The following is a 57,671-nucleotide window of genomic DNA, read 5'->3' as shown; positions in this document are numbered from 1 at the left end:
ACGTTCTTCATATAAAGCACAAAAACACATAAATTAAATATGATTACAGTAGCTATTAATGGTTTTGGACGTATTGGAAGACGCGTTTTTAGACTACTACATAATAATCCCAATATTAAGGTTGTTGCCATAAATGATTTAGCAGATGCAAAAACGTTAAGTCATTTACTAAAGTATGATAGTATACATGGTGTGTTTCCTGCTGAAATTTCTTCCACAGAAAACACTATATTAGTAAACAATGTGTCTGTTTCTCTTTTAAACCAAACACATCCTAAAACTATAGATTGGTCCCAATTTGCTCCAGATTTTGTTATTGAAGCAACCGGAAAATTTAAAACTACAGAAGATTTACAACATCATATAAACAATGGAGCTAAGCGCGTAATATTAAGCGTACCTCCAACTGAAGATGATATTAAAACTATTGTTTTAGGCATTAATCAAAACGATTTAGATGGTACTGAAACTATAATATCAAACGCCTCATGTACTACAAATAACGCAGCTCCAATGATTGACATAATCAACGAGCTTTGCGGTATTAACCAAGCATACATAACAACAATACACTCGTACACCACAGACCAAAGCCTACACGATCAGCCACACAGGGATTTACGACGTGCTAGAGCTGCTGGACAAAGTATTGTACCAACAACAACAGGAGCTGCCAAGGCTTTAACAAAAATATTTCCTGAGTTATCAAATGTAATTGGTGGATGCGGAATTAGAGTTCCTGTAGCCAATGGATCGTTAACAGATATTACTTTTAATGTCAAAAAAACGGTTACTATTGAAGCTATAAATCAGGCTTTTAAAAATGCATCTAAAGGCAAATTTAAAAACATCTTAGAATACACTGAGGATCCAATAGTATCCATAGATATTGTTGGCAATCCACACTCCTGTATTTTTGATGCTCAAATGACCTCTGTTATAGGTAACATGGTAAAAATTATTGGATGGTATGACAACGAAACTGGTTACTCTAGCCGAATAATAGATTTGATTTCCAATTTATCGGAATAAAAATAACTTTTAGAGTATAAATATTTATATTTGTTTTTATATACCCAACCAATGAAATCCCATTTTATAAAATTTTTCACGTGCTTAATATTGTGTTTTGTAGGATTAAATCTACAAGCACAAAACTTAACAGAAAAAGAAAAGGAAGTCATTAAGAGCAAAATAAACTTTAACATTAGTCAAGCTCAAAAAAATATTGATAACAATCAATATTACAAAGCCCAAAGTGATTTAGACGAAGCCCTAACATTGGCTAATCAAATTAATGACAATAAAAACATTGGTTTAATTTACTCAAAAATTGGAAAAATTCAATTTATTACTGAGGAATCTAACGAAGCCCTTCAAACGCTAATTAAAGCAATAGAAAAGCAACGCTTTGCAGAAGACAACATTAACATAGCAGAAACTTACAAAACGATTGGTATCGTTTACATGAGTAAAAATAATTTTAATCGCGCACTAGATTATTTTACTTCTGCAGAAGGTCTTTTTGAAAATGAAGACTTACATGATTTTGAAGCAGAGTCAGTCCTATATAAAGGTGATGCCTATTATAACCTAGAAAACTACGAAGAAGCAGAAATAGAATATGAAAAAGCGGTTAGCATATCTAAAAGCTATTTAAACAATAAAATACTTAGTAGCGCTTACGTCCATTTAGGAAAAAATAAAATAAAACTAGGCCAATTTGATGAAGCTGAAAAGTTAATTACACAAGGATTAACCATTGCACATAAAAACAACTTCCCTTCCATAACTAACATTGCTTATGCTTCATTAAGTGATATTTATAACGAAACTGAAGATTATAAAAAATCAAATACCTATTTAAAAAAGCACATCAAACTTAACGATTCATTATTAATGGCTAAGCGTGGTTTTCTTTCTTCAGATAAAAGGTTAGACAAACTTTACAGTAATCCCGTAGAATACCAAAAAGAAAAAGAAGCTGATTTAGAAAAAGAGGCAAGCTCAACTTGGTTAGAAAAACTAACAACAATATTAAGTATTGCTTTAATTACAATTTTATCATTATTGACGCTTTCATTATATAAAAACAATAATATTAGATTAAAATCTAATAATATTTTACATAAAAAAAATGCAGAATTAACCATTGCAATGGAAAAAGCAGAATTGGCCACCAAAACCAAAGCTAACTTCCTATCTACTGTAACGCATGAGTTAAGAACACCTTTATACGCTGTAACAGGATTAACAAATATGCTTTTGGAGGAAGACCCAAAACCTGGCCAAGTACAACATTTAAAATCACTTAAATTTTCTGGTGATTACCTTTTAACTTTTATTAATGACATCCTTCAAATTAATAAAATTGAAGCTAATAAAGTAGATATAGAACCTGAAGTTTTTAATCTTAAAAAGAAAGCTGAAAATGTCATGTCAGCATTAAATAATTCTGCTTTAGACAACAATATCACCTTGCATTTAGAATACGACAAAAACTTACCAACTAATTTTAATGCAGATCAATTAAAAATCTCTCAAATACTAATTAACCTAATTGGTAACTCTATTAAATTTACAAAGGATGGAGATATTTGGATTAGAATTATCAAACAAAATCAAAATGGAGAAAACTTTGAAGTAAGATTTGAAGTAGAAGATAATGGTATTGGAATCAGTGAAGAAAAGCAACAAAATATGTTTGAAAGTTTTTCTCAAGGATCAATTCAAATCAACCGTAAATATGGAGGAACTGGACTTGGTCTATCCATTGTTAAAGGATTGATAGATATATTAAAAGGAAAAATTTACATGAAAAGTCAGCTAGGAAAAGGAACTACCTTTTTCTTTGAAATACCTATGAAAAAAAGTAATGAGATTATTGTTGAGAAAAAGGCAAACTACTTTAACGAAATTGACGAAATTGAATTAAGCAATATCAAAATACTAGTTGTAGAGGATAACAAGATCAACCAAATGATCACCAAAAAAATCCTGAATAAAATGAAACTGTATTGTGACGTTGTGGATAATGGTGAAGAAGCTGTAGACATGGTTAAAACCACCAAATACGATGTTGTTTTAATGGACATCCACATGCCAGGAATTAGCGGTATGGAAGCTACAAAAATTATCAGAACCTTTGATAAAGAACTTACTATTTTTGCATTAACTGCTGTTACTATTGAGGATAAAATGCAAGAATTTGAAGAAGCTGGATTTACAGATATTATACCTAAACCTTTCAAGCAAGAAGACTTCGAGAAAAAACTTTTTAATGCCTTAATGCTATCGGAAAAAGGAGATAATTCTACCCTAAACCATACGTCTTAATAATAGCATCAAACTTATCACTGTTATCAATATCTATTTTAATAGGTAGATAAAATAATTTACCCTGTAAAGAAGCTTCCGTTTTTAAACGCATATAATCTTTTTCTGTAGTGATTATCAGCTCATACTTTGATAAATACTCGATTTCTGAGGATAAAAACTCATGATGATCTTTAAAATTTAAATGTTCAAAACTTAAATCTTTACTCTTTAAATAGGACACTAATGGTTTTGCATTAGCAATACCTGTTACCAATTTAAAATCACCTATTAATTGATCTAATGCAATTGTTTTGTTTTCAGAATATACTTTGTCACTGTAACATATCTTACTAAAAAACACCTGTTGATAAGCTAAAGGTTTGATTTCAGCAATTATATCCTGTTTAATAATTTCTGTTATCTCTTCTGGACACTTAGTTACAACTATAATATTTGCACGCTTAGCTCCTGATTTTGGCTCACGTAAATTACCAGTTGGCAATACAATGTCTTTAGTATATCTATTATCAAAAGTGGTCAACATGATATTTAATCCTGCTTTAACTTTTCTATGCTGAAAAGCATCATCCAACAAAATAACATCTGGCTTATCCTTTAAACGCAATAAATTAGCAATACCAGATTGTCTATCTGCATCCACTGCAACTTTAATATCTTCTGAAAACGTATTATAAAACTGAAATGGCTCATCACCTAAAATTGTCGCATTAGTCGAAGCATCACCTAGCCTAAACCCTTTACTTTGGCGTCCATAACCTCGACTTAAGGTAGCCAAATTAACATCATCTTTTAATAAACGTATTAAATACTCAACCATTGGAGTTTTTCCAGTTCCTCCTGTACTAAGGTTACCAACACAAATAATTGGAAAATCATAAGATTTAGAAGCCAACCAACCTTTATCAAACATGATGTTTCTAAACCAAGTTATTAAATAGTAAAACGGTACAATAGGAACTAAAATAAATCTTAAAAACTTCATTTAATACATTTAAAGCCCATTTATCTTTTTATAAAAACATAATGGAGCAAACAATAATAGTAACGAAAGTAAATATTTTATATTTGTTTTAAATATTAAAGACCAAAAAGTATGTTGATAAAAGAACTTGTTAATCACCTTGAAGAAATTGCGCCTTTAAAATATGCTGAAGATTTTGACAACGTAGGCTTATTAATTGGCGATAAAAACACTAAGATAACCAACGTATTGGTAACTTTAGACACATTGGAAGATGTGATTGACGAAGCAATTGCTAACAACTGCAACTTTATATTAAGTTTTCACCCAATAATTTTTAAAGGCCTTAAAAGTCTTACCGGAAAAAATTATGTAGAGCGTACCGTTTTGAAAGCTATCCAAAACAACATTGCTATTTACGCTATACATACAGCTTTAGATAATGATAAAAATGGTGTTAATGCCATGTTTTGTGATCAACTTAACTTAACTAATCAACGCATATTAATACCACAAAAACAAACCATAAAAAAACTAACAACTTACGCACCAGAATCAGAAGTTGAAGCCATAAAAAACGCCTTATTTAAAGCAGGTGCAGGACAAATTGGAAACTATTCTAACTGTAGCTTTACAACAAAAGGGATAGGATCATTTAACCCTAATCAAGAAGCTAATCCTACAATAGGTCAAAAAGGAGAAAATTATATCGAAGCTGAAACACAAATAAATGTCACCTTTCAAAAACATTTAGAATCTACCATTTTACAAACTTTATTTAAAACACATTCTTACGAAGAAATAGCTTTTGAAGTAACTACTTTAGAAAACACAAACCAAAATATTGGTATGGGAATGATTGCAGAACTAGAAAATCCCAAAACCGAAATTGAGTTTTTGCAGTATTTGAAAGAAAAAATGGATATTTCAGCAATTAGACATAGCAAATTAACAAATAAAAGAATAAAAAAAGTTGCAGTATTAGGAGGTTCCGGAAGCTTTGCCATAAACGCAGCAAAAGCAGCTGGAGCTGATGCTTTTGTAACTTCAGACCTTAAATATCATGATTTTTTCCAAGCAGAAAACAACATTTTATTAGTAGATATAGGACATTATGAAAGTGAACAGTACACAAAAATTGGTTTAGTAGCAATACTTACGAAAAAAATCCCTAATTTTGCATTCATTTTATCGAACACAAATACCAATCCTGTTAAGTATTTTTAAAATATGGCAAAGACAAAAGAAGCAACAGTAGAAGATCGCCTAAGAGCGTTATATGATCTACAATTAATAGACTCTAGAATTGACGAAATAAGAAGCGTACGTGGAGAATTACCTTTAGAGGTTAGCGATTTAGAAGACGAAGTTGCAGGATTAAAAACTAGATTAGAGAAATTAGAAGATAGTTTAAGCTCTGTAGATGCTGAAATTACTGCTAAGAAAAATTTAATTGAAGAATCTAAAACTTTAATTAAAAAATACTCTGAGCAACAAAAAAATGTTAGAAATAACAGAGAATTTAATTCTTTAACTAAAGAGGTTGAATACCAAGAGTTAGAAATTGAATTAGCTGAAAAGCATATCAGAGAATTTAAAGCTCAAATTGAGCAGAAAAAAGACGTTATTGCTAAAACTAAAGAGCATAACAAAGAGCGTGAAAACCACTTGAAACATAAAAAAAGTGAGTTAGATGCTATCTTAAAAGAAACTGAAAAAGAAGAAAAAGCACTTATAGACAAGTCTGAAGATTACAAGAAAAAAATCGAAGCGCGTTTAGTAAAAGCTTACAACCGTATTAGAGTAAACGTAAAAAATGGTCTAGCTGTTGTACCAATCGAAAGAGGTGCATCAGGTGGATCTTATTTTACAATTCCACCACAAGTACAAATGGAGATTGCTGGACGTAAAAAAATTATTACGGATGAGCATAGTGGACGTATACTTGTTGATGCTGCTTTAGCAGATGAACAAAGAGAGAAAATGGAAAAAATGTTTTCTAAATTATAGAAACCTTTTTCATTATAATACAAAGCCTTTACATAACGTAAAGGCTTTTTTTATTGCTATATATTTATTTTTTAAGAAATAATTATAAGTAAATAAGCAAGGATGTTATAATTTATACGTCCAATTGAAAAAGAAAAGAAAAATGAAAAAATTATTATCAGTATTATTTCTAGCCATATTATTTAGCTGTAACAATCAAGCCCAAACCAATCCCAAACAAGAAGCTATTAAAACAGCAACTCCAGTAACTGTTGCATTAGAAAACGGAAAAGCAAAAGCCTATTTTGCAAGCGGTTGTTTTTGGTGTGTAGAAGCTGTATATGAAAGCGTTAAGGGTGTAGATGAAGTAATTAATGGATACGCAGGAGGTCATACGCAAAATCCCACTTACGAGAAAAGTAACACAGGTCAAACAGGTCATGCTGAAGCAGTAGAAGTTATATACGATCCAAAAATTTTAAGTTTTGAAACCTTAGTAGACGTTTATTTTGCTTCGCAAAACCCAACACAAGTAAATGGTCAAGGTCCAGACAGAGGCAGTCAGTACAGATCTATTATTTTTTATCAAAATCAAGAACAAAAAGAAATTATAGACGCAAAAAAAAAGGCATTAGCTGAAAAACTAAATAGCACAGTTGCTGCCGAAGTTTATCCTTTTCTAAAATTTTGGATTGCCGAAGATTATCATCAAGATTATGAAAAATTACATCCTGAAAATCCTTACATACAAAATGTTTCCATTCCTAGATTAAATAAGTTTAAATCTAAGATGCCAAACATCCTAAAATAAAACGACATAAAAAACTGTTTATCGGTTAAATGGGTTATTTTAGCGATTAAAATTAAGCTGTAAATGTAATTAGACTTGCTAAGCGCAATACTAATTACATTTACAGTAAATCGTTATTTAACCTATTAGTACCATGAAACAAAAATTACTTATAATATTTTCTATCGTTTTCTTTTCAATTTGTTCTGCTCAAAATACAGAAGTAGTTTTATCTGTTAATTGGCCACAATGGTCAACAGAAAATAAAGTTGAGTTTTATGATCCCAACGGGACATTATTAGAGACTATAGATAACGGTTTTGATGGATCTGGTAGTCAAGCAAATCCTTACTCCACTTCAACCATTCCAATGGATTACCCAGTAAACAATAGCACTACTGCTGGTTACTATGTTATCGTTTATGATACTTATGGTGATGGATGGAATGGATCAGGCAGCTTAACCATTACCACTGATGGCCAATCTGCATTTACGTTTAATGGTTCCTTTAATACGTCTGCTACTAATAGCGAAATCTCACAAACAATCTACTTTGCTTTGGAACAGCCTGCGCCTCCTTTTCCAGGAATATCTCAATTTGACTCAAGTGGAAACAATTATATTGAATACATTCCAGGTAATATTCCAATTATAATTTCTGCGCCACATGGTGGTGTAAAACAGTCAGGCCTTACTATTGGAGGCACTTCATATCCTGATAACGATAATAGTTTACCTGATAGAAACTGCGGAACGGTTGAAAGAGACGACAATACTGATATATTAATTAGAGAAATACAGCAATCTGTATATGATCAAACAGGTTGTTATCCATACATTATTATAAATAATTTACACAGAAGTAAATTAGATCCAAACAGAGCGTCTGCTGAGGCTACATGTGGAGACTCAGATGCGCTATTTTACTGGAATGAATACCATAATTTTATTGACACTGCAAGTGCTGATGTTATGAACACGTTTGGCAAAGGTCTTTACATAGACTTACATGGTCAAAGTCATGCTATACCAAGAATAGAAGCTGGTTATAATATTTCGGCTTCAGATTTAAATAACACAACTACAAATTTTCTTAATACAGTATCTAATTCTACAATTTCCAACTTAGTAACTAATAACATTGGAGGGTTAACACAAGAACAATTAGTAAGAGGCCCAAATAGTTTAGGTGGTATTTTTAGTGATACTGGAGGTGCTTTTTACAATGCACAAGGTTACTCTCAATGTGGTGTTAGTAGTGGATATCGTACGCTTCCAAGTGACTTTAATGGAGGATCAACAAGTTGTGATGACACGCGTCCTTATTCTAACTCCTATTTTGATGGAGACTTTTACAGCAACAAACGTCATGGATCTGGACCTGCAGCAAGCGATGGACTTGGTGGTGGCGGAAGTATAGATGGTATAATGACAGAAGTTAATAGACGAGTAAGAGATTTAGGGACTTATAATGGAAATACTTATGATACTAGACCACAAACATTAGTACCATTTGCTGATGATTATGCTACAGTTATAGTATCTTTTTTAGACATACATTATAACGATTTTGCAAATTTTGAATACGCTTCAAACAGTTACAGTATAACGGATAGTAATCCAATGCCTACAATTACAGGTAGTGCAATTGGAACGTTCTCTAGTACGCCAGGATTAGCAATAAATGCAGCAACTGGAGAAATTAATACAGCAGCATCAACAACAGGAAACTATACAGTCACTTACCAAATTGATGCTTGTAATAATTATAGTTCAACTTTTAATTTGGATATTACAGATAGCACATTAAGTGTTATGGATATTGAAAATATTAATTTTAAGTTATACCCAAATCCAACAGATGGTTTGGTATCATTTAAATCTAACACACAAGTAACCAACTTTAAAGTCTATAATATATTAGGTCAACAAGTAATTGATAAAAACCCAAATAGTAAAGAAGCTACAGTAGATTTAAGTCAAATTAAATCAGGATCTTACTTTATAAAGATTTATAGTTTTGATAAACTTATAGGTTCAAAAATGATTATCAAAAACTAAAGCTTAGTTGCTTTAATTTCAAAAATAAGAGGATATAGTTTTTCTTTTAATTCAAAATTGCCAGATTTAGTTTCGATTAAGTCTGGCAATACGTTATACGGACTTTCATCATATTCATTTAGATAATCAATGTGTAACCCAGCTTCGGTTAAGGCATTTATAACTTCGCCTAAACCATGATTCCATGAATAGGTCTTAGATAGCACTTCAGCAGTTTCATCTGCATAAGTACCTTGTTCTTCTTCATAAATAACCTCATCCCTATTATAAGCATAGCGCATTACAGGCTTTTTTTCTAAATAATCAAACATCCAAACTATCGGATGAAATTCTGCAATATAAAAGACACCTCCTTTGTTTAAACGCTCAGCTATCATTTTTCCCCATGGTTTTAAATCTGGTAGCCAACCTATAACACCATAGCTGGTAAACACTATATCAAAAGTTTCCTTGACATGACTAGAAGTATCTAAAACATTACAACAAACAAATTTGGCATTTAAAGACAAATCGTTATTTAAAGTTTGGGCTAATTTTATACCTTCATCACTAATATCAACACCCACGCACTTAGCTCCTAACCTGCTCCAACTAAGTGTATCTTGACCAAAATGACATTGTAAATGTAATAACGTTTTACCACTAACATTTGGTAATGCCTTTAACTCATAGTGTTTTAAGGATGTTTCTCCTTTTTTAAAGGCATCCATATCATAAAAGTCACTCGTGGCATGAATTTTTACTTTTTCGTTCCAAGTAGATTTATTGGTGTTAAAATAATCAGTTTTCATAATATTGGTATTTGTTCCCAATTTAATATTTCTATTTTAAATAAAAGGCTTCCGTATCTTTGCAATAAAAAATGATGAAAAAATTATTACTTATATTAATGGCTATAGCTAGTTTTTCTTGTAAAAAAGAGGTTAAACCAACTCAAATACAACTGACTACTGCTCAAAAAATTGCTAACGCTAACGGAATATCAAATTGGAAAAATGTAACCCAAATTGACTTTACATTTAACGTAGATAAAGATAGCACACATTTTGAACGCTCTTGGTCGTGGCAACCAAAATCCAAACAAGTTACGCTAATTACGAATAAAGACACTATATCGTACAACAGAAGCAATATGGACAGTATAGCAATGATGGCTGATCGTGGTTTTATAAATGATAAATTTTGGCTTTTAGCACCTTTTCAAATATCATGGGATAAAGGCACAACTATTACTGATACAATTGTAGAATTAGCGCCAATTAGCAAGGTTAAACTAAACAAATTAACACTAACATATACCAGTGATGGTGGTTACACACCTGGTGATGCCTATGATTTTTACTACGATAAAAATTACATTATTAAAGAATGGATTTTTAGACAAGGTAATACCACAAAACCCTCAATGATCACAACTTTTGAAAATTATCAAGACTACAACGGTATTAAAATAGCTAAGGATCATAAACAGAATGATAGTAATTGGAACTTAAATTTTTCTAATATTTCAATAAAAATGAATTAGAAAAAGTCCAAATTAAAACTTAAAACGTATATAAAGTAATTCCGCTTTACGCGTCAACATATATCTCAAAGGGTTTCATAATTTATATTTATGAAACCCTTTTTTTGTCTTAACCAACTACTTCCTTTCTAACCTAATTATTCTTATTTTTGTTGGACACCTAAAAAACAAACCATTTTGACCAACTATAAATTAGGTTTAGATTTTGCTAAACAATTAGATAACGAAGACCAATTGGCTGACTACCGTCAACAATTCCACATTCCTAAAGATAAAAACGGAAAGGATTTAATTTATTTCTGCGGAAACTCATTAGGTCTTCAACCAAAAATAACTAAAACTTATATTGACCAAGAGCTTCAAGATTGGGCAAATTTAGGAGTAGAAGGACACACCGAAGGTAAAAACCCTTGGCTACATTATCATGAGTTTTTAACAGATACTATGGCTAATATCGTTGGTGCAAAACCATTGGAAGTTGTAGTAATGAATTCATTAACTGCTAACCTACATTTTATGATGGTTAGTTTTTATCAACCTACACCTAAACGTTATAAAATTTTAATAGAGGCTGATGCCTTCCCTAGTGATAAATACGCAGTTGAGTCACAATTGCGTCATCATGGTTATGATGATAAAGACGGTTTAATACTATGGAAAGCTAGAAAGGGAGAAGAATTAGCTAATTATGAAGATTTAGAAGCCATTTTAAATGAACATGGTGACGAAATAGCGTTAGTCATGATAGGTGGTGTAAATTACTATACAGGACAGTTTTTTGATTTAAAACGAATTACTGATTTAGGTCACAAACATAGCTGTGTTGTTGGTTTTGATTGTGCTCATGGTGCAGGAAATGTCCAATTAAATTTACACGATTCTGGTGCAGACTTTGCAGTTTGGTGTACATACAAATATTTAAATTCTGGACCAGGAAGTTTATCTGGTGCGTTTGTGCACGAGCGTCATGCTAATAATAAAGATTTAAATAGATTTACTGGATGGTGGAGTCATAACAAAAAGACACGATTTAGAATGCGTGACGAATTTGATCAACTTCCAGGTGCAGAGGGTTGGCAACTTTCAAATCCACCAATATTATCTATGGCTGCTATTAGAGCGTCTTTAGATGTAATACAAGAAGCTGGATTTGATAAACTTTGCGAAAAATCAAAAGTATTAACTGGTTATTTTGAGTTTTTAATAAACCAATTAAACAACAAGGATATAAAAATAATTACTCCTAGTGATCCAAACCAAAGAGGTTGCCAGTTATCTATACAAGTAAAAAACGCAGATAAATCTTTGTATGACAAATTAACTAATGCAGGAGTTATAACAGATTGGAGAGAGCCTGATGTTATTAGATGTGCTCCTATACCACTATACAACAGTTTTCAGGATGTTTACAATATGGTAGAGCGTTTAAAACAATTATTATAATTATATTTTGAATGCCTTTTATAAAATTATTAAGGAAGAAACAATACTACTAAAACTCAAGAAAAAAAGTGATATTGGATTTTGGCAATATCAAATACTAGGTTTACTAAGCTTTTTTGCCAATAATCAATTTGATTATCTATTTATCACAAACAAAAGAATATTAGTCTTAATTAAAGACACTGTAGTTACAAACAACGAGTATCATAATTTTAAAGAATTAAAATTTAACAGCATGAATAATACTTTAAGTTTTAATGACTCAAATAATCAACAACAACAGTTATCCTTAAATAAGTTAAGATTAACTTACGAAGAGATACAGTTAATAAAGAAAAAATTACATGCCTAATAAACAAAACATATTAATCATTGGTGCAGGACTTTGCGGAAGCTTACTAGCACTAAGACTTGGACAAAGAGGCTATAATATTAACGTGTACGAGATGCGTCCCGACTTACGCAAAACTGACATATCTGCAGGTCGCTCTATCAATTTAGCATTCTCAGACAGAGGTAATAAAGCAATGAAACTAGTTGGTATTGAAAAACAAGTAGAAGCGCTTTGTATTCCTATGAATGGTCGTATGATACATGATAAAGAAGGCAATACCTTTTTATCAAATTATAGTGGTCGTGATCATGAGTATATTAACTCAATATCAAGAGGTGGCTTAAATGCTTTGCTTTTAGATGAAGCCGAAAAACATGATAATGTTACCTTTCATTTTAATAAAAAATGCAAATCGGTAGATTTTGAAAACACGACTGCTCTTTTTGAAGATTACACTTCTAAACACAAATTTATTGAAGATGCCGATTGCATAATAGCAACAGATGGAGCTGGTTCTGCTTTACGCAAAAGTTATTATTTAGAGCGTAAATTTTTATTCAGTTTTTCTCAAAACTACTTAACACATGGTTATAAAGAGTTAAGCATCTTACCAACAAAAACAGGAGATTACAAAACATATAAAAACGCATTACACATATGGCCTAGAGGAGATTTTATGGTTATTGCACTACCAAATTTAGACGGTAGCTTTACTGTAACACTATTTTTAAGCTATGCTGAAGGTAAATATAATTTTAACAACTTAACTACTCCAGAAATTGTAACCGAGTTTTTTCAAAAAGAATTCCCAGATGCATTAGCTTTAATGCCTAATCTGGTGGAGGACTTTTTTGAAAACCCAACAGCTCCTTTAGGCACAGTAAAATGTTCTCCTTGGCACTATAAGGGTAACACCTTATTAATGGGAGATTCAGCACACGCAATAGTACCTTTTTACGGACAAGGTATGAATGCGTCTTTTGAAGATGTTGTCGAGTTTGACACTGTATTAGATAAATTTGAAGGTAATTGGGAAACTGTTTTTACAGAATACGAAAAAACTAGAAAAAAAGACACAGATGCTATTGCAGATTTAGCAATAGATAATTTTCATGAAATGAAAGACCACGTTGGTCAAGCTATATTTCAAGAAAAACGAAAAATTGAACAAGCATTAGAAAAAGAATTCCCTAATGAATATTCATCAAAATATAGCTTAGTCACTTTTAACGAACATATTGGCTATCGCGAAGCAATGCTTAGAGGTCGTGCACAAGATAAAGCCATACTAAACCTTTTAGACGACGGAATTATTAAAACATCAGATAATCTAAAAGATATTTTGGAAAAAGTAAAAATACAAACAGACGCTATTTTACAAGACGATAAAATTGCAGGTCTAAAATAGCCGATAAGCAGCCAGTAGCAAACTAGAAAAATAATCAAACACTGAATCAAATTCAGGATGACGCAAAAACATAAAATTAATGAACGAAGGAACTAAAGTAACACCAAGAGGAGCCTATCCACACGTAAAACAAGTTGGCGATTTAATTTTCGTTTCAGGAACAAGTTCTCGTAGAGCTGACAACAGTATCGCTGGAGTTGATATCATCGACGAGATGGGAACTAAAAAATTAAACGCCTACACACAAACGCAAGAAGTTTTAAAAAACATAGACACCAATCTTAAAAAAGTTGGCGCCAGTTTAAAAGACGTTGTAGATGTGACTTCCTTTTTAGTAAACATGAATGACTTTGCAGATTATAATAAAGCTTATGCTGAATTTTTTGATAAAGAAACAGGACCAACCAGAACTACAGTTGCCGTACATCAATTACCGCATCCCGATTTGGTTGTTGAGATTAAAGTTATGGCCTATAAGAAACAATAAATGAATATTCAAAACTACATAAACGGAGCATTCCACAATCCAATTCAAAACCATTGGATAGACAACTACAATCCTAGTAATGGAGAAGTTTACGGACAAATACCAAACTCGTCAAAAGAGGATGTAGAAAACGCATATATCGCTGCGAAATCGGCTTTTCCTGGTTGGTCACAAACTAGTATAGAAGTGCGTAGTAGAATATTAATAAAGATTTCAGAGTTACTAGAAGCTAACTTACAACGCTTTTCAGAAGCCGAAAGTAAAGATAACGGAAAACCGATTAGCTTAGCAAAAGCAGTAGATATACCAAGAGCAGCAAGTAACTTTCGTTTTTTCGGAAATGCCATAACACAGTTTGCTAGCGAAAGCCACGAAAGCATCGGACAAGCCATAAATTACACCTTACGCCAACCCATTGGTGTTGTAGGTTGCATTTCACCTTGGAACCTTCCACTGTATTTATTTACATGGAAAATCGCTCCAGCAATTGCAGCAGGAAACTGCGTTGTTGCCAAACCAAGTGAAATCACTCCAATGACCGCTTATCTATTGGGCGAAATTTGTAACGAAGCAGGACTCCCAAAAGGCGTTTTAAATATTGTACACGGACTTGGTGGTTCAACTGGACAAGCCATTATAGAACATGAAGACATAAAAGCCATAAGTTTTACAGGAGGAACAGCAACAGGAGCACATATTGCAAAAGTAGCAGCTCCAATGTTTAAAAAACTATCGTTAGAGTTAGGCGGAAAAAATCCAAATATCATTTTTGCAGATTGCGATTATGACGATATGTTAGACACAACAGTACGTTCGTCTTTTGCAAATCAAGGACAGATTTGCTTATGTGGAAGTAGAATATTTGTACAAGCATCTATCTATGAGAAATTCAAGAAAGATTTTGTTGCTAAAGTAAAAGCTTTAAAAGTTGGTCATCCATCTGAAGCATCCACCAATATTGGAGCATTAGTCTCCAAACCACATTTAGAAAAAGTAAAAGAATATATAAATATCGCTAAAGCGGAAAACGGAACCATTCTCTGTGGCGGAAATGAAGTGACTGTAAAAGGTTATAAAAACGGTTACTATTTAGAACCAACAGTTATTGAAGTACCAAATGATGACTGCAGAGTAAATCAAGAAGAAATTTTTGGACCTGTAGTTACCATTATGCCTTTTAATACAGAAGACGAAGTATTGCAAATGGCAAACAAAGTAAAATATGGTTTATCAGCTACACTGTGGACCAACAACTTAAAACGTACCATGCGAATCAGCAACCAACTACAAGCTGGAATAGTTTGGGTTAACACTTGGATGATGCGCGATTTAAGAACACCTTTTGGTGGTGTAAAAGCCTCAGGAGTTGGTCGTGAAGGTGGCTTTGAAGCGTTACGCTTTTTTACAGAAGCTAAAAATGTTTGTATTAAATACTAGTTACCGATAAATTGTAAGTCTTAAAAAGTGTATCTATATTATCAATCACGTCATTCTGAACTTGATTCAGAATCACATTAAACAATTCTCACAAATCACTTCTATACTATAATAAAATATTGAAGGTCAATAAAAACATAAGCGTAAAACAAGCTATTATAAGGGGACAACTAATGGTTAACGTTCCTGCTTTTATATGCTTATTATGCGCTCCTTTAGCAATGTTTTACGTCGTACATTTATTTAATTTACCCGAATGGTTAGGTATAATAGGTGTTTTTTTAGGAGTAATATTGGCATGGATTAGTTGGAGTGTTTTAATAACAAAATGGCGTATTTGGGCATTTACTAATGTTAGAAATGTACACGCATTAAAAAAAGAAGCCATACGCAGCATGCTTATTTGGGAAGACGGAACCTCTTTTGAAAGAACAGAATATAGATCACAAAAAGACAAACTAATTTTAAAAAGACTTGACAAAAAATTTCTTCAGAAAGACTTGATCTATGAAGATCCAAAAGTACCTCAAGAAACAAAAATTTATTTTTCCATTACTACAGCTTTTTTTATTGTTTTATTTTTATCAACAGGTGTAACCTCTGGAGCTTATTTAATGTTTGAAGAAAAAAATACGGATTTTGTTATTGGGCTAATTATGTTTACAATCTGCTTATTTATCCTAACACAAGCTTTTAAAAAATTAATTAATAGAAAACCTCAATTAATTATAAATATTAAAGGCATTACATTATCCAACAATACCTTTGTTAGCTGGTCAGAAATATACGAATTAGAAATATTAAGAGAAGGTTTTGGGAACTCTGCTCAACATTATTTAAAATTTTGTGACAGCAATTACAACTATTCTAAAATAGAGATTGATAGTTTTAATCTATCTATCAGAAAATTAGAAAACAGTTTACAGACTTACCAAATACGCTATAACAACAACAATAAAGTTTAAAAACATGAATCTAGACTTAAACAATAAATACGCATTAGTTTGCGGAAGCACAGCAGGAATAGGAAAAGCCACAGCAATAGCTTTAGCTGAAGAAGGTGTACAAGTAACACTTATTGCTAGAAATGAAGACAAGTTAAAAGCAACATTAACTGAGTTACCTCAACATAGAAATCACGATTATATAGTTGCCGATTTTTCTAACCCGAAGGAATTAAAAGAAAAGGTAGAAGCTTACATCAAAGAGAATCATGGGTTTCATGTATTAGTAAATAATACAGGAGGACCAAAAGGAGGACCAGTATTTTCGGCAGATGTAGACGAATTTGAAGCTGCTTTTACTCAGCATTTAAAATGTAATCACGTGTTAGCGCAAGCAGTAGTTCCGTTTATGAAAAATGAAGGCTTTGGTCGCATTATAAATGTAATTTCTACATCAGTAAAACAACCTTTAGATGGACTTGGCGTGAGTAATACCATTCGTGGTGCTGTTGCCAATTGGAGTAAAACCTTAGCTAACGAACTTGGTCAATTTGGTATCACGGTAAACAATGTTTTACCTGGTGCGACAGGAACCGATCGTTTGGCTGAAATTATTAAAAACAAATCTGCCAAAACAGGAAATACCGAAGAAGAATCTGCAAATGCTATGAAAAGTGCGGTTCCTGCAAAACGTTTTGCAAAGCCTGAAGAACTAGCTGATGCAATTACATTTTTAGCAAGCGAACGTGCGAGTTATATTAACGGAATTAATCTTCCGGTTGATGGCGGAAGAACAAAGAGTTTATAATTCTATCTGTCATTGCGAGATTTTTTTCTTTTTAAAAAATCGTGGCAATCTGTTCAATTATCACTAATTTTATTGAATTGATGAATCCGCGTTAAGGATTGAAAGGTTTGTTTGAGCTCCTCGCAGAGAGCGAGCCTTGAAAGCCTGACCCTATTTAGGGAAACGCCCAAAATATTATAATATGAGTAAATTATTTCCACCTATAAATTTTAAAGCTTGGATCGAAGAAAACAGACATCTTTTAAAGCCACCAGTTGGTAATAAAGTGGTTTGGAAGGATGGTGATTTTATTGTTATGGTTGTTGGTGGACCAAATAATAGAAAGGATTACCATTACAACGAAACGCCTGAATTTTTCCATCAAATTGAAGGTGATATTATCTTAAAAGTAATAGAAGATGGTGTCCCAAAAGACATTCATATTAAAGAAGGCGAAATATTTTTATTACCTCCAAAAGTACCGCACTCGCCACAACGTGGTGCAAATACGGTTGGTTTAGTCATTGAATACCCAAGAGAAAAAGGTGTACAAGATGCTTTACTTTGGTTCTGCGAAAATTGTACTACTAAATTGTATGAAGAAGATTTTACAGTAAAAAATATTGAAACCGATATGCCAAAAATATTTGATAAATATTATGGTGATTTAGACAAGCGTACATGCCCAAACTGCTCAGCTATAATGCAACCACCACAAAAAGTAAAGTTAGAAAACTAGTTAGCAAAAGAAACAAAGCGGTATTAAAAATAACATTAGCTTAATTGAAAGTCCCCAATCAATTTGTAAAATTGAACGCCAAGGCGAAGAATAGATAAAGAAAAGCTTCGAGATCAGGAGAACGATGTTCGACCCGAAGTTTTCGTATCGGTTTTCAGTTTAAAACTGAAAAATTCCTTGGCTTGGATGTCTTTTTTTGGTTCGTTTTTTGGACAAGCAAAAAATGAATAGAACAAATAATTTAAGACAAAGATTGCCACGTTTTAAGGCTCGCAATGACAAAACATATGGAAAAACGTAAACTTAGAATTAACGGTCACTCGCACTTATTACCATATCCAGAGGAAATCCCTCAGTTTATGCAAGACAAAGAAATTTTTTGGGTGGATAAAGACCGAAAATTTATGCTTCAAAAAGATTGGAACAGACCAATTACAGATTCTAGTTTCTTTTTAGATGAAAAACTAGCTTGGATGGAACGTTTTAAAATTGACCATGCAGTAGTTTTAAACTTATCGCAATTATACGGTAACGGATTGCGTGTAGAAGAAATGAAGCAAGCGCTTAAATTTCAGAACGATTTTAATGCCAAAGTACAACGTGAAAACCCAAGTAAATTTACTTGCGGTTTTGTAGTACATCCTGGTTTTGTTAGAGGAGCCTGTTGGGAAATTGAACGCTGTGTAGAAGAGTTAGGTATGCAATTATTATGTTTACCAACCCACTACATGGATACTATTGGAACTTGGCGTTGTATTTTTGATGAAGAAAACGAGCCTATTTTTGAAATGGCTAACAAGTATAATTTAGCTGTAGAAATACACCCTTACGATGGTGAAAAGTTTATAAAACTAGAAAACACCTCTTGGCGTTTTCATTTAATATGGATGTTAGCACAATGTGCCGATGCTTATCACTTTTTAACTTTAAATGGCTATCAAGATAAGTATCCAAATATGAGAACTTGTTTTGCGCATGGTGGACAATTAGCACAAATAAACTTAGGACGACGTATTCAAGGTTTTGATGGTAGACCTGATTTATTTGAAGGTAAAAGTCACCCAAGAAAAGCGGTTGGACATAAAAACATCTTTTTTGACACTTTAGTACACGATACTGGTGGATTAGATTTATTATTAAAAAACCAAGGTTCTAAACAGGTTTTAATGGGCCTTGATGACCCTTACCCTTTAGGGGAAATGGAAAGCGAAAAACAAAGTTCTTACCCTGGAAAAATTTTAGATTTAGCTATAGAACGAAAAATTATTACAGAAACAGAACGAGATGCTATTTGGGAAGATAACGTGATCCAATGGTTATGTGGAGATGACCAAGCAGCTAAAGATAAACTTGTTAAACGTATTTTAGGATAATGAAAAAAGAGTCTTTTTGGGATAGCGTAGCAAACTACATTAAATTTAAAACCATTATTCCATTAATAGTCATGGCAGTATTACTCATTGCGCTTTTAGTAAAAGCACTTTACAACACTATAATAGGTTAAACATTATTTATGTATTTTTTACCAGAAAAATTAGACGACTACGTTGTTGCTCACAGTCAAGATGAGCCCAAGCTATTACAACAATTAACTAGAGAAACGTATCAAAAAATATTACAACCTATTATGCTGTCTGGACCTTATCAAGGTCGCGTACTTAGCATGATTTCTAAATTAATTAAACCTAAATCTGTTTTAGAATTAGGCACTTTTACCGGCTATGCAACCCTTTGTTTAGCTGAAGGCTTGCATCCTGAAGGAGAAATACACACCATTGATGTAAATGAAGAATTAGAAGATTTTCAGCGTAAATACTTTGATAAATCTGGTTACGGAACACAAATACATCAACACTTAGGGAGTGCAATAGATATTTTACCAACATTAGATAAAACCTTTGATTTGGTTTTTATTGATGCTGACAAACCTAACTACATTAATTACTTTCATTTAATTATTGACAAACTAAATCCAGGAGGCATCATACTTTCTGATAATGTATTATGGCATGGAAAAGTGATTGAACCTGTAGATCCAAAAGACGTTTCTACTAATATTGTTTTAGAGTTTAATACACTCTTAAAAAAAGATCCAAGAATCGAAACCGTTTTATTACCTATTAGAGATGGTTTAACTATTAGCCGAAAAATATAATATTACTAATGAGTAAATTAGATATAAGAACCGTTGATGTTACACAATACATAACACCTCTAAGAGAAGGTGGTTCTTTACCTGCTATTGTAAAAGCAGATGACGACTTTTTATACGTGCTAAAATTTAGAGGTGCAGGACAAGGAAAAAAAGCATTGATTGCCGAATTTATTGGTGGCGAATTAGCACGCGCTATTGGCTTAAAAGTACCCGAATTGGTCTTTATGAATTTAGATGATTCGTTTAGCAAAACAGAGCCAGATGAAGAAATACAAGATTTGCTTAAGTTTAGCGTTGGTTTAAACCTAGGATTACATTATTTAAGTGGTAGTATAACCTTTGATCCTTTGGCGTCGGTTGCAGATCCTTTAACAGCATCCAAAGTAGTATTATTAGATAGTATTATTAGTAATATTGACAGAACAGTTAAAAACCCTAATGTCCTAAATTGGAATAAAGAATTGTGGGTTATTGATAATGGAGCAAGTTTTTATTTTCATCATAATTGGGATACTTGGGAAAACCATTTAACCAGAACATTTCCTTTAATTAAAGATCATGTTTTATTAGATCGTGCTACAGAATTAGATGAAGCATCACAACACATTATTGAAAAATTAAGTTTAAATACTATTGACACTATAATTAACACTATACCTGAAGATTGGCTAATAAATGAGTCTGACACTTTTACGCCAGACCAAATGAGAGCTGCTTACAAAACGTATTTAAACTCCAGACTTGAAAAGATTAACTTACTGGTTAAAGAAGCTAAAGATGCAAGATAAAGTTACTTTTGAATATGCGATAATACGTTTAGTACCTAAAGTAGAACGTGAGGAGTTTTTTAACATTGGTGTTATTTTATTTTCTAAAAGAAAAAAATACCTAGATGTTAAATTTAAAATAGACGAGGCTAAATTAGCTGCATTTGCATGCGAACTAAATATAAAAGACCTAAACACATATTTAAAGTCCTGGGACTTAATTTGTAAAGGTGACAAATCTAGCGGAACTATTGGACAGTTTGAATTATCCGATAGATTTAGATGGCTTGCAGCTTCACGCAGTACGGTAATACAAAGCTCTAAAACTCATTCTGGAATTACAGATAATCCAGAGAAGGAATTAGAGCATATTTTTAAAAACTATGTTTTGTGTGAAAGTACTAGCAAAAAATAAAAACTAATTATATGGACTTTACTTTATCTATAGAAGAAAACGAAGATTTTTTCACTAATAAGATGATTACTTTTGAAAAAAGATACATCCTTCAGCATTACTTTAAAAACAGAATTAAAATAAACGAAGTAGAAAGACGCATATTAGAAAATTGCCATACTGATGAAATTGAATCTATTGCTTTAATTGGGTATTTACTTGGTGACAAAAGTCCACTAAACATTTTTAGATTACGACTTGGTTCATTTTTTAAAAGCGATTTAGACTTAGCAAAATGCTGCCAAGATTTATTTACTGAAAATGATATTAAAGATGCCGAAGCTATTTTATTTCATTATGAATATGAAGAAAACGACCACATAGAGAGACCCATTTTTGAATATTATTACAAACGCCCAAAAACTAATTAGCTATTTAATATTATCCTTTGTAAGCATTACATTAGCTAAATAACTTGCATCTTTAGACACACCTCCTAATGTCGCAGAGCCACGTGTATACATCCAAGGTAAACCAATAAAGTATAAACCGTCAATATTGCTAACTCCTCTATAATTTTTTGGATAACCATTAGCATCCAATTCTAAACCTTGTATCCAATTAAAATTGGGACGATAACCTGTTGCCCAAATCACATTTTTAATGGTTGAAACTTTTTGTTTTTCAAAAAAGACATCATTATTTAAAGCATCCTTTGTTCGTCCTACCGCAATTACATTCTCTCTTGACAAAATTTCCTTAACATCTGTTCCAATAACGGGTTGTGTCGATGAGTTAATTTTTTTTCCTATCCAACTATACTTACTATAACTTAAAAAACCAACTACAGTAAACCACCACCACAACGTTTTACCTAAAAAATTTTGTGGTAAAGATTTTACTGTTGTATCGCCAGAAAAGTAAACCGTTTTAGATGTATCCTTAGAGATTTCATTTAGTATTTGATACCCAGAATCTCCTCCTCCTACAACCAAAGCATCTCCTTGTTGTAATTGCTTAACACCTTTGTAGTAATTACTATGCATTTGCAAAGTGCTTTTAGAAATTTTGGTATGACAAGGCGGTGTATATGGTATATGGAATGGACCTGTTGCAACAATAACGTTTTTAGCTTCAATCTCGCCAGCATCATGCTGAACAAAAAAACCTGTTTCAGTTTTACTTACAGAGGTCACTAAAGTGTTTAATTGTATTGGTATATTAAATTTTTTGACATAATCCTTAAAATAATTAGCAACATCAACCTTAGTTGGATAATATCCTTTAGGTGCATCAAATTTTAAGCCTGGTAAATGGTTATATTCTGTTGGTGTAAATAACTTTAAAGAATCCCATCGGTTTAGCCAAGATGCTCCAACCTCTGACTCTCCATCTAGCACCAAAAAATTTACATTCATTTTTTTTAAATGATAAGCCATAGCCAATCCTGCTTGTGCGCCACCAATTACTACATAATCCAACATCTAAATTCCTTTTTTAATTTAATGCAAAAGTACCCACAATTTATCAATCAGAGCAATAAAGACTAACTCAAGATTAATAATTAAAAGATTGCTAATTATGTACACGTATAAAAAAACGTGCTTAACTAAACCAAATGCCTTTTACACTAATTACTATTTTAATTATAAGGTAAATAGCATACTTTTATAATATGAAGCACAATTTAATACTGATTTTTATAATTCTAATTGCACAAATAATTAGTGCTCAAAATACTGTTGAGGATAAAACCTTGACTTTAAACGACAATATTACATGGTTAAATGATTTTGAGAAACTAAAATTAAAAGTCAATAGAATTACTATTTTCAAGCAGAAAATAAACGCAGACACATTATTTACAGCTAAAGCTGCAAATTCTAGAATTCAATTTAAAAACAAAAGCAACCCTATTTTGCCTAAAGAAAAAATAGAGTACGATTGCAAAATTCAGTTTTACTAAATTTAAACGAACCTAATTATTATTTACTTGATCCTATAGCGTATCCTAAAACGACAATGGTTCTAAAATTAATAAGCTTAAATAATATTGAAGATTTTTATATTATAAAACCAGCTAACGCTGCTGCTTTATTTGGAGAGCAAGCCAAATGTGGTGTCCTTATCCTTAAAACCAAAAACAAGCAACTTATAAAAAAAGTAAAACAAATATTATAATTGCATGTAGCAACTAGCAATTTAACAACATTTAACTAAAGTTTTTTATTGCCATTTATTTTTACGAAATTTAAGCTAATAACGTAAAAAATTAACCACTAATACATAAACATGGATTGGATATATTCTTTAAGTGACCCTTTATGGGAAACTATTTTAGGAAGCCTTATATTATTTGTAGTCATTATTATATTAACCAGAATTATTGGTTTACGCTCGTTTGCTAAATTTACAGCATACGACTTTGCATTTACTATTGCTATTGGTAGTATTATCTCTTCAACTTTAACGTCAAGTACTTCCATTACACATGGTAGTGTTGCAATTGCAGGCTTACTATTTTTAACTTATATTTTTTCTACTTTACAAAAAAAGTTTCCTAGTATAAACACTTTAATATCAAATAAGCCTTTATTATTAATGAAAGGTCAAACCATTTTACATGACAATTTAAAACATGCGAGAATTGAAAAATCGCAATTAATAGCTAAGCTAAGAGAAGCAAATGTGTTAGACTTTAAACAAATTGAAGCTGTGGTTTTAGAATCTACAGGAGACATATCTGTATTACATAAATCCTCTGAATCTGACGACACAAATTTAAGTGCTGAACTCTTAAAAGGTGTGAGAGAAACACCTTAATCAAACCTATTATAAAATAAAAAAGCCTCTCAAAATATTGAGAGGCTTTTTAAATTATCACTTATACTATTTACTGCACTGCTTGTAAGGCATCAATATTACCATAACCAAAACTACTGTTCTTGTTAGGATAAAACTCGGCAGATTGCTTTAATTTATTTAACACTTGTGTTCTAGACCAAGATGGATGTCTTGACCAAACTAATGCTGCAATACCAGCTGTAGTTGCTGTTGCTACAGATGATCCACCTGTGTAACGTCTATCTCCATTATAAAAACCTAAAACTGGAGGTGCTTTACTTGTGTTATTATCACCTTCCATAATAATTGTAAAATCTATTTTATCTCCACTGTGACACACTTCGCATCTGTCATAATTTGGACCATCATCAACTCCTGTTACAGCAACAGTCTCAGACATAGTTGCTGGAAAAATTACGCCAAATCCATTTGTAAAACTAGTAGACGTCCCTCCTGCTGCAAAAATTAATTTACCTTTACTATATGCATATTTAACAGCATCTTTAATATTACCTATAGACCACACATAACCAATTGACATAGATATAATTTTGACATCACTTCTGTTACCTAATTGTGTTAATGCTGCAGACACACCTTTACGCTCATGATAGTCGTTAAGTAAAACATCTTCTGTTGCTCTGTAAGCTACTAAGTTTGCATTATATGCTACACCAACTGGCATACCATTATCATTACGTGGTGCTGCCATAGTAGATGCCATAGCTGTACCATGTCCACATTTATCATGAGGTCCATCATAATTATTAGACCACCACCATGACGAGTCAATAAAGGTTCCATATTTTTGTACAAAGCGACCGTTAGAATAACCGTCATTAATTCCTGAGGTATTTAATAAGCTTTGTGATGCTGATACACCTGTATCAATCAACCCTATAGTTATACCTGATCCAGTACTATAATTCCATGCTTGCGGAATATTATGCTTGTTAAAATGCCAAGATACTTGTGCATTATTTGGTGCTATTGTTGTGTAATGCGATGCGTTTATGGCATCTGCATTTTTATCACACCCTGAGCTTGAGCGTGCATTATTTACGGTTTCGTAGTGATTATAACCGTTAGGCTCTAAATATCTAACACCATCTGTTTGTAATAATTGTTTTATAGTTATATAGTTTTCTACTTTAACGTCTACAACATTTATTATATCATGTTCAAACATTGTTTTTTCACTTTTTTTGTAAGCTTCATTAGCTTCTACTAGTTGCTCTATATTAGACAAGGTAGACTTTAAGCGCTCTGTTTTGACCTCTGCAAAACTTTCTCCTTCTTCTCCATATCCTATGGTTAAGATATTATTTCCTCTAACAACTGCACTCCATAAGGTATGTGGTGTAACGTCCTTCCAATCAAAACTTCCGGTTTCAGTAAGGCTAGTATTAATTATAGCATTAATTTCTGGGATTGTCAATGCTGCTTTTTGGTCGTCGTTAACTGTGGTTTCTTGAGGATTGTCTAGATAGGCCTCATCCTGACAAGCATTTAAAAAAGCAAAAGTCATTAATAGTAATGACAATTTAAGTACACGTTTTTTCATTTTATATAGTTTAAGGTTGATGCTTAAATATATAAATTATTCTTAAAGAAAAGTTAATAAAATTTACAAATTAACAAACAACCACTAAACAAAATAGTAAATCGACATATTTTTAAGAGTAATGCATTGCGTTAGCGGTAGCAATGACATCCTTTTTTTGCTGCCATATATGGCAAAAAAAGATATAATGGATGACGCGACCCTTGTGGTAACGCCCAAATAATTAAAATAAATTTTGAATTATAGTTTACGACGTACAGATCCTGTAAACTCTTCTAGATCGTCTTTAACTTTTTTAAGCTCCTCGTTTACATCATTGGTGATGCTTGTGTCTAGACCGTTACGTTCTGCAGATTTTGTGATTTCGGTTTTAATATCATTAGTTGCGTCTTTAAGTTGGCGCATACCTTTACCCAAACCTTTGGCTATATCTGGTACATTTTTAGCACCAAATACCATAACAACGATAAGTAGGATGAAAAATATTTCTCCTCCGCTTATAAATAAAAATGTTGCTAATTTAATCATGGTACAAATATACTAAGTTGTTTTGATTGTTTGAATAAACTACTGTTTTTTTTAAGAGTCTTTTAGTACGATTTTTGTATTTTTACATCAAGTGAAACACAATACTATGGCGTTTAAAAATATTGAATCTAATCCAATTTTAGATCGTTTACCTAAGCATTTAAGACAATTTATTAAACCTCAAGATTATGAGGATTACTCTGCTATTGATCAAGCAGTTTGGCGTTATGCTATGCGTAAAAATGTGGATTACCTAAGTGAAGTAGCACATAATACTTACCTAGAAGGTTTGCAACAAACTGGTATTAGTGTGGATGCTATACCTAATATGTATGGTATGAACCGTATTTTAAAAGCTATTGGTTGGGCTGCTGTTGCTGTGGATGGTTTTATACCTCCTAATGCTTTTATGGAGTTTCAGGCGTATAACGTCTTGGTTATTGCTAGTGATATTAGACAATTGGAACATATTGAGTATACGCCTGCTCCAGACATAATCCACGAAGGTGCTGGTCATGCGCCAATTATTGCTAATCCTGAGTATGCTGAGTATTTAAGACGTTTTGGTGAGATTGGTTGTAAAGCGATAAGCTCTGCCAAAGATTACGAGTTATATGAAGCTGTGCGACACTTATCTATTATTAAAGAAGCTCCTAATACACCACAAGATCAAATTGATTTAGCTGAAAAAGCAGTTGAAGATTTACAGGATAACATGGGTGAACCAAGTGAAATGGCTTTGATTAGAAATTTACATTGGTGGACAGTTGAGTATGGTTTAATTGGCACAATAGATAATCCAAAAATTTATGGTGCTGGTTTATTATCGTCTATTGGTGAGAGTGCTTGGTGTATGACAGATAAGGTTAAAAAGTTACCTTACACGATCGACTCTACCTTTCAGAATTTTGATATCACAAAACCGCAACCACAATTATATGTCACTCCGGATTTTGCACATCTAAGTTTAGTTTTAGAAGAATTTGCAAATACTATGGCTTTGCGTACTGGTGGACCAAGTGCAATTAAAAAACTGATACAAAGCGAAGCTTTAGGAACTATCGAGCTGAGTACTGGTTTACAAATATCTGGTGTATTTACTAATATGATAGAACATAATGGTAAAGTAAGCTACATACAAACTACCGGAAAAACAGCCTTAGCTAATAGAGATAAAGAGCTAGTTGGACATAGCACTTTAGAGCATCCTGATGGTTTTGGATCGCCAATTGGTAAATTAAAAGGTATTAATTTGGCTATTGAAGACATGTCGCCTAGAGATTTACGCGCTTACGATATTTATGAAGGCGAAACAGTTACTTTGGAATTTGAAGGTGGTATTATTGTTAAAGGTGAAATTATTACTGGAACTAGAAACCTACAAGGTAAAATTATATTAATTAGCTTTAAAAACTGTACAGTAACCCATAACGATACTATTTTATTTGAACCAGAATGGGGACAATATGATATGGCTGTTGGTAAAGAAGTCGTATCAGGTTATTCTGGTACTGCAGATTTACATAGTTTTGATTTAATTACACACACCATTAGTAGTACAACTATACATGAGGAAAAATCATCTGAAAAACTAGAACTTATAGCGCTTTACAAACAAGTACGTGATTACAGAGAAGGGACTAACTTTACTATTTCTAGAACTAAAGTGTTAGAGCAATTAATTAACCGTTTTCCGATGGATTGGTTATTACCTATCGAGTTATTTGAATTGGCTAAAAAAGGGAATGAAAATGAATTATGTAATACTATTTTGGATCATTTAGAAACAATTAAACAAAACAAACCTGAAGTAGGACATTTAATTGACGATGGTATTAAGATTGCTAGTCAGGAGATCGTGGTTTAAGATTTTGTAATACTATATTGTACGGTCGCTTTAATTGTATTTTCTTCATTAAATGAAGACATAACAATAGATGCTTTTTTAACCTGTTGTTCCTGTAAAGGCACAAACTGTATATTGGTATATGCTACATTTTCAATTACAATTTCTGACACACCAATTAGCTTTTTAGATTTTATATCAATAGGAATAAAACTATAGAAATCTTCTCTTTTAAGGATATCATTTTCAGTATAAGCATTAAAAGTCAGCGTTTTAAATAAGTGTTTTGATAGTAATATGTCTTTAATTACCAAACCCAATAATATAACTTGTGCATTTACACCAACTGATAATTGACCAATAGTTATTGCTAAATGAAAGTGTAAAAACTGTGATAAATCAAAAATATCATTTTGATATGCTACGTAAGGGATTTGAGCTACAATCCATAGTATAGTTAAATAATAGAAATTAAACTTTTTAGCAAAAAACAAAATTGAAGCTACAATGCCTAATACACTAACTATTGCACTTAAATTTAACACTATAAATCCATTATTAAATAACGTTAAAATACTAGATGCAATAACATAAGTGTAGAAGATTTTTAATTTTTGCATTTATATGTTTTATAAATTAGATATAATTAAAAAACCTACTTATAGCTCTTCAATTTCTCTTTAGTAAAATCACTTAAAACTAGTTTTCCGCTAATTTCGGCACGCTCTAAAAGAGAAACACACCACTCATTGGTGTCTTCCCATAGCACTCTTTTAAGTTCTAACAAAGCTTCTGGATTGTAACTTGCCAATTTAGCAGCTAAACTATCTACAGCATTATCTAACGCTTCAACAGAATCAAACACATTAGCATATAAGCCTTTTTCTTTCGCATATTCTGCAGTAAAAAATGATTCGGCATCTATTGTCATTTGAGAAAACGCAGTTTGACCCATTTTTCTAGTAACTGCAGGCTCAATAACAAAAGGTCCAATTCCAATACTAATTTCGCTAAGTTTTATGGCAGCAAACTTAGTAGCCAAACAATAGTCGGTTGCACTTGCCAATCCAACACCACCTCCAACAGCTTTACCTTGTACGCGACCAATAATTAACTTTGGACATTTACGCATCGCATTAATTACATTTGCAAAACCAGAAAAAAAGCGCTTACCCTCTTCTAAATTAGTAATAGCCACTAACTCTGTAAAACTTGCTCCTGCACAAAATGTACGCTCGCCTCCACTTTTTAAAACAATTACTTTAATGTCATTATTTTTACCTGCATCTTTAATAGCTATTTCCAATTGTTTTAAAATTGGACTAGGCATCGCATTATGTTCTGGTGTAAAAAAAGTGATGTAACCTATGTTATTTTCAATGGTTTGATTAACGTATGCTTGAGACATATACTGCTTTTTTTTAAGTTGAAGTTACACAAATTTAAGGATTTTTAAGTTTCAAATTAGTAGCTTTGTAATAAACAATTATACTATGGGAATTTTTAGTTTTCTTTTTGGAAATAAAGCCAATAAAATAAAAGAATTTACAGATCGAGGTGCTGTTATATTAGATGTACGCTCAAAAGCAGAATATGACTCTGGAGCTATTCCTGGTTCTAAACATATTCCGTTACAACAAATACAAGCAAAAGTTGCAGATATTAAAAAATGGAACAAGCCAGTAATTACTTGTTGTGCAAGTGGTATGCGCTCTGGTAGTGCTGCAGCCATTTTACGCAGCAATGGTGTAGAGGTTTTGAATGGTGGTGGATGGCAAAGCCTATATAATAAGCTATAGTTTTAAAATTTCTAGCCTGTCTGGATTATCTATTTTACTGTCGTTGTACTGCAACGTCCAACCCAAACTATTGGTTAAAATATAAAATTTAGACAGCTCGCTTACCAATCTGTTTTTAGCATTAATACGTAAATTTGATGCCTCTATTTTTTTTGTTATTCGAGTTGTAACAATTTCTTTTATTTTATTATAATCGTCGTGGTTAAAAGCGTTAAGGTATCCACTTTCTACATCATAATATTCTAAATTTGGATAGATTTTTAATTCTTCTTTAGGAATAGATTTTATTTTTAAAACCTTATTAATACTATCTATTTCATATTCAATTTTACTTAAATCATAAGCCACAGTAACCTCAGCATTTACTATAACCAACGCCTGTTTATCTGAGGTTAAATTAGCAAATAATGCTTTTGAATTTTTATAACTGTAGGCATCACTAAAATATCCTTCGGTAACAATTAATTTACCAACATTATTTATTTGTTTTTGGATTAATGCAGAGTGTTCTCTTACAACTGTTTTATCTGCACTTCCCTCTGTACATTTCTTTATTGCAAAAGAAATTACAAACGCTATTACTATACCTATTACTATTTTTCGCATACCATAAAAGTACATAAAAAAAGCATTTAAGATTTTAATAATTATTTAAAAATTTAGCAACATTTAAAACCTACCGTCACTAATTAAAAAGAGACTTTTAAGAATCGAAAAAAACTTAAAAAATTAGTAACAAAAAAAACACCAACATAAAAACTAGATTGGCAGTTCTATGGTTGGTGTTTGAAAATATAATGATTAATAGCTCAATAAAAATAAGCCTACTTTTTCGTTTAATATTTTTTATTCGACAAACAGATAAATAATTAGTTGTAAGCATCATTTGTACAAAAACACCTACATATCAACACCTTACAATTATTAAAACTTAATATTTGGATACTGATTTGTTAGTGTAATTTGTCTTTCTACTAATTGCTGTACAAATTTAAGATGTGCAGTCGAGTTAGGATTAAATGGTTTGTGTTGTAGTCCTTTTTGAATAGTATCTACTTCAGACATAATAGCAATAGCAGAATCTGCCATCCAAACCGTTTTAAACCTATCCCAAATATAATCGACCGCTAATGGACTTGGATGTAGCAAATCTTGGTTATAAAAACGGTAATCACGCAACTCATCCATCATAATTTCGTAAGATGGAAAATAATGAGATTGGTCATCCAACACTTTATGGAGCGCAGCAAGTAAATGCGATTTACTTTGTGTGTTTTCTATAAAACCATCTTTGATATGTCTAACAGGTGATACTGTAAATATAAAATTAACCTTAGGATTTACCTTTTTTACTTGTTGTATAATTGACTGTAATGCTGCTACAATAACATCTACACTTAATATTTGTTTTTGAAATTGCTGCTGCGGAATTTTATGACAGTTAGCTACAATTTTATTAGTCTTTAAGTAACGGTATACCCAAGCTGTACCTAAAGTGATGACAACATGTGTGCTTTGCTTTAAATAATGACTAGTCTTTTGCGAAGCTGCATTAAGTTGATGCAATAATAAACTTTTGGTATGTTGACTTAATTTTGAATGTGCATCAAAACTATGAAACTGCTCGTTATTAATAAACACGTCATTCTCTGCATATTTTTTACCATGTAATGCATTAGACACCAAATTATGAATCGCTATTGGATGAAACAAAATACCAAAAGGATTAACATAGTGCTGAAACTTGAAATATTCAAATTTTTCGCCAATATTTTCCGCAAAGCATGAGCCTAACAAAAACACTTTAGAGTTATAATCTATCAGATTATACTCTTGTTTTTTTAATGGTATTTTAGTCTGTAGATTCACTTTTAAAATAACTAGCTTGTATATATCACATTTAAGAGATATAATCCTTAGCTGCCTGTAAAGCATTTGCAATACCTGCTGGATTTTTACCTCCTGCTGTTGCAAAAAATGGTTGTCCACCACCTCCACCATGGATGTGTTTTCCTAACTCTCTAACAATGGTTCCAGCGTTAAGCCCTTTAGCGTCCACTAAACTTTTAGACACATAACATGATAGTATAGCTTTACCATCATTTTCTGCTCCAAATAATAAGTATAAGTTATCAAATTGGCTACCTAACTCAAAACATAAATCTTTAATACCTGAAGGATCTAAATCTAATTGTTTAGCCAAGAAGTTTACTCCGTTTATTTCTGTTATTTCATTTTTAAGCTCGCCTTTTATATTCTTAGCTTTATCTTTAAGTAATTGTTCTATTTGCTTTTTAAGACTTGAATTTTCCTCTTGAAGATTCTGTAATGCTTTAACAGGCTCTTGTGCGTTGTTAAGCATATCTTTCATTTCAAAAAACGATCTATTATTTTCGTGGTAATACGACTTAACAGCATCATTTGTAATTGCTTCAATACGACGTATACCTGAAGCAACTGCACCTTCAGACACTATTTTAAAATGCCAGATATCTGCAGTGTTGTCCACGTGTGTTCCTCCACATAATTCTATAGACTGACCAAAACGTACTGTACGCACAGCGTCTCCATACTTTTCGCCAAATAAAGCCATAGCACCTTCTTCAATCGCTTTTTCCATTGGTACGTTACGACCTTCTTGTAATGGCAACTTACTTTCTATTCTAGAATTTACAAAGTTTTCTACATCACGTAATTCTTCAACAGTTAACTTAGAAAAGTGAGAGAAATCAAAACGTAAATATTTAGAGTGTACTGCACTACCTTTTTGCTCTACATGCTCTCCTAAAACCTCTCTTAAAGCTTGATGCAATAAATGTGTTGCTGTATGGTTACATTCTGTTCTGTAACGTTGTTTCTCGTCAACTTTTGCTACAAATACTTGATTTACATCTCGAGGTAACTCTTTAGTTAAGTGAATAATAACGTTGTTTTCCTTTTTAGTATCTACAATATAAAATACGTCACCATTCCCAGCTTGTATATATCCTTTATCTCCAACTTGTCCTCCACCTTCAGCATAAAATGGTGTTAGATTAAAGACTAGTTGGTGCATCTCGCCATCTTTTTTAGAAACGACTTTACGGTATTTTGTAATTTTAACTTTAGCCTCTAATTGATCATAACCTATAAACTCTTGGTCTTCATCTTGTATAAGCACAGTCCAATCGTCAGATTTTAATTCTGATGCTTCACGACCTCTACCTTGTTGTTCTTTTAAACGCTTATTAAATTCGCCTTTATTATAAGAGAATCCTTTTTCTCTTAAAATTAAATCGGTTAAATCTTCAGGAAAACCATAGGTGTCTTTAAGTTCAAAAACCTTAGAACCAGACACTTGCTTATCCGTTGCATTATCTACAATACGATCTAAAATAGCTAAACCTTGATCCAATGTTCTTAAAAAAGATGCTTCTTCTTCTTTAATTACATTTTCTATTAATTGTTTTTGTGCTTTTAATTCAGGGAATGCAGCACCCATTTTTTCCGTTAAAACATTAACTAAACGGTAAATAAATGGTTCTTTCTTATCTAAAAAAGTAAAACCATAACGTACTGCACGACGCAAAATACGACGGATTACATAACCAGCTCCTGTATTACTTGGCAATTGCCCATCTGCTATAGAGAAAGCTACTGCACGAACATGATCAGAGATAACACGAATAGCAATATCTACTTTTTCTTCTTTATTATAATCTTTCCCAGTAATGGTTTCAATCTCTCTAATTATTGGCGTAAATACGTCTGTGTCGTAATTAGATTGTACGTTTTGCAATACCATGCATAAACGCTCAAACCCCATTCCTGTATCAATATGTTTGTTAGGCAAACCCTCTAAGGTTCCGTTTGCTTTACGGTTGTATTGCATGAAAACTAGATTCCATATTTCCACAACTTGTGGATGGTCTTCATTTATTAAAGTCTTACCATCTACTTTAGCTTTTTCTTCTGCAGATCTAATATCCACATGGATTTCGCTACAAGGTCCACAAGGTCCTTGCTCTCCCATTTCCCAGAAGTTATCCTTTTTATTTCCTTTTAAAATACGGTCTTCACTAATGTACTGTTTCCAAATATCAAAAGCTTCGGTATCCATTTTAAGGTCATCCTCATCATCACTTCCTTCAAAAACGGTAACGTATAATATATCCTTATCAATTTTATACACTTCGGTTAACAATTCCCAAGCCCAAGCAATTGCTTCTTTTTTAAAATAATCACCAAAAGACCAGTTACCCAACATTTCAAATAATGTGTGGTGGTAGGTGTCATAACCAACTTCTTCTAAATCGTTATGTTTTCCAGAGACACGTAAACATTTTTGACTATCCGTTAAACGATTATTTTTTGGTTGACCGTTACCTAAAAAGTATTCTTTAAAAGGAGCCATTCCGGAATTAACAAACATTAATGTTGGATCATCCTTTAACACCATTGGTGCAGAAGGCACGATACTATGTTTTTTATCTTCAAAAAATTTAAGAAAAGTTGCGCGTATGTCTTGAGAGTTCATAATACTATGTTGATAATCTTGTTAGCATAAGCTTAACGCTTATTAAAACAATTTATATATTTGTTATTCGTTACTATTTTGATAAACTAAAATATTCAAGTTTAGTAATTGCAAAAATAGTATAAATTAGATAATGAGTAAGGTAAAATATTATTATGATTCTGAAACGCTCTCTTATAAAAAAATAGAGCGCAAAAAAAGACGCACATTTAAGTTTGTAACACTATTCTTAGTTGCTGCTGCTTTGTTTGGTTTTTTATTTGTTTTTATTGGTGGTCATTATTTTGAATCTCCTAAAGAAAAAGCATTAAAGCGTGAGTTAACCAATCTAGAACTACAGTTTGACTTACTTAACAAAAAAATGGAAGAGGCTGAAACGGTCTTAGCCAATATTGAAGATCGTGACAACGCCATTTACAGGTTATATTTTGAAGCAAATCCAATCCCAGAAGAACAAAGAAAAGCAGGATTTGGTGGTGTAAACAGATACAAAAAACTAGATGGTTACGATAATTCAGAATTAATTATTAGCAGTTCAAAACGCATAGATAAACTATTAAAACGTATTGTCGTACAGTCCAAATCTTTAGATGAAATTGCGGTTTTAGCTGAAGAAAAAGAAAAACTATTACGAGCAATACCTGCTATACAACCTGTTAGTAACGAAGACTTAACACGAATGGCTTCTGGATATGGTATGCGATCAGACCCTTTTACAAAACTAAGAAAAATGCATTGGGGAATGGATTTCACCTCACCAAGAGGCACACCTGTCTACGCATCTGGTGACGGAATTGTGGAGCGTGCAGACAGTAATTCTGCTGGATACGGAAACCACATTAGAATAGATCATGGTTATGGTTATGTATCCTTATACGCACACTTGTTTAAATATAATGTCCAAAAAAACCAGCGTGTAAAGCGTGGTGATTTAATAGGTTTTGTGGGTAGTACAGGACGCTCTGAAGCACCACACCTACATTACGAAATATTTAAAGATGGAGAACGTATTAACCCAATTAACTTTTACTATGGTAGTTTAACACCAGAAGAGTTTAATAAGTTATTAGAACGTGCTTCACTTGAAAACCAATCTTTAGATTAATGATTATAGACCTTCCAGAAAAACGGTATTACACCATAGGTGAAGTTGCTAAAGCATTTGATGTAAATACATCCTTAATCCGATTTTGGGAAAAAGAATTTGACGAGCTAAAGCCAAAAAAAACAGCAAAAGGCAATCGAAAATTTACACCTGAAGATATTAAAAACCTTCAACTAATTTTTCATTTAGTGAAAGAACGTGGGTTTACTTTAGAAGGTGCAAAAATTCATTTAAAAGAAGAAAGAAAAAAAACACTTGATAATTTTGAAATTATAGCTAAATTGGAAGGTGTAAGAGATCAACTAATCAAACTAAAAGAACAACTTTAAAACCAACAATTATGAAAAAATGGCTTGTACCAGTAATTATTATTGCAATAATTGCTTTTAGCTTATACAAATGGGCAGTAGGAATAAACAATACAGCAGTAACTTTAGAAGCTAATGCAAAAACTGCATGGTCTAATGTAGAGAGCACCTACCAAAGACGTAATGATTTATATAGTAGTGTAATTAAAACGGTTCAAGGATCTGCTGACTTTGAAAGAAAAACGTTAAACGAAGTTATTGCAGCACGTGCTAAAGCTACGTCTGTAAATATTGATGCTAGTAATTTAACTCCAGAAAAAATGGAAGCTTTTCAAAAAGCACAGAGTGAATTAAGTGGATCTTTTAGTAGACTTATTGCCTCTTTTGAAAGATATCCAGAATTAAAAACTACAGAACAGTTTAAAGAATTTATCTCTCAACAAGAAGGTACTGAAAACCGAATAAATGTTGCTAGAGATAGATATAATGAAGAAGTAAACAAATATGATATTTATACTTCTAAATTCCCTAACAGCTTATTAACAGGATGGTTTGGATTTAAAGAAATGGCTAGATATAAAGCTGATCCAGGATCTGAAAACGTACCTGATGTAGAATTTAAATTTGACTAAAAACATGATACCTGAAGACGTAGAATCTTTTCTATCCACTACCGAAGAACAAGAAATTGTTGAGGCTATACGTATAGCAGAAGACCATACGTCTGGAGAAATCCGTGTGCATATTGAAAACACTTGTAATGACAACCTTGAAGGTCGCGCATTACAAGTGTTTTCTGTTTTAAAAATGCATAATACTAAAGACAGAAATGGTGTTTTAATTTACGTTGCTGTTAACGACCACAAATTTGGAATTTATGGAGATAAGGGTATTAACGATGTTGTGACTAAAGATTTTTGGGACAACACCAAGTTAATTATCCAAAATCAATTTAAAAATGGTCAGTTTAAACAAGGGTTAGTAGATGGTATTTTACATGCTGGCCAACAACTAAAAACCCATTTTCCAGTCCAAGACAATGACACTAACCAGTTGACAAATACGATCTCTAAAGGATGAAATTAAAAAACCAACGGTTAGCAGTTTTTAAGCAATCTATAAAACAGTATACGATGCCAATAATTGCATTATTACTGTTACTATCGTTTAGCACAAGTTTTGCACAATTTAAAATACCAGAAAAGCCAAGCCTATCAAAAGGTGGACAAACTAGTGTCTATGATTATGCAAATTTGTTATCTGCAAGTGAGAAAAGCACTTTAGAAAACAAATTAATAAAATACTCTGATACAACCTCAACACAAATTGTAGTTGCCATAATAGCATCTACTGATGGAGAATACATTAATTATTTAGGCACACAATGGGCACATGCTTGGGGAATTGGTCAAGAAAAAGAAGATAATGGTGTATTTATTTTATTGGCTAGAGATGACCGTAAAATAAATATTAGTACAGGTTATGGAGTAGAGCATTTGTTAACAGACGCTATGTCACGTCGTATTATAGAAAGAGATATAATCCCATACTTTAAGCAAAATAATTACTATGGAGGCTTAAATCGTGGTGCTGATGCTATTTTTGAAGTCTTAACTGGAGCATATCAAGGCTCTAGACAGAGCACCAATGCAGGAGACTTCCCTATAGGACTTATATTCTTTTTATTTATTGTGTTTGTCATCATACTAATATCTGTATCTAAAAACCAAAAAGGTGGTAATGGTACAGATAACTTTGGAGGTGGTAGCAACACGACACGAAGTATTTTAGAAGCGATCATTTTAAGTAACTCTGGACGTGGAGGTTACAGAAGCGGTTCCGGAGGATTTGGAGGTGGTTTTGGAGGCTCATCAGGAGGAGGTGGATTTGGTGGAGGCTTCGGTGGAGGTGGCTTTGGAGGTGGAGGCGCCTCTGGAGGTTGGTAAGATTATATTTTATAACGGTTTTATATATCTGTATTAGCGGTAATTTGAGCATACCAAATATCAAAGAAAGAAATGAACGAATATTTAAAATCATTTAATTTATTTACAGACATAGAGATTAATGATTTCTTGAAGTTATCTCAACCTATTTTATTAAAAAAGGGCGATTTATATATTAATAGTAATGAAATTTGCAATTCTATAGCTTTTGTAAAAAGTGGAATTTTTCGTTCCTATTATTTTTCAAATAATGACGATGAAATCACTTATTGTTTCACTTTTCCAAATAAACTATTAATGGCTTATTCTTCATTTATTTCACAAAAAAAATCTGAAGAAAATATTCAAGCTCTAACAGATGCTGAAATAATTTCAATACCAAAAGCATCGTTAGAAAATTTAGCGAAATCAAATAGTAATTGGTTGCGTTTTTTGAAAATTATTGCCGAAAAAGAATATGTAGAATTAGAAAAATGGATATTTAACCATCAAAAAGATAAAGCGCAGCAACGCTATTTAGATTTAATTACAACACAACCCGAATATATCAAAGAAATTCCATTGCATTATATAGCTTCTTACCTAGGCGTTACACAACGTCACCTTAGTCGAATAAGGGCTAATATTACGTATTAGACAAATGTCCTCTTCCTAAACCTTTAGTGCTTCATAAATTTGCATATAATTTAAAAACAGATATTATATGAAAACAATAATTTTAATTGGAGCAAACGGAAAAATGGGACAAGCTGCTCTTACAGGTCTAGGAAAACACAAAGTTATAACTGCTGGACGCTCTACAGATAGCTATGACTATCAAGTTGACATTACTAGCGAAGAATCCTTAAGAAAGCTTTTCAAAGACGTAGGACATTTTGATGCTGTTGTAAATACTGTTGGTGTATGTGAATATGCAAATTTTACAGAAATGACAGAAGAACAATGGATGAGTACCATTTTAAGTAAAATGATGGGACAAATCAATATTGTTCGTATAGGACAAGAATACATTGCAGATAACGGTTCTTTCACATTAATTACGGGAATTCTAAATGTTAAACCAATTCCATTTGCTATAGCAGACGCAACTACAAGTGGAGCAATTGATACATTCGTTAAATGTGTTGCATTTGAAATGCCAAGAGGTATTCGTGTTAACTCTATAAACCCAACTGTTTTAGAAGAAGCTTGGGATGTTTATGGTGAAATGATGCCTGGTTTTGAGCCAGTTCCTGGAAAATTAGTAGGTAAAGCTTTTGAACGCTCGGTTGATGGGTTTATTACTGGTCAAGTAATTTTTGTAGATGCCTAAATAAATACTACCTCAAAACAGTATATAATTTATTGCTAAGTCCTCACCTATTTATAAAAGTTAGTGAGGACTTTTTATTTAGCTATTATTTACTAAATTAGTTACTTAAATCACGCAACAAACCATATACATCAACGTTGTTCCAAAAATGAGAAAAATCCATTTAATATTATTAATCTTAATAACCGTATCAAGTTGTAAAACTTTTGATTACAAAAGTAGATTTGAAGAAAAATATATAGGCAATCCAAAGAAAATCCAAATCACATTTTATGATGTAATTGAAATTGATGACACCTTAAAAAAAGGAAAAATGAAATATTCAGAAATTTCATTCTTTGATAAAAAAAATAGAATATTCAAAGATTATAGTATAAATTCTAAAGGAGACACAATCGGAAAAAAATGTGAACGAATATTTAATAAAAAAGAACTTACTATCAAAAGCGTTTGTTATACAGATTCTACTGAAAATATTCTTTCTATTTATAAGTTACATAAGAATTTCAAAAAAAGCACATTTGAATTTTATAGTAACAATAAATTATCTAGAAAAAGAATTTTTAAATACGCATCAAACAAAATTGATTATGTTGATTTTGGTTATAACAAAAACAATAAACTCAAAGATAAAACACTTATAATTCACGATAAAAAAGGTAGAATAATTAAATCTACAAGTTACAATCTAGACGACAATAGTATTAAAAATATCATTGAGCATAAGCATGACAAAAACGGGAATGAATATGAACAAAACTGGTATAAGAAAGGAAAAAAACTTTTCACTTCTTACACTAACAGAAAATTTGACGACAGAAATAATTATATTTATGGAGAAAAACTATTTTTCAAAAATTCAGATACTATAAAATCTACTACAACAATAGAATATAAATATGATAAAAAAGGGAATGTTATTTATAAATTAATTAAGACGCACAACCAACCATCTCTCATAGAGGAAAGAAAAATAACTTATTAAACACGCAACAAACCATATACAAACACGTTTTGCACAATTAAAAAATGACACGTCAAATCAGAGATAAACTAATTTATGAAAATCAAGAATATTATCTTAATACTGAACTAATAGAACTCTACTTTCGACAACATCCAGAAAAACGTCCTAAATTTGAAATAAGTTGTAGTGCTTTGTGGAGAGGATACGTTGCGATATTTGAAATCAAGAATAATAAGCTTCTAATTAAAGAACTAGATTGGTCGACTGACATAAATTTTAATATGCAATCACTTCGAGAAGAATTATTTCCAAATAACAAGTTTGAATGGTATTCTGGACTTATAAGAATTGATGAATTTAGAGGAGAATTTGACAAAGAACCTGAAAACGGAATATTTGAATATTTGGAGATTGAAAACGGAAATTTGATACAGAAAAGAACATTCAATTTTGAGGAACTTCAAAGATTTAAGAAAGATCAATATGACTATTTTTTATTGTCTGATGAAGTAGAAAGTCTTTATGAATTTTGGGAAAGAAATAATGAAAATGGCGTTATTAATAAAGAAAGCGTTAATAAAATCATTTTGAAAAACATAATGGAATACACTCAAAAAGTATACGTTGAATAAAATCATATTCAACAATTTAATCAATTAACAAATGAACTATATAGACAAATTCAAACAAAAAAAGTAACTTTACAAAATCGTTAGGGGTGCCCAAATATGGCTGAGATTATACCCTATGAACCTGATATGTTTAACAACAGCGGAGGGAAACGAGCCTTGTACATAATTGCATATATAATTATACAAGCCACTTTCGCAGCTACGAAAGTGGCTTTTTTTATTATAAAAATTGACAATAAATACTATGTCTAAAAAACAACAACTCAACAAGATTTTAAATGAATTAAAAGCACAGGCACCTTTAGTTCATAACATCACCAACTATGTCGTAATGAACACTACTGCCAATGCATTACTTGCTATTGGCGCATCACCAGTAATGGCTCATGCAATTGAAGAGGTCGAAGAGATTACTTCCATTGCTTCAGCTTTAGTAATTAATATGGGAACATTAAGCCCAAAGTGGGTTGAAGCAATGGAATTAGCTATTAAAAAAGCAAACCAACTTAATATACCAGTTGTTTTTGACCCTGTAGGTGTAGGCGCTTCTTCATACAGAACTGAAACTGCTTTAAGCATTATAGAAAAATACAAACCTTCGGTTATTAGAGGGAATGCATCAGAAATTTTAGCATTAACTCAATTAAGCAAAAAGACTAAAGGTGTTGATAGTACAATAAGTTCAGAAAATGCATTAAATGCAGCTAAAAAGCTTTCCAAAAAATTAAATAGTACCATTGTTATAAGTGGTGCTGTAGATTATATTATTACAGGAAACCTTATTGATAAAGTAACCAAAGGAAAACCTATTATGGCCAAAGTTACCGGAATGGGTTGCACTGCTACTAGCATCATTGGATCTTGTGTAGCAGTAAACCCAAACTACCATGTGGCTTCACATATGGCAATGGAATTAATGGGAAAAGCTGGAAATATGGCTGATAAAATATCACATGGTACTGGAACTTTTCAAGTAAATTTTCTTGATGCTTTATACCAAATTTCTAATAAATAATGAAACAGCAAGATTATTCTCTAATGTATGTTACTGATGAACGAATAACGGATAATACAGCGTTTTTAAATATTTTAGAATCTAGTTTAAAAGGTGGCGTGAGCATAGTTCAACTAAGAGAAAAAAAACTAAATACAAAAGCGTTTTATAATCGAGCATTAGCTGTTAATAAGCTTTGTTTAAAATATAATATTCCACTTATTATTAATGACAGAATAGATATTGCTTTAGCCATAGATGCTGATGGTATTCATATTGGTCAAAAAGATTTGCCTGCTCCTATTGCTAGGAAGCTATTAGGAAAAAATAAAATTATAGGTTGGTCTGTAAGTAATGTAAAACAAGCTTTAGAAGCTAACAATTTAGACGTGAATTATATTGGTATATCTCCAATTTTTAATACAAACACAAAAACTAAAGATTTAGACTTGCCTTTAGGTATTGAAGGCTTAAAAGAAATAAAAAAAATATGCAATAAACCCATTATTTGTATTGGAGGTATCAACAACAATAACACCGCAAGTATAATACAAAATGGATCTGATGGCATAGCAATAGTTTCGGCTATTTCACAAGCTGACAATCCAAAACAAGCAACAGCACAATTAAAAAAAATTATATGTCAAACTGGTACGAAAAAATAAATTTAAAAACAGCACACATTTTAGAACAAATAAAAGCACATAATTTTATACAAGAGCTTATGGCTGGAACGCTTCCAAAAGACGTATTTTATTTTTATATAAATCAAGACGCTATTTATTTATCAGAATACAAAAAGATTCTAGCACAAATAGGTATAAAATGTTTAGATGAAAATGATACACAGTTTTTTTTGAATGCAGCCACAGGAATCATAAATGTAGAAAATGCCTTGCATCAAAATTTTCTTAATCAAAAAACTATTACAAACGAAGCTTCAATTACATGCGAACTATATATAAGTTACTTATCGCGTATGGTACATACTAAATCTTTAGAAGAAGGTCTTGCAGCTGTGCTTCCATGTTTTACTATTTACCAACAAATAGGAGATTATATTTTAGCCAATCAAACAAATAAAAATAATAATCCTTACCAAGCTTGGATAAACACTTATGGAGGTGAAGCGTTTGCAAATTCAGTTAAAAACGCTATTGAAATAACTAACAAGCATACCATTAAAGCATCAGAAGAAAGTTTAAATAACATGAATAAAGCTTTTGAAAAAGCTTCAAAATTAGAATGGATGTTTTGGGATAGTGCTTATAATAAAGAATCATGGAAAATATAAAAACACCCTACAAAAGTGTATTAACGATTGCAGGTAGTGACTCTGGTGGTTGCGCAGGAATACAGGCTGACATTAAAAGTATTTCGGCATGTGGTACATTTGCAGCAAGTGTTATTACTGCATCTACAGCGCAAAACACAAAAGGTGTCTTTGATATACATCCAATGCCTATTTTGCATATTGAAAAACAACTGGATGCTGTGTTTTCTGACATTAATTTTGATGCCATAAAAATAGGCATGCTCCATTCTTGTGAAGTTATTGAGTTAGTTGGTATAAAATTATCTCAATACAATGCCAAAAACGTTGTAATAGATCCTGTTATGATAGCCACATCAGGAGACAAGTTAATTACAGACCAAGCTATAGATTGCTTAAAAAAATTATTACCAAAAGCATTACTTATTACACCAAATAGCAAGGAGGCAGAAACATTAATTGGATATGCAATTAATACAAATAATACTAAAACTGCTGCAAAAGATATTGGCCTAACGTTTAAAACATCTGTATTATTAAAAGGTGGTCATTTAGTAGATACTTCAGACGATATGTTTGATGTATTGTACAATTATTCAACTGATACATTATCTGTGTTTAAAAACCCAAGAATAAACACAAATAATACACATGGTACTGGTTGTAGTTTATCTTCAAGCATAGCTGCATTTTTAAGCAAAAACGATGACTTAGAATATGCTGTTAAGCAAGCTTGTGAATATATAAACGTGGCTATTGCTAATGGGAAAAACAAAATTTTAGGAAAAGGAAATGGTCCTATAAATCACTTTGGATTAAAATAACTGCATGAACTAAAAATACTAAACCATTATTAACAATCCACATTAATTAATCACATATTATACAACACAAAAGCAGCTTACGTTTTAAGGTAAGCTGCTTTTTTTATTATAGACTTTATGTAGGTTATGGATTAATTAATCCATGTAATACATACCATTATCTCTAGTTTCTCCCTTAGATCCTAAACTGTTAAACTTCCAACTAAAGTTAAGCATAAAGTATTGACGTAATACAGTACTTTGCGTATCCTGTATATAGTCGTTAGTAGCTGTACGTCTTGCGTTGGTATTTTGATTTAATAAATCATAAACTTTTAGCGTAACTAACCCTTTATCTTTTAATACTGAATACGCTACACTAGCATTCCAAAACCAAGCATCTTTTTGAAAACCATCTGCGATGTTAGGATTATAATTATAGGTAATATCATTTCGCCATTCTAAACCTTTTGGAAGAAAAAATGCAGTATTTAAATCTAAATTATGAGACGTAAAGTTTCTGTCTTCAAAAGCTTCAATATCGTATTTGTTATTTGTAAATGAAATACGGTAACGTGGTTTAAACTCAAAAATAGTATTATAAACATAATCAATCCCAAAGTTTGGATTAAATACCAATACATTACTTGCGTATTGCACATCGTTATTATAGTTTATATTTTTTGAAAAATTTGACCAGTTACCAATTTTAAATCTTACAGATTGTAAAGAGTCTATTTTAAACTTTTTACTATAATCCAATCCAAAATACCCACTTTGATTACCGTCTACATTGTCATAAGTAGTAATACGTTTTAAAGTTGCTGGATCAATTGTTGTTCTAGACACGACTGCATTTTGGCTTCTAGAAATATTAGCATACATGTAAAAACCAGAACGTTCTTGCCAATTATAAGCATTAAAGCCCATGTAAAAACTATGCTCATTAGTTGGCTCTAGATTAGGATTACCAACAACTGTATTTAATGGATTGGACACGTCTTCAAACGCTTGTAATTGTCTTAAAGATGGTGGTCTGTTAGACAACCTATAATTGGCATAAATAGAAGCCTTTTTACTAAATCTATAGTTAAAATTAGACCTTAGCTCGACTGCTTTAAAATCTCTTTCAACATTAAATTGCGGTCTTAATCCATCTTGATTTTTTAATGTTCTAGACACATAATCTGCACCTAGTCTTGCAGACCATTTTTCTTTACGATAGCTTAAACTTACTCCAGGAGCACTCTTAATATCTGTGTATTCAAAATCTGTACTTAACAGTTCATTAAAAGCATCATAATTATCTGTACCAGAGTTGTAATCAAAGGTACTTTGTTTGTTTTCGTCTTTATTACGTTGGTATTCATAATCAAAACTTACAAAAAATTCTTTTTCAATAATTGGCAATCTATAGCTTATGTCAGTTTGTAAATTGTTGCTTGAGTTATCACCATCAGTAAATTGGTTTCGGTTAATAGTTTCTGGACTTGATCCAAACACTTCGGTATTAGAATTTATAAAGTCTTCACTTTCGCTATTATTAAAACTGTTGTCCAAACCAAATCTTAAAAAGGCACCTTTAGTACCAAACTTTTTAGTGACACTAATTTCATTTGAAAAGTTTTTAACGCGATTATCTACAAAGGATGATAGTGAGGATTGGTTAGTTAATGTTCTATCTTCATCTAAAGTTTCGTCTTGGCTAGTATAATCTGTTGTACTTTTTGAGTAAGCAAAAGATGGTTTGATATTTATAAAAAATGTGGTATCGATTTTTATTTCAAAATCCGAATTTACAGTATGACTTTGTGTATCGTTATTTGAGCGAGATCTAGAATTAGAAAAATATCTAGAATCTGATAAAATAGTTTCCCTTTGCGAAGACGTTTCGTTTTCAGAGTTACTGTTTGAGAAAAAATAATCTGCAGCAACTTCTGTTTTTTCGCTTAAAGCATCTGCATAATTGGCTCCTGCTAATTTAGAGGTTGTAATCCCTTGACCACCTCCAAATTGTCTTCCGTTAATACTAAAAGAACCATTGCTATCCCAACTTCGGCTTCCACCACTACCAAACATTTTTTCGATTTCACCAAAACTAAATCCTGGCGAGTTTATGTTGTTACCTCCAACCAAAACGCTAATACGTTGGTCGTTGTCAAACCTATTAAACATTCCGGCAAACTCATACCTTTTATCTGTACCAACTCCAGCTGCAACACGTCCAAAAACACCTTTATTGTTTTCTTCTTTTATGGTTAAGTTTATGGTTTTGTTTTCTTTATCTCCTTCTTCTCCTGTAAAGGCTTCACTTTTTGTTTTGGTATCAACAACTTGGATTTTTTCAATAATCTCTTTAGTTAAGTTTTTTATTGTAATAGAAGGATCGTTTCCAAAAAAGGGTTTACCATTTACCAATATTTTATTAACCTCTTTACCGTTAACTTTAATCTTACCTTCTTCGTCAATTTCGACGCCTGGTAGTTGTTTTAGTAAATCCTCTACGGTTGCGTCTTTTTTGGTTTTAAATGAATTTACATTAAACTCTAAAGTATCTTTTTTAATAGTTACAGGAGCTGAAGACTTGATAACTACCTCATCTAAGGCATTACTAATTTGCAAATTAATTTTACCTAAATCAATAGTTCCGCCTTTAGTAATATCTATTTTTTTCTTGTAAGATTGGTAACCTACATAAGACACTAGTAGGTTTAAACTTTCTAATGCGCTAGCATCTTCTAAGCTAAAAGACCCATCTTTATCTGTAATAGTATAAGTTACTAAACTACTATCCTTGACACGCTCTAGATATACAGTTGCGGCTTCTAAAGGTGTTTGATCTAAGTCATCAAACACCTGACCTTTAATATTAAATTCTTTGGATTGACTAAATGAAAAAATGGTACACAAAAGTGCACTGATGATGAACAGGTTACGCATTGGTTTTTGGTTGATGTTATAAAGCCTGATTAGCAGCTTTTTATTTTTTACAAAAACGAAAGTAACCTTGTAAAATTATCTTTAGTCTTAAAAGAAACTTAAAATTTACTTAAAATTATTTTTTACGCATGTAAACGCTAATTGGCACACCTTTAAAGTCATACAACTCACGTAATTTGTTTTCTAAATAACGCTTGTATCCTTCACGCACATATTGTGGTAAGTTACAGAAAAAAGCAAATTGCGGTTGTGGTGTTGGCAATTGCATTACGTATTTAATTTTAACAAATTTACCTTTATAAGCTGGTGGTGGATAATTATCTATAATAGGTAATAAAGTCTCATTAAGCTCGCTAGTTTTGATACGTTTAGATCGGTTTTGGTACACCTCAACAGCAGTTTCAATAGCTTTATAAATACGTTGCTTAGTTAATACCGAAATAAATACAATTGGCACATCAGTAAAAGGCTCTAATTGTGTTTTAATGTATTTTTCAAATTCAATAGTTGACTTGTGGTCTTTTTCTACTAAATCCCATTTGTTAATTAGCACTACAATACCTTTTCTGTTACGTTGTGCTAACCAAAATATATTTTGTACTTGTCCATCAAATCCTCTGGTAGCATCAACTACTAAAAGACAAACGTCAGAATGCTCGATAGCACGTACGCTTCGCATTACAGAGTAAAACTCTAAGTCTTCTTTTACCTTAGATTTTTTTCTAATTCCAGCAGTATCTACTAGATTAAATTCAAATCCAAAACGGTTATATTTTGTATCAATAGAGTCTCTGGTTGTACCAGCTATATCTGTAACAATATATCTATCTTCACCAATTAAGGCGTTTATAAACGATGATTTTCCTGCATTAGGACGACCAACTACTGCAAAACGTGGTATAGCATCTACTTCCTCTTCCTCCTCTTCTACTTCTGGTAATGCTGCTACTAAAGCATCTAATAAATCTCCTGTACCACTTCCGTTAATACTAGCAATAGTGTGGTATTCACCAAGTCCTAAGTTATAAAACTCGACAGCGTCTTCTTCACGCTTACCATTATCTACTTTATTAACTACTAAAAAGACAGGTTTTGTAACTTTACGCAGTAATCTTGCAACATCCTCATCCATTCCTGTTACACCATCTTCCACATTTACCATAAAAATAATGGCATCTGCTTCTTCAATAGCTAAAACAACTTGTTTATCGATTTCTGCTTCAAAAACATCATCACTTCCTTTTACATATCCTCCTGTATCGATTAACGAAAATTCTTTTCCGTTCCAATCACTTTTACCATAATGTCTATCTCTTGTAACACCACTAACAGCATCTACAATTGCCTCACGACGTTGAATTAAACGATTAAAAAAAGTTGATTTACCAACATTTGGTCTTCCTACAATAGCTACTATATTACCCATATCTTTGTTTTTTTATGCATTACATATCCTGTAAGCGAGTGCAAAGGTAGTGTTTAGTTTGAGAAAAAATAGTATTTTACTTTCATTATGAGATAATTATGAACGAAAATTTAAATGAAGTCGTGCTGCGTCCACGATTTAAGATAGAATTAGATAGATCACATACGTCTGTTTTAGAAGCTTTTGAAGCTAAACGACTGGACCAGAAGCAATTTATTGTGTCTAGAGTGGATGATCATGTGTTTATTAAATTACCAAAAGCGCAACAACAATTTTGGTCACCACAATTACATTTAGAGATAAATGATCTAGAAAACAACAAAAGTCAATTGTATGGGCTTTTTGGTCCTAATCCTACGGTTTGGACATTATTTATGTTTTTACATTTTTTAGTCGCTGGATTATTTATAGCATTTTGTATTTGGGCTTACTCCAATTATGCCTTAAAAGTAGACTATCAATTACAAGTTTGGGGACTAATTGGTATGATTATACTATGGTTTTTGTTATATTTTTCTGGTCGTTTAAGCAAAACGTCCAACCAAAAAGAAATGACAGCACTTTACACGTTTATGAGTAGTGTTTTAGATGAATAAAAAAAAGCTTCAGTACACACTGAAGCTTTTTTTTAAAAATTCGATTATATCTTATATATCTTATTGTTGATTTTCGTAAAATGATACTGTACCACTATCCTCGTTAGACACAACTAGCAAGTCTTTTCCTGTTGGACTATCTGCTGCAGGAATAACTAACAGACCTTCTGGAGCCTCGTCACCAGCATGTGATAAAATGGATAAAAACACAGGTGCATTTGGATTAGTAATATCATACACCATAATTTGGTCTGTACGCTCTAAACCAACAAATAAAATATAACGTTGGTTACCAATATTTAAAACTTCAACACTTTCTGGTTCTGCACCTTTATCATCACTTCGTTTATCCTCATCATTAAAAGTTTCTGGTGTAGCTGCTAAAGTTTGCATTGCAATACTATTACCACTATCATACACTAAAGCACCATTTGCACTCCAGATAGAAAACGAACGTGCACCATAACTATACAAATAGTCATAATCACCATCGTTATCAATATCGCCTTCTGTCAACATCACATTTAGACGACCTAAATTTGCTTCATTTTGATAATCCTCTGACACTGGAAACATTGTAGCATCTAAAGTCAAATCTTTAACTCTGTCAATGTCTATAAATCCAGGAGTACCTTCATATTCTCTTGCATCACCTTCATTAGCAGAAATTACATAATCTGTTCCGTTTATTCTAACAGATACAATAGCATCTGGTTGGTACAAACCTCTAACTGGCCAATTTTTTAGTTGGGTTACGCCATCCTCATTACTAGCATCCAAACTATTTTGAGGTAACATGTGGTCTTTATAACCTAAAGGAAAAATAGCTTCAATGGTTTTTGTTAACAGGTTAATTTTTGCAATTCCGTTATTTTCTTGAAGCGATACCCAACCTGTCTGCGAGTCTTCAGATACTGTAATATATTCTGGCTCGACGTCTTTTGCTAGATCTGCATTTAATCCTGTTACTCTAAAATGATTGGCCTCCAAAGCAGCCTCTTGGCTATTAAAACTTGTAAAATCTAAAGTGGTAACTGTGTTATTATTTAAATCGATAATACTTACCGTTCCCATGGGATCGTTGGTATAATTTGCATTTGGCTCGCCTTCATTAGCTGATAAAATAAAATTACCATCTTTAGAAAACGTAACCATATCTGGTAACGCACCAACTGTATAGGTATTATTTAAAGAGGCATCAGCGGTATTATACACTCTTATTTGTCCTGGATTTTGTTTAATTGAAGCCTCAACAGCTACTGCTAACTTACCATCAAAAACTGCTACACTATTAGGTGCACCAAAACCACTTAAGCTAATGGATGCTTCTTGCATTGGTAGTTCTAAATCTGAAAGGTTGTAAATAGAAATCTCATTACTTTCGGCATTAGTAACAAACAACTTTTTTGTTGTTTTATCATATGCAGAAATTTCGGCAGCAGCCTCACCTCCAACATTAATTGTGGTTTTATAAGTAAAATTAACTGCTGTATTTACTGTTGGTAAATCTACTGAAGCGTCATCATCGTTTGCACAATGGAATAATGTTAAGACTGAAAATAATAGTACTGACTTTTTTAAATGTTTCATTTTTAGTTGGTTTTTTTATAAACCATAAAAGTGAAACATCAAGTTTAACCTAAAGTTAAGTCAAAGCAACGATTACATTAAAATATGCTACTGATTGTAACCAAAACGTTTTAACTGACGTTGATTGCTTCTCCAATTTTTATTAACTTTTACATAAAGCTCTAAGTGAATTTGCTTACCAAAGAATTTTTCTAGATCCTTTCTAGCCTCTACACCTACACGTTTTAAAGCGCTTCCTTTATGTCCAATAATAATCCCTTTTTGGGTTTCGCGCTCCACCATAATTACAGATCTTACTCTAATTATTTGGTCTTCTTCAAAAAACTCTTCCGTATCAATCTCTACTGCATAAGGGATTTCCTTTTTATAATGCATTAAGATTTTTTCACGAATGGTTTCGTTTATAAAAAAGCGTTCTGGCTTGTCTGTTAATTGATCCTTTGGATAAAAGGCTGGTGATTCTGGCAATAATTCGATAATACGATCAAAAACCTCTTTTACATTAAACCCTTCTAAAGCCGAAATAGCAATAATCTCTGCATTTGGAACTTTAGTAGACCAAGATTGCACTTGCTCTTCTAACTGCTCTTGATTAGATTTATCTATTTTGTTTAGTAACAGTAACACCGGAATTTTAGCATTGGTAATTTTATTAAAAAACGCTTCATCTTTTAATTCTTTTTCACCAATCTCGACCATATAAATAAGGATATCTGCATCATCAAAAGCAGACTTAACAAAATCCATCATAGAGGCTTGCAGCTCGTAAGCTGGTTTTATAATTCCTGGTGTATCACTTAGTATCACCTGAAAATCTTCACCATTAACAATCCCTAAAATCCTGTGTCTTGTGGTTTGTGCCTTAGAGGTAATAATGGACAATTTTTCGCCTACAAAGGCATTCATAAGTGTTGACTTACCTACGTTTGGGTTACCAATAATATTTACAAAACCTGCTTTATGTGCCATCTTAATCTTATTTAATAGACCGCAAAGTTACGACCTTGGTTTGTTTATTCCTCTATCATACATCACAATACTTCCTGCAACAGATACATTTAAGCTTAATTGCGACTTAAATTTAACCAAAAAATGGCTTTTTTCTATCGCTTGTTTAGATAATCCATGATCCTCTGCACCTAATAAATAGACACAACGTCTAGGATGATGGAAGGTTTCTAGATCCACTGCTGCATCATCCAGCTCTACACCTACTAATCGCGCACCTTTAGGGATGTTATCATAAAAATCCTGAAAAGTATCATAATGAAAATATGGCATTGACTTGACTGCATTATGCGTATCGCAAGCTTGTTTAGCATATCTATTACCAATTGTAAAAATATAGCTTGCGCCTAAATTTTGTGCAGTACGCCAAAGGACACCTAAGTTTTCTGGTGTTTTTCCGTTTTGGATACCTATACCAAAATATTCGTTTTCAAAATTATCTACCATGTTACAAAAGTAAAATTTTTAAGTAAATTTTAAACACTTAGTATTACATATCCAAGGTGGAAGCTGTCATAAAGTTTTACTAATTAACTGAAAGGTCTTGTTTTTAAAACGACAAAAATTGTAATTTCATCTAAAAATTAACCAATGACCATTGTAAGACCTGTTATTTTTTTACTGCTATTAGTGCTAATTACCTCTTGTAAAGATGATAATACTAGCAAAACCACAACAGATATAGATAGTACAATTGTAGCTACAACTACCCTTAGTAAAGCAGAGCAAATTATAAATAAAACTATTTTGGCTCATGGTGGCGATTTATACCAGACTGCACATTATGGTTTTACTTTTAGAGACAAGCAGTATCAATTTAAAAATGAAGGCTCTAATTATAAGTACACTAAAACGTATATAAAGGACAACGATACGATCCAAGATATGTTGACTAACACCACATTTTCAAGACTTGTAAATAATAAAGAAGTTACACTAACGGAAAAGGAAATTGTGGATGGCTCAGGAGCGATAAACTCGGTTATTTATTTTGCTATGTTACCTTACAAATTAAATGATCCTGCTGTTAACGCTAGTTATATTGAAGCTACTACTATAAAAAACAAAGACTATGCAGTCATACAAATTACTTTTAATGAAGCAGGTGGTGGACAAGACTTTGACGACCAGTTTTTTTATTGGATAAATAAGGACACTAATAAAATTGACTATTTAGCTTACAGTTATCATGTCAATGAAGGTGGTGTAAGATTTAGAAGCGCTTATAACAGTCGTGTTATTGATGGCATAACGTTTCAGGATTATATAAATTATAAAGCAGATGTTGGTACAGCATTACAAACGCTACCTAGATTATATGAAGCTGATGCGCTTACAAGACTTTCAGAAATAAAAACCGAGAACATAATTAATTTAAACAAAAACTAAAATGAAAAAATTACTATTTATTATCGCAGTTGTATTAACAGGAACGACTGTCAATGCACAAGAATTTGCTAAAATGGACAAAAGCCCAATGGATCGTGCCTATTATCCAGAAAACGCACCAAAACGAGCGTTTGAAAAAGATGAAGCTAAGCAAGCCGCAATGGAGCCACAAATTAGAGTAACTTACTCTAGACCTGCAAAAAAAGGGAGAGACATTTTTGGAGGTTTATTAAAATTTGGAGAAGCATGGCGAGTTGGTGCTAATGAGTCTACTGAGATATTATTTTTAAACGATGTTACTGTTGGCGGAAAAACGGTAAAAGCTGGAAGATATTCTATAATAATCATCCCTACTGCTAACGAGTGGACACTTAAACTAAATACTGGTTTAGATGGTTGGGGAAATTACGGTTATGACGCTAGTAAAGATGTTGCTAGTGTAAGCGTAGCTGTTACTGAAAGTGATACAGAAATTGAAAACCTGTCTATCGCGTTATACGAAGCATCTAAAAACACAGTACACTTAAAAATTGGATGGGATACTACTGTTGTAGAGTTTCCTATTACTTTAAAATAAGACTTAATTGCTAAAAAAAGCCTCGCAAATTGCGAGGCTTTTTTTTTGTTTAAACGCTATTTATATACTATATAATTTTATACTACAGTTACTTTTTAAGCATATAATCCTGCCATTTTACCAATACGTACTTCTCTATTCCGCTCTCCTTTTTTTTCATAAAACCAAACTCGTAAACAAACAAATACACCTCGTCTTTATTGTTTTTCCAGTAATGGGTAAAAAAATTTGGATCAAAACCTAAATCCAATAATACGTTAGTTCTAACTGTAACTTTTCCTGCTTTATTATAAATTTTTAGAATACGCCTATTTAGCTTTAATTGTTTGTCTACACGACTATAAAATTTAGGTGTATCCTCTATCATTTTTTGATAATGAAAAGAGCTTTTGCAATAAGCATCACAAAATTTTTTATCCGATCGTCCTGACACCTCTTTATTACAAGACAGACATGTTTTGCTTTTTTCCATAAAACAGAATATATAGCAGTTATTTATACGTTTATTAAACGTTTAATATACAACTATTTACATAAATAAAAGTAATATTGGCTATGGAACTAAAAAAACATATTACACTAAAACATCTTTTAATAGATAATAAAAAATTTATTGGACTACAATTTTACTCTGATAAGGTATTAAATTCTTTAATAAAAGAATTACCAGATTTACAATGGACAGACGAGTTTAATATGCATTATATTGAAAACACAACAAATAACTTAAGTGCAATATTTGATTTATTTAGAGGTGTTGCCTGGATTAATGGAAAATACTTCTTTCAGACTACCAAATCCAAACAATTGGATGAAGAATTTAATGTAGAATGGTACAGAAAACGAGACTTACCCGAAAATTTAAAATCGTGTCCAGAATCTTATTTTCAAAAATTAGAATTAAAAAGATACGCTAATAACACAGTAAAATCCTACGTGTCTTGTTTTGAAAGATTTATAAACTACCATAAAAACAAAGATATAGATAGCTTAAATGAAGTAGACATACGCAACTACATACAAGTGTTAATACAGAGCAAGCACTCCAACTCCTACATTAATCAAGCTATTAATAGTATAAAGTTTTATTATGAAGTTGTTTTAGGCATGCCAAACCGGTTTTATGCAATTGAAAGACCAAGGAAAGAAGCCAAATTACCAATTGTATTATCCAAAATAGAAGTATTAAAAATCATTGAATCCACAAACAACTTAAAACATAAATGTATTGTAAGCTTACTCTATTCGGCTGGATTACGTCGAAGCGAATTATTAAGTTTAAAACCAAAAGACATTGATAGCAAGCGTATGGTAATAAAAGTTTTAGGATCCAAAGGAAATAAAGATCGCTACACGTTATTATCCCATAGCATATTACAAGATTTAAGACAATATTTTAAGCAATACCAACCAAAAGACTATCTATTTGAAGGTGTTAGAGGTCAAAAATATAATGCAAATAGTGTTTACAAAATTGTAAGTAATGCAGGTGTAAAAGCAGGAATAAAAGTTAAAGTTTCTCCGCATGTGTTAAGACATAGTTTTGCAACGCACCTCCTGGAATCTGGCACAGATTTAAGATACATACAGATACTACTTGGCCATAACTCGTCAAAAACCACAGAAATTTACACTCATGTTGCCACAAATACTTTTAACTTAATAAAAAATCCGTTAGATTTGTAGGTATATATAATAGGAATAAACTCCCTTGGGAGTTTATTCAATTGTTGCCCGTAATTTAAAAGCAACAATCTGAGAAAAGAATGAAAAGAAAAAAGTATCTTCGTTAATAGAAATTAATAAAAAAATGAAACTTTTAGAAACACTACAAGAAGAAAAATCAAGCAATCTAAAAGGTGGAATTTACCACAAAACTCAAGTAAGACTTACTTATAATACAAACAGAATTGAAGGCAGTAAATTATCTGAAGAACAAACAAGATATATTTATGAAACAAATACCTTATTTACAGAAAAAGGAGAAAATACAGCAAATATTGACGATATTATTGAAACTGTAAATCACTTTCAATGTTTCGATTATATGCTTAAAATAGCAAAAGAACCTTTATCAGAAGAACACATTAAAGAGTTTCATAAAATTTTAAAATTAAATACTTCTGACGCAAAAAAAGAATGGTTCAATGTTGGAGCATATAAATTAAAACCAAATATTGTTGGTGGAATTGAAACTTCTAAACCAAGTGAGGTAGAAAATGATATTCGTAAATTATTAAAAAGTTATAACGAAAAAATTAATTTTGAGGTTTTTGATATTATAAATTTTCATTATGAATTTGAGACAATACATCCTTTTCAAGATGGAAATGGAAGAGTTGGAAGGCTAATAATGTTTAAAGAATGTTTAAAAAATAACATTGTTCCTTTTATAATTGAAGATGAATTTAAATTTTTCTATTACAGAGGTCTATTTGAATATACAAAAATAAAAGGTTATTTGATTGACACCTGTCTATCGGCACAAAATAATTATATAGAATTAATGAAATATTTTGAAATTGAAAAATAAAAACTACGGGCAACACCGTATATAATTTATTGCTGGCTCCTTGCCTACTCGCGAAAGTCCTCGCGGACTTTCTTGGTCGGTAATTATTTACTAAATTAGTTGCTAGAAACACGCAACAAACCATATACAATAACGTTACCACACATTAGAGAGCACATTGAGAAATTGGAAAAACATAAAATGGATTTTTGAAAAAGATGGAACTTTAAGGGATATTTATGTCCAAAATATTGAGGTTTCTGATTGGGAAAAACTTATTGAATTATTAAACTCGGAATATAAAATTTTTTACGGAAATAACGAGGAAAATTTTTCAAGCCAAATTGATTTAGATTATGTTAAAAAAACTTTCGCTGACGAAACTGGAGAATTAAAAATCAAGTTTGCGAGAATTGACTTAAATGGAGTTTTAATTGTTTGTCATTTCTTTCTTGAAGATCAAATTGAATTCGATATAAGTCCGAGTGAAATAAAGTCAATTAATGAACTGAATTTGATTTTGGAATTTATGAAATCAGTGAGTAAGAAACTCAATAAAGAAATAACTCTTTGTGGAGAAAATCAACCTGAATTTCCATTAATAAAAATTGACACTAAAAACGGAATTGAAAAAATACTGACTGAAAAAGAGGCTGAAAATATGTGGAAAAAAACTGACCGAAATGTTAGTGAATTCACAAAGTTTAAGTCAAAAATAATAATGAAATACTTTCCGAAAATATTTGAAAGGAAAATTATGAAAAGTGCGAATAGTGAATATAAATCAACACCGAAAGAAAAAAACGTGTGGTAACACCGTATATAATTTATTGCTGGCTTTTTGCCTACTTGCGAAAGTCCTCGCGGACTTTCTTGGTCGGTAATTATTTACTAAATTAGTTGCTTGAAACACGCAACAAACCATATACAACAACGTTGGCAAACATTTGATAACATACTTATGAAAAAAATAATCGGAATTGGAATTTTATTTTTCTTCCTCACATCTTGCGGATATTTATTTCAACTTGAAAATGATAAGAAACTAGCTGAAAAAATTGAAACGGAACTGAACTCTGAAAATGGAACAGTCGATTTTGCTAAAGTCACCGATTTTGAATGGGATAGTTTAATTATTCTCGGACCATACTCTGTAGTGGACGAAATAGAAAAAGAATTTAATTTAAATCTGACAAACATTAGACAAAACGGAATTGAATATTCTGATTTTTATGATTTAGTCGTTTTCTTAAAAGACAAAAAATCTGTAAAGATTGTGGAACTTAAAAGAGCAATGAGTCCTGGAAGAACAGTTATTGATAAAAATAAAAGTACCTTCATCAAAGGAGATGATGGAATAATAAAGTTAGTGGAATAATAACGTTTGCCAACACCGTATATAATTTATTGCTAGTTCTAGCCTACTTACGAAAATCCTCGCGGATTTTCTATTCGGTTTACATTTGCTAAATTAGGTGCTTAAACCACGCAACAAACCATATACAAACACGTTGCCTACAATTACAACGCGCAATTCAAAACGTGTAATACCGAATATAAAAACCACTGATTTCAAGCTTACTTTAATAGTCTTTAGCTAACATAAAGTACACAGTAACCCAATTCAGAATTTTA

General features: G+C 31.9%; 63 protein-coding genes and 1 riboswitch (1 of these 64 running past the window's edge). Of the genes, 47 read left to right on the top strand and 16 right to left on the bottom strand.

The genetic code is table 11. The annotated features are described in order from the left end of the window. The 3 genes in view from lipA to V6251_RS09675 are tightly spaced (at most 51 nt apart) and all read left to right on the top strand, a layout consistent with a single transcriptional unit that may run on beyond the window. Positions 1-37, top strand: the 3' portion of a protein-coding gene (lipA, locus tag V6251_RS09685; RefSeq protein ID WP_145002852.1) for a lipoyl synthase. The gene continues 842 nt to the left of window position 1, outside the view; only the last 37 of its 879 coding nucleotides appear in the window; its start codon lies beyond the left edge, outside the window; it ends in the stop codon at positions 35-37. 2 nt (positions 38-39) lie between these two features. Then, entirely contained in the window at positions 40-1,032 is a 993-nt protein-coding gene (gene gap / locus V6251_RS09680) for a type I glyceraldehyde-3-phosphate dehydrogenase (RefSeq protein ID WP_145002855.1), read from the top strand. Between the two features lie 51 nt (positions 1,033-1,083). Then, the gene (locus V6251_RS09675) at positions 1,084-3,336 is read left to right on the top strand and encodes a tetratricopeptide repeat-containing hybrid sensor histidine kinase/response regulator (RefSeq protein ID WP_341588064.1); all 2,253 of its coding nucleotides are present in this window, start codon (positions 1,084-1,086) and stop codon (positions 3,334-3,336) included. Here V6251_RS09675 and lpxK read toward each other — a convergent pair. Next, positions 3,314-4,321 (bottom strand): tetraacyldisaccharide 4'-kinase, encoded by a 1,008-nt coding sequence (gene lpxK / locus V6251_RS09670; RefSeq protein ID WP_341588063.1) that lies wholly within the window; start codon positions 4,319-4,321, stop codon positions 3,314-3,316. The two genes, V6251_RS09675 and lpxK, sit on opposite strands and share 23 nt — an antisense overlap. A 111-nt stretch (positions 4,322-4,432) precedes the next feature. Here lpxK and V6251_RS09665 point away from each other — a divergent pair, with 111 nt between their 5' ends. The 4 genes from V6251_RS09665 to V6251_RS09650 all read left to right on the top strand — a co-directional run bounded on the left by V6251_RS09665 (position 4,433) and on the right by V6251_RS09650 (position 9,141). Next, the gene (locus V6251_RS09665; RefSeq protein ID WP_341588062.1) at positions 4,433-5,527 is read left to right on the top strand and encodes a Nif3-like dinuclear metal center hexameric protein; all 1,095 of its coding nucleotides are present in this window, start codon (positions 4,433-4,435) and stop codon (positions 5,525-5,527) included. A gap of 3 nt (positions 5,528-5,530) precedes the next feature. Next, entirely contained in the window at positions 5,531-6,310 is a 780-nt protein-coding gene (locus V6251_RS09660) for a zinc ribbon domain-containing protein (protein WP_145002867.1), read from the top strand. Positions 6,311-6,452: 142 nt separating this feature from the next. Beyond that, positions 6,453-7,100 carry a peptide-methionine (S)-S-oxide reductase MsrA gene (msrA, locus tag V6251_RS09655; RefSeq protein ID WP_341588061.1) on the top strand — a complete coding sequence of 216 codons (648 nt, stop codon included), beginning with the start codon at positions 6,453-6,455 and terminating at the stop codon, positions 7,098-7,100. 133 nt (positions 7,101-7,233) lie between these two features. After that, a complete protein-coding gene (locus tag V6251_RS09650) occupies positions 7,234-9,141 on the top strand; it encodes a T9SS type A sorting domain-containing protein (protein WP_341588060.1) in 1,908 nt (635 codons plus the stop codon). On the opposite strand, the gene V6251_RS09645 is transcribed toward V6251_RS09650, so the two are convergent. Beyond that, entirely contained in the window at positions 9,138-9,932 is a 795-nt protein-coding gene (locus tag V6251_RS09645; protein WP_341588059.1) for a class I SAM-dependent methyltransferase, read from the bottom strand. The genes V6251_RS09650 and V6251_RS09645 overlap by 4 nt on opposite strands. A gap of 71 nt (positions 9,933-10,003) precedes the next feature. Between V6251_RS09645 and V6251_RS09640 the strand changes: the two genes are divergently transcribed. The 15 genes from V6251_RS09640 (at position 10,004) to V6251_RS09570 (ending at position 21,992) form a co-directional block, all read left to right on the top strand. Beyond that, positions 10,004-10,666 carry a hypothetical protein gene (locus V6251_RS09640; protein ID WP_341588058.1) on the top strand — a complete coding sequence of 221 codons (663 nt, stop codon included), beginning with the start codon at positions 10,004-10,006 and terminating at the stop codon, positions 10,664-10,666. 177 nt (positions 10,667-10,843) lie between these two features. Further along, positions 10,844-12,109, top strand: a complete 1,266-nt coding sequence (kynU, locus tag V6251_RS09635) for a kynureninase (protein ID WP_341588057.1) — start codon at positions 10,844-10,846, stop codon at positions 12,107-12,109. 7 nt (positions 12,110-12,116) lie between these two features. Further along, entirely contained in the window at positions 12,117-12,461 is a 345-nt protein-coding gene (locus V6251_RS09630; RefSeq protein ID WP_341588056.1) for a hypothetical protein, read from the top strand. Continuing rightward, positions 12,454-13,851, top strand: coding sequence for an FAD-dependent oxidoreductase (locus tag V6251_RS09625; protein WP_341588055.1), 1,398 nt, complete (start codon positions 12,454-12,456; stop codon positions 13,849-13,851). The genes V6251_RS09630 and V6251_RS09625 overlap by 8 nt, the downstream gene beginning before the upstream one ends. A 79-nt stretch (positions 13,852-13,930) precedes the next feature. Then, a complete protein-coding gene (locus V6251_RS09620) occupies positions 13,931-14,338 on the top strand; it encodes a RidA family protein (protein WP_341588054.1) in 408 nt (135 codons plus the stop codon). Beyond that, the gene (locus V6251_RS09615) at positions 14,339-15,775 is read left to right on the top strand and encodes an aldehyde dehydrogenase (RefSeq protein ID WP_341588053.1); all 1,437 of its coding nucleotides are present in this window, start codon (positions 14,339-14,341) and stop codon (positions 15,773-15,775) included. Between the two features lie 173 nt (positions 15,776-15,948). Next, positions 15,949-16,740 (top strand): hypothetical protein, encoded by a 792-nt coding sequence (locus tag V6251_RS09610; RefSeq protein ID WP_341588052.1) that lies wholly within the window; start codon positions 15,949-15,951, stop codon positions 16,738-16,740. Between the two features lie 4 nt (positions 16,741-16,744). Then, positions 16,745-17,527: an SDR family oxidoreductase gene (locus V6251_RS09605; protein WP_341588051.1), complete on the top strand. Its 783-nt coding sequence runs from the start codon at positions 16,745-16,747 to the stop codon at positions 17,525-17,527. A 181-nt stretch (positions 17,528-17,708) separates the two neighbouring features. Next, complete coding sequence (locus tag V6251_RS09600; protein ID WP_339808326.1) at positions 17,709-18,245, top strand: 3-hydroxyanthranilate 3,4-dioxygenase; 537 nt, start codon at positions 17,709-17,711, stop codon at positions 18,243-18,245. A 287-nt stretch (positions 18,246-18,532) separates the two neighbouring features. After that, positions 18,533-19,618, top strand: a complete 1,086-nt coding sequence (locus tag V6251_RS09595) for an amidohydrolase family protein (protein ID WP_099570469.1) — start codon at positions 18,533-18,535, stop codon at positions 19,616-19,618. Further along, positions 19,618-19,749 (top strand): hypothetical protein, encoded by a 132-nt coding sequence (locus tag V6251_RS09590; protein WP_341588050.1) that lies wholly within the window; start codon positions 19,618-19,620, stop codon positions 19,747-19,749. Before V6251_RS09595 ends, V6251_RS09590 begins: the two co-directional genes overlap by 1 nt. Before the next feature lie 9 nt (positions 19,750-19,758). Further along, positions 19,759-20,400 (top strand): O-methyltransferase, encoded by a 642-nt coding sequence (locus V6251_RS09585; protein WP_341588049.1) that lies wholly within the window; start codon positions 19,759-19,761, stop codon positions 20,398-20,400. An 8-nt stretch (positions 20,401-20,408) separates the two neighbouring features. Beyond that, a complete protein-coding gene (locus tag V6251_RS09580) occupies positions 20,409-21,188 on the top strand; it encodes a HipA family kinase (RefSeq protein ID WP_341588048.1) in 780 nt (259 codons plus the stop codon). Further along, the gene (locus V6251_RS09575) at positions 21,178-21,582 is read left to right on the top strand and encodes a DUF3037 domain-containing protein (protein WP_341588047.1); all 405 of its coding nucleotides are present in this window, start codon (positions 21,178-21,180) and stop codon (positions 21,580-21,582) included. The genes V6251_RS09580 and V6251_RS09575 overlap by 11 nt, the downstream gene beginning before the upstream one ends. An 11-nt stretch (positions 21,583-21,593) precedes the next feature. Further along, positions 21,594-21,992 (top strand): hypothetical protein, encoded by a 399-nt coding sequence (locus V6251_RS09570; protein WP_341588046.1) that lies wholly within the window; start codon positions 21,594-21,596, stop codon positions 21,990-21,992. Here V6251_RS09570 and V6251_RS09565 read toward each other — a convergent pair whose 3' ends face one another. Next, positions 21,993-23,045 (bottom strand): flavin-containing monooxygenase, encoded by a 1,053-nt coding sequence (locus V6251_RS09565; protein WP_341588045.1) that lies wholly within the window; start codon positions 23,043-23,045, stop codon positions 21,993-21,995. It abuts the gene before it with no gap. 191 nt (positions 23,046-23,236) lie between these two features. Here V6251_RS09565 and V6251_RS09560 point away from each other — a divergent pair, with 191 nt between their 5' ends. The 3 genes from V6251_RS09560 (at position 23,237) to V6251_RS09550 (ending at position 24,384) form a co-directional block, all read left to right on the top strand. After that, on the top strand, positions 23,237-23,527 hold the full coding sequence (locus tag V6251_RS09560) for a hypothetical protein (protein ID WP_341588044.1): 291 nt from the start codon (positions 23,237-23,239) through the stop codon (positions 23,525-23,527). 56 nt (positions 23,528-23,583) lie between these two features. After that, positions 23,584-23,742 (top strand): hypothetical protein, encoded by a 159-nt coding sequence (locus V6251_RS09555; RefSeq protein WP_341588043.1) that lies wholly within the window; start codon positions 23,584-23,586, stop codon positions 23,740-23,742. A gap of 111 nt (positions 23,743-23,853) precedes the next feature. Further along, positions 23,854-24,384, top strand: a complete 531-nt coding sequence (locus tag V6251_RS09550; RefSeq protein WP_341588042.1) for a DUF421 domain-containing protein — start codon at positions 23,854-23,856, stop codon at positions 24,382-24,384. 70 nt (positions 24,385-24,454) lie between these two features. On the opposite strand, the gene V6251_RS09545 is transcribed toward V6251_RS09550, so the two are convergent. After that, positions 24,455-25,969: a S8 family peptidase gene (locus tag V6251_RS09545; RefSeq protein ID WP_341588041.1), complete on the bottom strand. Its 1,515-nt coding sequence runs from the start codon at positions 25,967-25,969 to the stop codon at positions 24,455-24,457. A gap of 240 nt (positions 25,970-26,209) precedes the next feature. Next, positions 26,210-26,497, bottom strand: coding sequence for a Sec-independent protein translocase subunit TatA/TatB (locus V6251_RS09540; protein ID WP_145002937.1), 288 nt, complete (start codon positions 26,495-26,497; stop codon positions 26,210-26,212). 106 nt (positions 26,498-26,603) lie between these two features. Between V6251_RS09540 and V6251_RS09535 the strand changes: the two genes are divergently transcribed. After that, positions 26,604-28,364, top strand: a complete 1,761-nt coding sequence (locus V6251_RS09535) for an aromatic amino acid hydroxylase (RefSeq protein WP_341588040.1) — start codon at positions 26,604-26,606, stop codon at positions 28,362-28,364. Here V6251_RS09535 and V6251_RS09530 read toward each other — a convergent pair. Beyond that, a complete protein-coding gene (locus V6251_RS09530) occupies positions 28,361-28,963 on the bottom strand; it encodes a hypothetical protein (RefSeq protein ID WP_341588039.1) in 603 nt (200 codons plus the stop codon). The two genes, V6251_RS09535 and V6251_RS09530, sit on opposite strands and share 4 nt — an antisense overlap. Positions 28,964-28,998: 35 nt before the next feature. Further along, positions 28,999-29,751 carry an enoyl-CoA hydratase/isomerase family protein gene (locus tag V6251_RS09525; RefSeq protein WP_341588038.1) on the bottom strand — a complete coding sequence of 251 codons (753 nt, stop codon included), beginning with the start codon at positions 29,749-29,751 and terminating at the stop codon, positions 28,999-29,001. Between the two features lie 85 nt (positions 29,752-29,836). On the opposite strand from V6251_RS09525, the gene V6251_RS09520 reads away from it, so the two are divergent. Further along, positions 29,837-30,142 (top strand): rhodanese-like domain-containing protein, encoded by a 306-nt coding sequence (locus V6251_RS09520; RefSeq protein WP_341588037.1) that lies wholly within the window; start codon positions 29,837-29,839, stop codon positions 30,140-30,142. On the opposite strand, the gene V6251_RS09515 is transcribed toward V6251_RS09520, so the two are convergent. The 3 genes from V6251_RS09515 to alaS form a co-directional block, all read right to left on the bottom strand. Further along, positions 30,137-30,748 carry a DUF4230 domain-containing protein gene (locus tag V6251_RS09515; protein WP_145002952.1) on the bottom strand — a complete coding sequence of 204 codons (612 nt, stop codon included), beginning with the start codon at positions 30,746-30,748 and terminating at the stop codon, positions 30,137-30,139. The two genes, V6251_RS09520 and V6251_RS09515, sit on opposite strands and share 6 nt — an antisense overlap. A 318-nt stretch (positions 30,749-31,066) precedes the next feature. Further along, positions 31,067-32,011: a GSCFA domain-containing protein gene (locus tag V6251_RS09510; protein WP_341588036.1), complete on the bottom strand. Its 945-nt coding sequence runs from the start codon at positions 32,009-32,011 to the stop codon at positions 31,067-31,069. Positions 32,012-32,042: 31 nt separating this feature from the next. Continuing rightward, positions 32,043-34,658 (bottom strand): alanine--tRNA ligase, encoded by a 2,616-nt coding sequence (gene alaS, locus V6251_RS09505; RefSeq protein ID WP_341588035.1) that lies wholly within the window; start codon positions 34,656-34,658, stop codon positions 32,043-32,045. A 133-nt stretch (positions 34,659-34,791) separates the two neighbouring features. Here alaS and V6251_RS09500 point away from each other — a divergent pair, with 133 nt between their 5' ends. The 13 genes from V6251_RS09500 (at position 34,792) to thiD (ending at position 44,019) form a co-directional block, all read left to right on the top strand. Beyond that, positions 34,792-35,763, top strand: coding sequence for a M23 family metallopeptidase (locus V6251_RS09500; RefSeq protein ID WP_341588034.1), 972 nt, complete (start codon positions 34,792-34,794; stop codon positions 35,761-35,763). Then, positions 35,763-36,092, top strand: a complete 330-nt coding sequence (locus V6251_RS09495) for a MerR family transcriptional regulator (protein WP_341588033.1) — start codon at positions 35,763-35,765, stop codon at positions 36,090-36,092. The genes V6251_RS09500 and V6251_RS09495 overlap by 1 nt, the downstream gene beginning before the upstream one ends. A gap of 11 nt (positions 36,093-36,103) precedes the next feature. Then, positions 36,104-36,703, top strand: coding sequence for a LemA family protein (locus tag V6251_RS09490; RefSeq protein WP_145002966.1), 600 nt, complete (start codon positions 36,104-36,106; stop codon positions 36,701-36,703). Positions 36,704-36,707: 4 nt separating this feature from the next. Next, on the top strand, positions 36,708-37,151 hold the full coding sequence (locus V6251_RS09485) for a TPM domain-containing protein (protein ID WP_145002969.1): 444 nt from the start codon (positions 36,708-36,710) through the stop codon (positions 37,149-37,151). A gap of 53 nt (positions 37,152-37,204) precedes the next feature. Next, positions 37,205-38,017, top strand: coding sequence for a TPM domain-containing protein (locus V6251_RS09480; protein WP_341588163.1), 813 nt, complete (start codon positions 37,205-37,207; stop codon positions 38,015-38,017). A gap of 72 nt (positions 38,018-38,089) precedes the next feature. Next, positions 38,090-38,653 (top strand): Crp/Fnr family transcriptional regulator, encoded by a 564-nt coding sequence (locus V6251_RS09475; protein ID WP_341588032.1) that lies wholly within the window; start codon positions 38,090-38,092, stop codon positions 38,651-38,653. Positions 38,654-38,720: 67 nt separating this feature from the next. Further along, positions 38,721-39,329, top strand: coding sequence for a short chain dehydrogenase (locus tag V6251_RS09470; protein ID WP_341588031.1), 609 nt, complete (start codon positions 38,721-38,723; stop codon positions 39,327-39,329). A gap of 148 nt (positions 39,330-39,477) precedes the next feature. Beyond that, positions 39,478-40,314 carry a hypothetical protein gene (locus tag V6251_RS09465; protein WP_341588030.1) on the top strand — a complete coding sequence of 279 codons (837 nt, stop codon included), beginning with the start codon at positions 39,478-39,480 and terminating at the stop codon, positions 40,312-40,314. A 44-nt stretch (positions 40,315-40,358) separates the two neighbouring features. Continuing rightward, on the top strand, positions 40,359-40,928 hold the full coding sequence (locus V6251_RS09460; RefSeq protein ID WP_341588029.1) for a hypothetical protein: 570 nt from the start codon (positions 40,359-40,361) through the stop codon (positions 40,926-40,928). Positions 40,929-41,000: 72 nt separating this feature from the next. Further along, a riboswitch (TPP riboswitch) is annotated at positions 41,001-41,093 on the top strand. 79 nt (positions 41,094-41,172) lie between these two features. Then, positions 41,173-41,943, top strand: a complete 771-nt coding sequence (gene thiM, locus V6251_RS09455; RefSeq protein ID WP_341588028.1) for a hydroxyethylthiazole kinase — start codon at positions 41,173-41,175, stop codon at positions 41,941-41,943. Beyond that, complete coding sequence (thiE, locus tag V6251_RS09450; RefSeq protein WP_341588027.1) at positions 41,943-42,587, top strand: thiamine phosphate synthase; 645 nt, start codon at positions 41,943-41,945, stop codon at positions 42,585-42,587. The genes thiM and thiE overlap by 1 nt, the downstream gene beginning before the upstream one ends. Further along, entirely contained in the window at positions 42,563-43,216 is a 654-nt protein-coding gene (gene tenA / locus V6251_RS09445) for a thiaminase II (RefSeq protein WP_341588026.1), read from the top strand. Before thiE ends, tenA begins: the two co-directional genes overlap by 25 nt. Beyond that, positions 43,204-44,019: a bifunctional hydroxymethylpyrimidine kinase/phosphomethylpyrimidine kinase gene (gene thiD, locus V6251_RS09440; RefSeq protein WP_341588025.1), complete on the top strand. Its 816-nt coding sequence runs from the start codon at positions 43,204-43,206 to the stop codon at positions 44,017-44,019. Before tenA ends, thiD begins: the two co-directional genes overlap by 13 nt. Before the next feature lie 135 nt (positions 44,020-44,154). On the opposite strand, the gene V6251_RS09435 is transcribed toward thiD, so the two are convergent. After that, positions 44,155-46,938 (bottom strand): TonB-dependent receptor, encoded by a 2,784-nt coding sequence (locus tag V6251_RS09435; protein WP_341588024.1) that lies wholly within the window; start codon positions 46,936-46,938, stop codon positions 44,155-44,157. A 115-nt stretch (positions 46,939-47,053) separates the two neighbouring features. After that, positions 47,054-48,364, bottom strand: a complete 1,311-nt coding sequence (der, locus tag V6251_RS09430) for a ribosome biogenesis GTPase Der (RefSeq protein WP_145002996.1) — start codon at positions 48,362-48,364, stop codon at positions 47,054-47,056. Positions 48,365-48,462: 98 nt separating this feature from the next. Here der and V6251_RS09425 point away from each other — a divergent pair, with 98 nt between their 5' ends. Next, positions 48,463-48,960, top strand: coding sequence for a GTP-binding protein (locus V6251_RS09425; RefSeq protein WP_341588023.1), 498 nt, complete (start codon positions 48,463-48,465; stop codon positions 48,958-48,960). 60 nt (positions 48,961-49,020) lie between these two features. On the opposite strand, the gene V6251_RS09420 is transcribed toward V6251_RS09425, so the two are convergent. The 3 genes from V6251_RS09420 to V6251_RS09410 all read right to left on the bottom strand — a co-directional run bounded on the left by V6251_RS09420 (position 49,021) and on the right by V6251_RS09410 (position 52,005). Then, entirely contained in the window at positions 49,021-50,550 is a 1,530-nt protein-coding gene (locus tag V6251_RS09420; RefSeq protein ID WP_341588022.1) for a choice-of-anchor I family protein, read from the bottom strand. A gap of 87 nt (positions 50,551-50,637) precedes the next feature. Then, a complete protein-coding gene (gene era, locus V6251_RS09415) occupies positions 50,638-51,519 on the bottom strand; it encodes a GTPase Era (RefSeq protein WP_341588021.1) in 882 nt (293 codons plus the stop codon). Positions 51,520-51,546: 27 nt separating this feature from the next. Beyond that, complete coding sequence (locus tag V6251_RS09410; RefSeq protein WP_341588020.1) at positions 51,547-52,005, bottom strand: RNA methyltransferase; 459 nt, start codon at positions 52,003-52,005, stop codon at positions 51,547-51,549. A gap of 144 nt (positions 52,006-52,149) precedes the next feature. Here V6251_RS09410 and V6251_RS09405 point away from each other — a divergent pair, with 144 nt between their 5' ends. After that, positions 52,150-52,947 (top strand): DUF6503 family protein, encoded by a 798-nt coding sequence (locus tag V6251_RS09405; protein ID WP_341588019.1) that lies wholly within the window; start codon positions 52,150-52,152, stop codon positions 52,945-52,947. Position 52,948: 1 nt separating this feature from the next. Next, a complete protein-coding gene (locus V6251_RS09400) occupies positions 52,949-53,524 on the top strand; it encodes a DUF2911 domain-containing protein (RefSeq protein WP_341588018.1) in 576 nt (191 codons plus the stop codon). An 88-nt stretch (positions 53,525-53,612) separates the two neighbouring features. Here V6251_RS09400 and V6251_RS09395 read toward each other — a convergent pair whose 3' ends face one another. Further along, positions 53,613-53,996, bottom strand: a complete 384-nt coding sequence (locus V6251_RS09395; protein WP_341588017.1) for a hypothetical protein — start codon at positions 53,994-53,996, stop codon at positions 53,613-53,615. A gap of 83 nt (positions 53,997-54,079) precedes the next feature. Here V6251_RS09395 and xerA point away from each other — a divergent pair, with 83 nt between their 5' ends. The 4 genes from xerA (at position 54,080) to V6251_RS09375 (ending at position 57,414) form a co-directional block, all read left to right on the top strand. Next, entirely contained in the window at positions 54,080-55,210 is a 1,131-nt protein-coding gene (gene xerA / locus V6251_RS09390; protein ID WP_341588016.1) for a site-specific tyrosine recombinase/integron integrase, read from the top strand. Between the two features lie 124 nt (positions 55,211-55,334). Further along, positions 55,335-56,057 carry a Fic family protein gene (locus V6251_RS09385; RefSeq protein WP_341588015.1) on the top strand — a complete coding sequence of 241 codons (723 nt, stop codon included), beginning with the start codon at positions 55,335-55,337 and terminating at the stop codon, positions 56,055-56,057. 157 nt (positions 56,058-56,214) lie between these two features. Continuing rightward, on the top strand, positions 56,215-56,850 hold the full coding sequence (locus V6251_RS09380; protein ID WP_341588014.1) for a hypothetical protein: 636 nt from the start codon (positions 56,215-56,217) through the stop codon (positions 56,848-56,850). Positions 56,851-56,940: 90 nt separating this feature from the next. Next, positions 56,941-57,414, top strand: a complete 474-nt coding sequence (locus tag V6251_RS09375) for a hypothetical protein (RefSeq protein WP_341588013.1) — start codon at positions 56,941-56,943, stop codon at positions 57,412-57,414. The last annotated feature ends 257 nt before the right edge of the window (positions 57,415-57,671 follow it).

It is taken from the genome of Olleya sp. Ti.3.14 (assembly GCF_038154885.1).
Taxonomy (GTDB): domain Bacteria; phylum Bacteroidota; class Bacteroidia; order Flavobacteriales; family Flavobacteriaceae; genus Olleya.
This window is presented reverse-complemented; position numbering and strand designations above follow the sequence as displayed.

Coding starts and splice junctions, on each gene's coding strand:
- gap (WP_145002855.1), top strand. CDS start 40: ATGATTACAGTAGCTATTAATGGTTTTGGACGTATTGGAAGACGCGTT.
- V6251_RS09675 (WP_341588064.1), top strand. CDS start 1,084: ATGAAATCCCATTTTATAAAATTTTTCACGTGCTTAATATTGTGTTTT.
- lpxK (WP_341588063.1), bottom strand. CDS start 4,321: ATGAAGTTTTTAAGATTTATTTTAGTTCCTATTGTACCGTTTTACTAT.
- V6251_RS09665 (WP_341588062.1), top strand. CDS start 4,433: ATGTTGATAAAAGAACTTGTTAATCACCTTGAAGAAATTGCGCCTTTA.
- V6251_RS09660 (WP_145002867.1), top strand. CDS start 5,531: ATGGCAAAGACAAAAGAAGCAACAGTAGAAGATCGCCTAAGAGCGTTA.
- msrA (WP_341588061.1), top strand. CDS start 6,453: ATGAAAAAATTATTATCAGTATTATTTCTAGCCATATTATTTAGCTGT.
- V6251_RS09650 (WP_341588060.1), top strand. CDS start 7,234: ATGAAACAAAAATTACTTATAATATTTTCTATCGTTTTCTTTTCAATT.
- V6251_RS09645 (WP_341588059.1), bottom strand. CDS start 9,932: ATGAAAACTGATTATTTTAACACCAATAAATCTACTTGGAACGAAAAA.
- V6251_RS09640 (WP_341588058.1), top strand. CDS start 10,004: ATGATGAAAAAATTATTACTTATATTAATGGCTATAGCTAGTTTTTCT.
- V6251_RS09625 (WP_341588055.1), top strand. CDS start 12,454: ATGCCTAATAAACAAAACATATTAATCATTGGTGCAGGACTTTGCGGA.
- V6251_RS09620 (WP_341588054.1), top strand. CDS start 13,931: ATGAACGAAGGAACTAAAGTAACACCAAGAGGAGCCTATCCACACGTA.
- V6251_RS09615 (WP_341588053.1), top strand. CDS start 14,339: ATGAATATTCAAAACTACATAAACGGAGCATTCCACAATCCAATTCAA.
- V6251_RS09610 (WP_341588052.1), top strand. CDS start 15,949: ATGGTTAACGTTCCTGCTTTTATATGCTTATTATGCGCTCCTTTAGCA.
- V6251_RS09605 (WP_341588051.1), top strand. CDS start 16,745: ATGAATCTAGACTTAAACAATAAATACGCATTAGTTTGCGGAAGCACA.
- V6251_RS09600 (WP_339808326.1), top strand. CDS start 17,709: ATGAGTAAATTATTTCCACCTATAAATTTTAAAGCTTGGATCGAAGAA.
- V6251_RS09595 (WP_099570469.1), top strand. CDS start 18,533: ATGGAAAAACGTAAACTTAGAATTAACGGTCACTCGCACTTATTACCA.
- V6251_RS09590 (WP_341588050.1), top strand. CDS start 19,618: ATGAAAAAAGAGTCTTTTTGGGATAGCGTAGCAAACTACATTAAATTT.
- V6251_RS09585 (WP_341588049.1), top strand. CDS start 19,759: ATGTATTTTTTACCAGAAAAATTAGACGACTACGTTGTTGCTCACAGT.
- V6251_RS09580 (WP_341588048.1), top strand. CDS start 20,409: ATGAGTAAATTAGATATAAGAACCGTTGATGTTACACAATACATAACA.
- V6251_RS09575 (WP_341588047.1), top strand. CDS start 21,178: ATGCAAGATAAAGTTACTTTTGAATATGCGATAATACGTTTAGTACCT.
- V6251_RS09570 (WP_341588046.1), top strand. CDS start 21,594: ATGGACTTTACTTTATCTATAGAAGAAAACGAAGATTTTTTCACTAAT.
- V6251_RS09565 (WP_341588045.1), bottom strand. CDS start 23,045: ATGTTGGATTATGTAGTAATTGGTGGCGCACAAGCAGGATTGGCTATG.
- V6251_RS09560 (WP_341588044.1), top strand. CDS start 23,237: ATGAAGCACAATTTAATACTGATTTTTATAATTCTAATTGCACAAATA.
- V6251_RS09555 (WP_341588043.1), top strand. CDS start 23,584: ATGGTTCTAAAATTAATAAGCTTAAATAATATTGAAGATTTTTATATT.
- V6251_RS09550 (WP_341588042.1), top strand. CDS start 23,854: ATGGATTGGATATATTCTTTAAGTGACCCTTTATGGGAAACTATTTTA.
- V6251_RS09545 (WP_341588041.1), bottom strand. CDS start 25,969: ATGAAAAAACGTGTACTTAAATTGTCATTACTATTAATGACTTTTGCT.
- V6251_RS09540 (WP_145002937.1), bottom strand. CDS start 26,497: ATGATTAAATTAGCAACATTTTTATTTATAAGCGGAGGAGAAATATTT.
- V6251_RS09535 (WP_341588040.1), top strand. CDS start 26,604: ATGGCGTTTAAAAATATTGAATCTAATCCAATTTTAGATCGTTTACCT.
- V6251_RS09530 (WP_341588039.1), bottom strand. CDS start 28,963: ATGCAAAAATTAAAAATCTTCTACACTTATGTTATTGCATCTAGTATT.
- V6251_RS09525 (WP_341588038.1), bottom strand. CDS start 29,751: ATGTCTCAAGCATACGTTAATCAAACCATTGAAAATAACATAGGTTAC.
- V6251_RS09520 (WP_341588037.1), top strand. CDS start 29,837: ATGGGAATTTTTAGTTTTCTTTTTGGAAATAAAGCCAATAAAATAAAA.
- V6251_RS09515 (WP_145002952.1), bottom strand. CDS start 30,748: ATGCGAAAAATAGTAATAGGTATAGTAATAGCGTTTGTAATTTCTTTT.
- alaS (WP_341588035.1), bottom strand. CDS start 34,658: ATGAACTCTCAAGACATACGCGCAACTTTTCTTAAATTTTTTGAAGAT.
- V6251_RS09500 (WP_341588034.1), top strand. CDS start 34,792: ATGAGTAAGGTAAAATATTATTATGATTCTGAAACGCTCTCTTATAAA.
- V6251_RS09495 (WP_341588033.1), top strand. CDS start 35,763: ATGATTATAGACCTTCCAGAAAAACGGTATTACACCATAGGTGAAGTT.
- V6251_RS09490 (WP_145002966.1), top strand. CDS start 36,104: ATGAAAAAATGGCTTGTACCAGTAATTATTATTGCAATAATTGCTTTT.
- V6251_RS09485 (WP_145002969.1), top strand. CDS start 36,708: ATGATACCTGAAGACGTAGAATCTTTTCTATCCACTACCGAAGAACAA.
- V6251_RS09480 (WP_341588163.1), top strand. CDS start 37,205: ATGCCAATAATTGCATTATTACTGTTACTATCGTTTAGCACAAGTTTT.
- V6251_RS09475 (WP_341588032.1), top strand. CDS start 38,090: ATGAACGAATATTTAAAATCATTTAATTTATTTACAGACATAGAGATT.
- V6251_RS09470 (WP_341588031.1), top strand. CDS start 38,721: ATGAAAACAATAATTTTAATTGGAGCAAACGGAAAAATGGGACAAGCT.
- V6251_RS09465 (WP_341588030.1), top strand. CDS start 39,478: ATGAGAAAAATCCATTTAATATTATTAATCTTAATAACCGTATCAAGT.
- V6251_RS09460 (WP_341588029.1), top strand. CDS start 40,359: ATGACACGTCAAATCAGAGATAAACTAATTTATGAAAATCAAGAATAT.
- thiM (WP_341588028.1), top strand. CDS start 41,173: ATGTCTAAAAAACAACAACTCAACAAGATTTTAAATGAATTAAAAGCA.
- thiE (WP_341588027.1), top strand. CDS start 41,943: ATGAAACAGCAAGATTATTCTCTAATGTATGTTACTGATGAACGAATA.
- tenA (WP_341588026.1), top strand. CDS start 42,563: ATGTCAAACTGGTACGAAAAAATAAATTTAAAAACAGCACACATTTTA.
- thiD (WP_341588025.1), top strand. CDS start 43,204: ATGGAAAATATAAAAACACCCTACAAAAGTGTATTAACGATTGCAGGT.
- V6251_RS09435 (WP_341588024.1), bottom strand. CDS start 46,938: ATGCGTAACCTGTTCATCATCAGTGCACTTTTGTGTACCATTTTTTCA.
- der (WP_145002996.1), bottom strand. CDS start 48,364: ATGGGTAATATAGTAGCTATTGTAGGAAGACCAAATGTTGGTAAATCA.
- V6251_RS09425 (WP_341588023.1), top strand. CDS start 48,463: ATGAACGAAAATTTAAATGAAGTCGTGCTGCGTCCACGATTTAAGATA.
- V6251_RS09420 (WP_341588022.1), bottom strand. CDS start 50,550: ATGAAACATTTAAAAAAGTCAGTACTATTATTTTCAGTCTTAACATTA.
- era (WP_341588021.1), bottom strand. CDS start 51,519: ATGGCACATAAAGCAGGTTTTGTAAATATTATTGGTAACCCAAACGTA.
- V6251_RS09410 (WP_341588020.1), bottom strand. CDS start 52,005: ATGGTAGATAATTTTGAAAACGAATATTTTGGTATAGGTATCCAAAAC.
- V6251_RS09405 (WP_341588019.1), top strand. CDS start 52,150: ATGACCATTGTAAGACCTGTTATTTTTTTACTGCTATTAGTGCTAATT.
- V6251_RS09400 (WP_341588018.1), top strand. CDS start 52,949: ATGAAAAAATTACTATTTATTATCGCAGTTGTATTAACAGGAACGACT.
- V6251_RS09395 (WP_341588017.1), bottom strand. CDS start 53,996: ATGGAAAAAAGCAAAACATGTCTGTCTTGTAATAAAGAGGTGTCAGGA.
- xerA (WP_341588016.1), top strand. CDS start 54,080: ATGGAACTAAAAAAACATATTACACTAAAACATCTTTTAATAGATAAT.
- V6251_RS09385 (WP_341588015.1), top strand. CDS start 55,335: ATGAAACTTTTAGAAACACTACAAGAAGAAAAATCAAGCAATCTAAAA.